The sequence below is a fragment of the Bradyrhizobium sp. CW1 genome (assembly GCF_023100665.1).
GTDB classification, from domain to species: Bacteria; Pseudomonadota; Alphaproteobacteria; order Rhizobiales; family Xanthobacteraceae; genus Bradyrhizobium; species Bradyrhizobium canariense_D.
The window spans coordinates 4,926,662-4,984,332 of the sequence record NZ_CP064684.1; the positions used below are offsets into that span (position 1 = coordinate 4,926,662).

42 protein-coding genes and 2 pseudogenes (2 of these 44 running past the window's edge) are annotated in these 57,671 nt (G+C 57.9%); 7 read left to right on the forward strand and 37 right to left on the reverse strand.

What is annotated here, in order from left to right:
- Together IVB54_RS24315 and IVB54_RS24320 are read right to left on the reverse strand one after the other, a co-directional pair.
- Positions 1 to 731, reverse strand: a pseudogene (locus tag IVB54_RS24315) (IS110 family transposase); it reaches 300 nt to the left of the window's first position.
- Between the two features lie 314 nt (positions 732 to 1,045).
- Positions 1,046 to 2,065: an IS110 family transposase gene (locus IVB54_RS24320; RefSeq protein WP_247338542.1), complete on the reverse strand. Its 1,020-nt coding sequence runs from the start codon at positions 2,063 to 2,065 to the stop codon at positions 1,046 to 1,048.
- Between the two features lie 54 nt (positions 2,066 to 2,119).
- Between IVB54_RS24320 and IVB54_RS24325 the strand changes: the two are divergent.
- Positions 2,120 to 2,407, forward strand: a pseudogene (locus tag IVB54_RS24325) (transposase); the annotation flags it as partial.
- A gap of 228 nt (positions 2,408 to 2,635) precedes the next feature.
- Entirely contained in the window at positions 2,636 to 2,872 is a 237-nt protein-coding gene (locus IVB54_RS24330) for a hypothetical protein (protein WP_018459943.1), read from the forward strand.
- Positions 2,873 to 3,275: 403 nt separating this feature from the next.
- Here IVB54_RS24330 and IVB54_RS24335 read toward each other — a convergent pair whose 3' ends face one another.
- The 16 genes from IVB54_RS24335 to IVB54_RS24410 all read right to left on the reverse strand — a co-directional run bounded on the left by IVB54_RS24335 (position 3,276) and on the right by IVB54_RS24410 (position 22,998).
- A complete protein-coding gene (locus IVB54_RS24335; RefSeq protein ID WP_018459944.1) occupies positions 3,276 to 3,890 on the reverse strand; it encodes a transglutaminase-like cysteine peptidase in 615 nt (204 codons plus the stop codon).
- 877 nt (positions 3,891 to 4,767) lie between these two features.
- Entirely contained in the window at positions 4,768 to 5,364 is a 597-nt protein-coding gene (locus IVB54_RS24340) for a 2OG-Fe(II) oxygenase family protein (RefSeq protein ID WP_157643133.1), read from the reverse strand.
- Between the two features lie 99 nt (positions 5,365 to 5,463).
- Positions 5,464 to 6,777: an HlyD family type I secretion periplasmic adaptor subunit gene (locus IVB54_RS24345; RefSeq protein ID WP_018459946.1), complete on the reverse strand. Its 1,314-nt coding sequence runs from the start codon at positions 6,775 to 6,777 to the stop codon at positions 5,464 to 5,466.
- Positions 6,774 to 8,708: a type I secretion system permease/ATPase gene (locus IVB54_RS24350; RefSeq protein WP_247338536.1), complete on the reverse strand. Its 1,935-nt coding sequence runs from the start codon at positions 8,706 to 8,708 to the stop codon at positions 6,774 to 6,776. The genes IVB54_RS24345 and IVB54_RS24350 overlap by 4 nt, the downstream gene beginning before the upstream one ends.
- 93 nt (positions 8,709 to 8,801) lie before the next feature.
- Positions 8,802 to 11,264, reverse strand: coding sequence for an Ig-like domain-containing protein (locus IVB54_RS24355; RefSeq protein ID WP_247363381.1), 2,463 nt, complete (start codon positions 11,262 to 11,264; stop codon positions 8,802 to 8,804).
- Between the two features lie 526 nt (positions 11,265 to 11,790).
- Positions 11,791 to 13,315, reverse strand: a protein-coding gene (locus tag IVB54_RS24360) for an IS66 family transposase (RefSeq protein WP_247338541.1) whose coding sequence is annotated in 2 segments (ribosomal slippage) — positions 11,791 to 12,225 and positions 12,227 to 13,315 — 1,524 coding nt in all. Because the reading frame shifts where the segments join, the coding sequence is not laid out codon by codon here.
- A 121-nt stretch (positions 13,316 to 13,436) separates the two neighbouring features.
- A complete protein-coding gene (gene tnpB, locus IVB54_RS24365) occupies positions 13,437 to 13,784 on the reverse strand; it encodes an IS66 family insertion sequence element accessory protein TnpB (RefSeq protein ID WP_247776476.1) in 348 nt (115 codons plus the stop codon).
- On the reverse strand, positions 13,781 to 14,191 hold the full coding sequence (locus IVB54_RS24370; protein WP_026233229.1) for a transposase: 411 nt from the start codon (positions 14,189 to 14,191) through the stop codon (positions 13,781 to 13,783). Before IVB54_RS24370 ends, tnpB begins: the two co-directional genes overlap by 4 nt.
- 43 nt (positions 14,192 to 14,234) lie before the next feature.
- Positions 14,235 to 14,507, reverse strand: coding sequence for a hypothetical protein (locus IVB54_RS24375; protein ID WP_245288448.1), 273 nt, complete (start codon positions 14,505 to 14,507; stop codon positions 14,235 to 14,237).
- Positions 14,508 to 14,530: 23 nt separating this feature from the next.
- On the reverse strand, positions 14,531 to 15,697 hold the full coding sequence (locus IVB54_RS24380) for an IS4 family transposase (protein ID WP_247776477.1): 1,167 nt from the start codon (positions 15,695 to 15,697) through the stop codon (positions 14,531 to 14,533).
- Positions 15,698 to 15,993: 296 nt separating this feature from the next.
- A complete protein-coding gene (locus IVB54_RS24385; protein WP_026233230.1) occupies positions 15,994 to 17,031 on the reverse strand; it encodes a glycosyltransferase in 1,038 nt (345 codons plus the stop codon).
- 200 nt (positions 17,032 to 17,231) lie between these two features.
- Positions 17,232 to 17,957, reverse strand: coding sequence for a polysaccharide deacetylase family protein (locus IVB54_RS24390; protein ID WP_018456725.1), 726 nt, complete (start codon positions 17,955 to 17,957; stop codon positions 17,232 to 17,234).
- Positions 17,954 to 19,120, reverse strand: coding sequence for a glycosyltransferase family 4 protein (locus IVB54_RS24395; RefSeq protein WP_018456726.1), 1,167 nt, complete (start codon positions 19,118 to 19,120; stop codon positions 17,954 to 17,956). The genes IVB54_RS24390 and IVB54_RS24395 overlap by 4 nt, the downstream gene beginning before the upstream one ends.
- Positions 19,121 to 19,518: 398 nt before the next feature.
- On the reverse strand, positions 19,519 to 20,361 hold the full coding sequence (locus IVB54_RS24400; protein ID WP_198293373.1) for a glycosyltransferase: 843 nt from the start codon (positions 20,359 to 20,361) through the stop codon (positions 19,519 to 19,521).
- A gap of 83 nt (positions 20,362 to 20,444) precedes the next feature.
- Positions 20,445 to 21,893: an O-antigen ligase family protein gene (locus IVB54_RS24405; protein ID WP_157642980.1), complete on the reverse strand. Its 1,449-nt coding sequence runs from the start codon at positions 21,891 to 21,893 to the stop codon at positions 20,445 to 20,447.
- A 97-nt stretch (positions 21,894 to 21,990) separates the two neighbouring features.
- Complete coding sequence (locus tag IVB54_RS24410) at positions 21,991 to 22,998, reverse strand: glycosyltransferase family A protein (RefSeq protein WP_083926440.1); 1,008 nt, start codon at positions 22,996 to 22,998, stop codon at positions 21,991 to 21,993.
- 490 nt (positions 22,999 to 23,488) lie between these two features.
- Here IVB54_RS24410 and IVB54_RS24415 point away from each other — a divergent pair, with 490 nt between their 5' ends.
- Positions 23,489 to 24,241: a class I SAM-dependent methyltransferase gene (locus tag IVB54_RS24415; protein ID WP_247338534.1), complete on the forward strand. Its 753-nt coding sequence runs from the start codon at positions 23,489 to 23,491 to the stop codon at positions 24,239 to 24,241.
- Between the two features lie 126 nt (positions 24,242 to 24,367).
- Positions 24,368 to 25,261, forward strand: a complete 894-nt coding sequence (locus IVB54_RS24420; RefSeq protein ID WP_247776478.1) for a class I SAM-dependent methyltransferase — start codon at positions 24,368 to 24,370, stop codon at positions 25,259 to 25,261.
- A 174-nt stretch (positions 25,262 to 25,435) separates the two neighbouring features.
- Here IVB54_RS24420 and IVB54_RS24425 read toward each other — a convergent pair whose 3' ends face one another.
- From IVB54_RS24425 to rfbC, 19 genes are all read right to left on the reverse strand, one after another.
- The gene (locus tag IVB54_RS24425) at positions 25,436 to 26,356 is read right to left on the reverse strand and encodes a glycosyltransferase family 8 protein (protein WP_083926442.1); all 921 of its coding nucleotides are present in this window, start codon (positions 26,354 to 26,356) and stop codon (positions 25,436 to 25,438) included.
- Between the two features lie 65 nt (positions 26,357 to 26,421).
- Positions 26,422 to 27,402, reverse strand: coding sequence for a glycosyltransferase (locus IVB54_RS24430; RefSeq protein ID WP_247776479.1), 981 nt, complete (start codon positions 27,400 to 27,402; stop codon positions 26,422 to 26,424).
- Positions 27,403 to 27,419: 17 nt separating this feature from the next.
- Positions 27,420 to 28,562 carry a DegT/DnrJ/EryC1/StrS family aminotransferase gene (locus tag IVB54_RS24435; RefSeq protein WP_018456735.1) on the reverse strand — a complete coding sequence of 381 codons (1,143 nt, stop codon included), beginning with the start codon at positions 28,560 to 28,562 and terminating at the stop codon, positions 27,420 to 27,422.
- A 452-nt stretch (positions 28,563 to 29,014) separates the two neighbouring features.
- Positions 29,015 to 29,530 (reverse strand): UDP-N-acetylglucosamine--LPS N-acetylglucosamine transferase, encoded by a 516-nt coding sequence (locus tag IVB54_RS24440; RefSeq protein ID WP_083926443.1) that lies wholly within the window; start codon positions 29,528 to 29,530, stop codon positions 29,015 to 29,017.
- 188 nt (positions 29,531 to 29,718) lie between these two features.
- Positions 29,719 to 30,576, reverse strand: coding sequence for a glycosyltransferase (locus IVB54_RS24445; RefSeq protein ID WP_018456738.1), 858 nt, complete (start codon positions 30,574 to 30,576; stop codon positions 29,719 to 29,721).
- A gap of 152 nt (positions 30,577 to 30,728) precedes the next feature.
- On the reverse strand, positions 30,729 to 31,730 hold the full coding sequence (locus tag IVB54_RS24450) for an NAD-dependent epimerase/dehydratase family protein (RefSeq protein ID WP_018456739.1): 1,002 nt from the start codon (positions 31,728 to 31,730) through the stop codon (positions 30,729 to 30,731).
- Entirely contained in the window at positions 31,727 to 32,905 is a 1,179-nt protein-coding gene (locus tag IVB54_RS24455; RefSeq protein ID WP_018456740.1) for a DegT/DnrJ/EryC1/StrS family aminotransferase, read from the reverse strand. Before IVB54_RS24455 ends, IVB54_RS24450 begins: the two co-directional genes overlap by 4 nt.
- A gap of 96 nt (positions 32,906 to 33,001) precedes the next feature.
- On the reverse strand, positions 33,002 to 33,523 hold the full coding sequence (locus IVB54_RS24460) for an acyltransferase (protein ID WP_039799870.1): 522 nt from the start codon (positions 33,521 to 33,523) through the stop codon (positions 33,002 to 33,004).
- 25 nt (positions 33,524 to 33,548) lie between these two features.
- Complete coding sequence (locus tag IVB54_RS24465) at positions 33,549 to 35,051, reverse strand: oligosaccharide flippase family protein (RefSeq protein ID WP_051113004.1); 1,503 nt, start codon at positions 35,049 to 35,051, stop codon at positions 33,549 to 33,551.
- Positions 35,052 to 35,073: 22 nt separating this feature from the next.
- Positions 35,074 to 36,138, reverse strand: a complete 1,065-nt coding sequence (locus IVB54_RS24470) for a Gfo/Idh/MocA family oxidoreductase (protein ID WP_018456743.1) — start codon at positions 36,136 to 36,138, stop codon at positions 35,074 to 35,076.
- Positions 36,139 to 36,430: 292 nt separating this feature from the next.
- Positions 36,431 to 36,940 (reverse strand): glycosyltransferase, encoded by a 510-nt coding sequence (locus IVB54_RS24475; protein WP_051113014.1) that lies wholly within the window; start codon positions 36,938 to 36,940, stop codon positions 36,431 to 36,433.
- A gap of 852 nt (positions 36,941 to 37,792) precedes the next feature.
- Positions 37,793 to 39,109 (reverse strand): HlyD family type I secretion periplasmic adaptor subunit, encoded by a 1,317-nt coding sequence (locus tag IVB54_RS24480; protein WP_018456745.1) that lies wholly within the window; start codon positions 39,107 to 39,109, stop codon positions 37,793 to 37,795.
- A 107-nt stretch (positions 39,110 to 39,216) separates the two neighbouring features.
- The gene (locus tag IVB54_RS24485) at positions 39,217 to 41,358 is read right to left on the reverse strand and encodes a peptidase domain-containing ABC transporter (RefSeq protein WP_247363385.1); all 2,142 of its coding nucleotides are present in this window, start codon (positions 41,356 to 41,358) and stop codon (positions 39,217 to 39,219) included.
- A gap of 49 nt (positions 41,359 to 41,407) precedes the next feature.
- The gene (locus tag IVB54_RS24490) at positions 41,408 to 41,731 is read right to left on the reverse strand and encodes a hypothetical protein (protein WP_018456747.1); all 324 of its coding nucleotides are present in this window, start codon (positions 41,729 to 41,731) and stop codon (positions 41,408 to 41,410) included.
- A 10-nt stretch (positions 41,732 to 41,741) separates the two neighbouring features.
- Positions 41,742 to 49,019 carry a DUF4082 domain-containing protein gene (locus tag IVB54_RS24495; protein WP_247776480.1) on the reverse strand — a complete coding sequence of 2,426 codons (7,278 nt, stop codon included), beginning with the start codon at positions 49,017 to 49,019 and terminating at the stop codon, positions 41,742 to 41,744.
- Positions 49,020 to 49,128: 109 nt separating this feature from the next.
- The gene (gene rfbA, locus IVB54_RS24500; RefSeq protein ID WP_051113005.1) at positions 49,129 to 50,016 is read right to left on the reverse strand and encodes a glucose-1-phosphate thymidylyltransferase RfbA; all 888 of its coding nucleotides are present in this window, start codon (positions 50,014 to 50,016) and stop codon (positions 49,129 to 49,131) included.
- On the reverse strand, positions 49,925 to 50,980 hold the full coding sequence (rfbD, locus tag IVB54_RS24505; protein WP_245288450.1) for a dTDP-4-dehydrorhamnose reductase: 1,056 nt from the start codon (positions 50,978 to 50,980) through the stop codon (positions 49,925 to 49,927). Before rfbD ends, rfbA begins: the two co-directional genes overlap by 92 nt.
- On the reverse strand, positions 50,922 to 51,980 hold the full coding sequence (gene rfbB, locus IVB54_RS24510; protein ID WP_247776481.1) for a dTDP-glucose 4,6-dehydratase: 1,059 nt from the start codon (positions 51,978 to 51,980) through the stop codon (positions 50,922 to 50,924). The genes rfbD and rfbB overlap by 59 nt, the downstream gene beginning before the upstream one ends.
- A 14-nt stretch (positions 51,981 to 51,994) precedes the next feature.
- Positions 51,995 to 52,552 carry a dTDP-4-dehydrorhamnose 3,5-epimerase gene (gene rfbC, locus IVB54_RS24515; protein WP_018456753.1) on the reverse strand — a complete coding sequence of 186 codons (558 nt, stop codon included), beginning with the start codon at positions 52,550 to 52,552 and terminating at the stop codon, positions 51,995 to 51,997.
- Positions 52,553 to 52,901: 349 nt separating this feature from the next.
- Between rfbC and IVB54_RS24520 the strand changes: the two genes are divergently transcribed.
- The 3 genes from IVB54_RS24520 to IVB54_RS24530 all read left to right on the forward strand — a co-directional run.
- Positions 52,902 to 55,235 (forward strand): AAA family ATPase, encoded by a 2,334-nt coding sequence (locus IVB54_RS24520; RefSeq protein ID WP_026233238.1) that lies wholly within the window; start codon positions 52,902 to 52,904, stop codon positions 55,233 to 55,235.
- 47 nt (positions 55,236 to 55,282) lie between these two features.
- On the forward strand, positions 55,283 to 57,319 hold the full coding sequence (locus IVB54_RS24525; RefSeq protein WP_245288451.1) for a hypothetical protein: 2,037 nt from the start codon (positions 55,283 to 55,285) through the stop codon (positions 57,317 to 57,319).
- Positions 57,320 to 57,538: 219 nt separating this feature from the next.
- On the forward strand, positions 57,539 to 57,671 hold the start of the coding sequence (locus IVB54_RS24530) for an exopolysaccharide biosynthesis polyprenyl glycosylphosphotransferase (protein ID WP_245288453.1). Its footprint extends 1,223 nt past the window's final position; only the first 133 of its 1,356 coding nucleotides appear in the window; its start codon is at positions 57,539 to 57,541; its stop codon lies beyond the right edge, outside the window.

Below are 57,671 nucleotides of genomic sequence, written 5' to 3' on the forward strand. Positions count from 1 at the left end.
AACTGTCGGCCGTTCTTGAAACAGCTTCTATCGCCCACGGCGGCGACCAAGGCTGTTGCTGTCACAGGTCCGACGCCTTCGATTTTGCCGAGCCGCTGGCACTGCTCACTCGTACGGAAGATTTCCCTTATCCGCCGGTCATAGGCTGCAATGCGGGTATCAAGCTCGGACAACTCCTCTTGCAGTTCCCTCATGAGCGCTCGGAGCATCTCGCTGAGGCCGTCATTGATGTTTCCTACGATGACCGCGAGGCCACGCCGCAGCTGCGCGATGTCACGGGCAATGACAATCCCATGCTCGGACAGAAGACCGCGAATCTGATTGACGAGCCTGACTCGATCGGCGACCAGGCGCCGGCGAATGCGGTGGACGGCCTGTGCCGCCAGCTGATCGGTTGATTTCGGTGGCACGAAGCGCATGGACGGACAACCGACCGCTTCGCAGATGGCTTCCGCATCGTTCTGGTCGTTTTTGTTCGACTTGACGTATGGTGTCACGAACTGAGGGCTGATTAGTCGGACCTGATGGCCAAGCTCCGTGAGCACGCGAGCCCAATAGTGTGCCCCGTTGGAAGCCTCCATGCCGACCAGGCAGGCCGGTAAATTGGCGAAAAAGCCGGCCACCGCATCGCGACGTAACCTCTTTCGCACAACGACTTTCCCGTGGTTGTCGACGCCGTGAACTTCGAAGACATACTTCGCCAGATCTAGACCTATCCGAACGACCTGCATAACATCCTCCTTCGCTGCAGTTGACGCTCGAGATTCCACCGCGGCAAGGGCGGGGTCCATACCATTGGCCCCGCGGGTGCAAGAGATTTCGACAGCGCTTTGGAGATCGGTCGGTTGCGTTCATGTATACGGCCTGTCATTGCGACCGATAACATGGCCGCTGGCCCTGATGGAGGTCGCGGATCGAGGCCTCATCAACGGGTCGCGCTTGTTGCGCTTAAAGCTCTTCGGGCTTTCTCGATCCCCAGCTCCGCCGGTTTCCATCATGCTGTCGTTTGCCCTCACACCTTAAGGTGGCCAGCCTGCTAGACAGTTCATCCAGCAGCCTTAGCCCGATAGAACTCACCGGTCGTCATCATCGCCCAGACGATCCGGGTCAACTTGTTGGCAACGGCGACGGCGACGACCATGGGCCGACGCCGTTCAAGCAGGGCTTCGATCCAGCCGCCTCCAACCCGGGAGCGTGCCTTTGGGTACCGAACGACGTTACGCGCCCCGATGACAAGCAAGTGCCTGAGATAGGAATCGCCCTGTTTCGTAATCCGGCCGAGCCGATCCTTCCCGCCGGTGGACTTCTGCTTAGGCGTCAGGCCCAGCCAAGCCGCGAATTCTCGCCCGGAGCGGAACATGGTCGCGTCCGGCACCGTCGCGGCGAGGGCCATGGCCGTTATGGGCCCAATGCCGGGAATCGAGGAGAGCAACCTCGCCATCGGATTTACTCTCTGGATCTGAGCCAGCTCACGCTCGATAGCGTCGACCTGCCGGTCCAATTCCTTCAGTTGGTTCACAAGAACAGCCAGCGCCATACGGGCAGTGGCAGGTAGCGCGAGTTCCTCGTCATCCAACAAATCCACTAGACCCTCCACCCTTTGCCGGCCCTGTCCGACGATAATTCCGAACTCCGCAAAGTGAGCTCGAATAGCGCAGGCGGTCATGGTTCTCTGGCGGACCAGCAGGCCTCTTGCCCGATGAAGCATCAAGAAGCCTTGGTTCTCGACGCTTTTGATGGGAACAAACCTCATATTGGGCCGGCTAACTGCTTCACAGATTGCGGCCGCATCAGCGGCATCGTTCTTTGCTCCCCGCCGCACATAGGGCTTCACATATGCTGGCGGTATTAATCTCACATCATGTCCAAACCGCTGAATCTCGCGCGCCCAGTAATGGGCGCTGGCGCAAGCCTCTATCCCAACCAGGCAGGGCGACAGCGAGGAGAAGGAAACGATCTCACCGCGCCGGAGGCGTTGGCGGCTGGTCACTTGACCTTGAGTGTCAACCGCATGAACGTGAAATACGTGCTTCGCGATATCCAAGCCAATTGTCACGGCTTCCATGATGATTGCTCCTGTTAGGTACAGACATCGCCAGCATAGCGCCGGCGCCGAGGGAGCGGGGCCGTCTTCTCCATCAATGGCCGGATGCGTGACGAGCTGCTCAACGAGACTCTCTTCTTCGATCTCGACGACGCCCGCGCCAAGATCGCCAATTGGGTTGCCGACTACAATCTTCAGCGGCCTCACTCGTCGCTGAAATACATGATCCCCGCGGCTTATGCCGCCCACCTCACCGCAACGGACGATCGGCTACGCAACCCCGACTAGCTCCGCCGATCGTCCGTTGCTCCAACCGCGCCACTTGGAGTACAAAACCCCGATGCTCTAACCGCGGCCGGATGAAAGTTCGGTGGCAGGTCACCCCCCTCACCCCTGCAACATCCGAAGTGTCCAGGTTCCTGAATTTGGTCCAGCAGGCGACCGTGACTAGATATCGCACGATGAATAAGCGGCAAACTAGCGGTTAAGAAAGAACCAATATCCTATTTCCGGAGTTGACTCATGCGCGATCCGAGCAAGCACGGTTATTGTTTGCGCCGAGGATGAGTTTAGAATCTGAGCCGGGACGACATGAAGGATCTCAGGCCACGATTGGAGAGGCTCCGAGCTGACGCCAGAGACTTTGCCCTTATGAGTCAGCGGGCGAAGGACGCAGAAAAGCACGAGCGCTTCAAGCGCTTGGCGGATGAACTCGCCATAGAAGCTCTCGAGCTTGAGCTGATCCTGAAACAAACAGAGCATTTGGATTCAAGCGCCCAGCACCAGGTCGTCGAGTTTAAACCGTCCTCTGAGAGGAAGCGCGGCTGACGGGGAGAAGACGCTAAGCGCCAGCTTATCTTCCTCATCCGCCCAGCGCATAACGAGTACATCATCCGAGAACGGCCGCCGCAGCACCTTGGCATCACCCCAAGACACGCGCACCCACACATCGCGCTCCTCATCCGTCGTCCGGATTGCCGGCATCGCCTTCGGATGGATCGCTCGACCACCGCGTTGAGTATCGGAGTCCCCGGCAGTCTGCGGGACGAGTGTCGACGCGGTGCCACTTCATCTATCTGCTCCGCGAGAGCTTGAAGATGCGCTCGCCCGATCAAGCGAGCCAACGCGGCTCTCGTTTCATGAAGACCGGAAGACCGGCCAGCGCTGGCAGCCAGGTCGCGGCGGCAGCTGATCTCTGGAACAGCGCTCAGGCCTCCACAAAATCAGCCAGTCATGCACTTGGCCGACTAATCGTCGCCCACAGGCGATGATCGTTGGGTATCTGCACGCGAACCCAGTGATAGGGCGTCCTGGACCACGGTTTGATCTGCGGCGTGAGATTGTCGAGGACGAGATCGCCGCTCCTGGTCCGCACGAGAAGCACCAAATGATGCTCTCCGGAACTAACGACGACCTCGCTCAACAGCAGGGCCCGCGCGGGCCAGCCCCGTTGCAGCAGTTCATGACGCTTGCTCACTGCGTAGTCGTTGCAATCACCGCTATCGGGGTTAACGATCCACTCCTCACCTGCAAGGCCAAGTTCATTAGGCTGCGGAGCAATGGCGCGGTTCACGGCGCGATTGACTGCTTTCAGCTCCGCCCACCGTTCCTTCGTCAACCGGATCGGCCCGCCGCGGAAGGAGCGCCGCGGGCGACATTCGGCCTCATAGCGCAGGCAAAACACCGTGTAAGTGAGGGGCGGAAGCGTCGGGCGTCCCAACTCGATGTGCGCAAGAGCCGCTTGCGGCGCCGTCGGCACGGTCAACAATGCCGCACGCGCCCACTGAACGCCTCCGATCATGACAGCTATGGCTGCCGCGATGACTGGGCCCGAGGTTCGCTGCATCTGCCGATCCCTCTGCGCACGCCAAACTGAGGTCGGTTCCACAGCCGGCGCGGCCGCCAGCCAACCGCGCGAAAATGCTTATTCCGCGTTATTATATTTAATATAATTCTATTTAATTAAAACCGCAATAATAAATTAACGAATTAAGTTTGGCGCCGAAGATCGTTTGCAAAGGGCTGCAGTGACGCCAGCGGTGCGCCTGAAAGGACGAATGCAAAGGATGAATGGGATGAGAAGCCTTGCGGCTCCGGTTGTTCTCGGTGGAAGGGCGCGGCAAGCGCGGCGCGGCGCGGACGTGGTTCGCCGATCCAGAGCCAGGGCAAGAACTCAACTGCCCATATAATTATAACTGTTGATTTAATTATTCACCGAGCCCAAACCGTCTCGCCCAGGCTTCTGCCACGGTCGATCCGTCGAAAGCAGCGCGATTTACTGCGGTTGATCAGGAGGTGGGTCGATCTCACCACGTTCGCCCCACTAAATCTCTTGCGGCGATCCGACATCTTCAGAACGCTGGTGTCGACTCTGCAAAGCAGACGGCAGACTCCGATCCGGCTTGTGACGCGCACTCGTCGGCCGGGCCCGCCCGCTGCCGATGCGTCCGGCCGCCCAGCCGTGCCTTCAGAGGCTGGCCGCAACGCCGGCGCCCACGGATAGGGCGCCGGCCTCGAATGCGCGCAGTCGAACGCTGCTATCTTCCGCGAGGACTCAGCGTTCCTTGAACACCCGCCCCGCCTGATCATGCGGCGGCTTGAGAAGGTAGGACAGCGCAGGGCGACGTTGCGTCTTGATGAAAATCTCGACCGGCATGCCAGACAAAAGCTTGGCCGACCCGAGTTTCACCAGCTCACGTCCGCAAGCTCTGCGTCGCCCTTGTTCAGTTGAATTTCTTTTTCGTCTTGAACATCAATGTTATGCGCAGCAATGGGCAAACTCTTGAGATTCCTCTTGCGGCGTGCGGAACATTCCCCTGGAAAAGCACTAACCGATTTGGACGTGGCAGAATTGCTGCGATGATGTCTGCCGGCGGCTGTTGCGTTAGGAAGATGGTCTCACCCGACCAATTAGGGTCCCAAGTTGGATTAGAATAAAAGACTGCCGTGTAATCACTGGGATCGGCTGAATCCAAATGAGCCGAACCTTCGCATCCGTATGGATAACCGTTTGCATAGCACCTCATCAGTGTGTGATCTTTGAAGATCGTTTCCTCCAAGAGGCTCCACATTTTCCAGATGATCGGAGCTTCGTTCAACAAGGCACCTGAACAATCTGACGTGTCAGCTTCGTCGTATCCCCCGGCAAAATGCTTGTACCAATAGCGATAACTGCCGGGTGCCTTGTATGACACTGCTCCGAATTTCCATGATGTATTTTGCAGATAGTCTTGAACGTCGGCCAACAATTGTTGTTCTAGGACATCATCATAAAGACGAATGACCGGGCTTTGTGAGTGTATGATGGACTGCGATGTCACTTGTCGAATAGCTCCTTGATCGCGAGCTCGGTGTTCGTTGATACAAAGCCTCGAGTACTGGTGCACTCGGGGCTGTGTCATTTCGTGTCCACCAAAGACTCAGCGCTCCTTGAATGCGCGCTCTGCCTGATCGTGCAGCGGCTTGAGCAGGTAGGATAGCGCGGTCCGACCTGCCGTCTTGATGAAGACCTCGACCGGCATGCCGGGCAACAGCTTGGCCGACCCGAGTTTCGCCAGCTCTTCCGGCTTCAGCAGGACACGGCCCGTGTAGTAACTGGTGCCGGCACGCTGATCCTGTGTAATGTCTGCCGAGACCATGCTGACCTCTCCGTCGATTTCGGGCGTGGTCTTCTGGTTGAACGCCGCGAAGCGCATTGTCGCGGTCTGCCCCATATAGACCTGGTCGATATCGCGCGGTGCGATCTTGACCTCGACCGCAAGCGAGTCCGCATCGGGCACGATCAGCATGATCTGCTCGCCTGGAGAGATCACACCTCCAACGGTGTGCACGCTCAACTCGTGGACGCGGCCGGTTTGCGGTGCCCTGATATCGACCCGGTTCAATTGATCGACGGCCGCAGTCTTGCGCTCGCTCAGCTCGGAGAGCTTCGATCGCGTTTCGATCAGATCCTTGCCAACTTCCGTCCGCAGGTCCTGATCGATCTGAATGGTCTGGAGTCCGATTTCGGCGATCTTGCCCTTCGATTGAGCAATCATTCCTGCCAGCTGGCTGCGCTCGCCTTCGAGGCGGGCGGAATCACGCTCGAGAGAATTGAGCCGCGTGATAGGCACCAGATTTTTTTGCCAGAGACTGCGCACGCCCTCCAGCTCCTGCCGGATAAATTCGACCTCCTTCTGCTTGGCCTCGGTCTGCCCCGTAAGGCCTTTGATCTCGTTTTCCAGCTGCGCGCTTTTCTCCTGCAACTGCGCTTTTTGGCCGCCCCGCGCCTGACGACGCAGCTCAAAGAGCTTTCGCTCCGCAGTGATCGCACGGCTCGCCTCGGAGTTGCTCTCCTTGGCCCGGTCGAGCAGCACCTTGGGAAAGACAGCGTGCTCGGCGCCATCGCGCTCGGCCTCCAGACGAGCCTGCCGCGCGAACAGCTCATCGAGGCTGTTGGTGACGATGGTGGCATTCGCGAGCGTCTGCGTCTCGTCGAGGCGGATCAAAATATCCCCTGCATTGACCCGCGCGCCCTCCCGCACGCGCAACTCTCCCACGATCCCACCGGTGGAGTGCTGAACCTTCTTGACGCTCGAATCCACCACGACGACGCCTTGGGCGATCACCGCGCCCGCCAATTGGGTGGTTGTCGCCCAGCCGCCGACCCCAAAGGTTACCAAACCAAACATGATCATACCCACGATCATGTAACGCTGGATGGATTGCATCGCCGGCGTCACCTGGCCATTCATCGGCCACCTCCTTGAGCTTCCGCGACGACCTTGAGCGGCGTGGGATTTCGCAACACTCTCTTGAGGACCTCCTCTCTCTTGCCGAAGGACTGCACCTTGCCTTCCCCGAGGCACAAGACATGGTCCACGCCTTCCAACGCCTTCGGTCGATGCGCAACAACGGCGACAATTCCGCCCCGACGGCGCACGTTCAAGATCGCCTCGGTCAAGGCGTCCTCGCCCTCGGCATCGAGATTGGAAGAGGGTTCATCAAGGACGACCAGGAACGGCTTGCCGTAAAAGGCGCGCGCGAGCCCGATACGCTGCCGCTGCCCTGCCGACAGCGCTAACCCTCCTTCGCCGATCTTCGTGCCGTAGCCGTCTGGAAGCGAGAGGATGAGATCGTGTGCGCCCGCGGCATGCGAAGCTTCCAGAACTGCGGCGGCCGTTGCCTGCGGATCGAACCGTGCAATGTTCATTGCAATGCTGCCGTCGAACAATTCGACGTCCTGAGGCAGATAACCGATGTGCTTGCCGAGGGCGTCCGAAGACCAGTGATCGAGCGAAGCGTTGTCGAGCCGGATCCTGCCTCGAATGCACGGCCACACTCCCACCAGCGCGCGTGCCAACGTCGATTTGCCGGACCCGCTCGGACCGATGATTCCAACGGCTTGCCCGCTCCGCAGCTGGAACGACACTTCACTGACGGTGGGCCTCTCCGAGTTCGGGGCGCCAATATAGAGGTGCTCGGCAGTGAGAGTTTCAACGGGCGCAGGCAATGCCAACCGCTCCTCCTCGCGAGGCAGAAGCTTCAGCAAGCGATCAAGCCTTTGCCCCGATTGCCGCGCGGCGACGAATCCTTTCCAGTTCGCGATGGCCATTTCGACGGGCGCCAGTGCCCGCGCGGTGAGGATCGATCCGGCAATGATGATGCCGGCTGTGGATTCCTGATTGATAACGAGGACGGCGCCCACGGCAAGAACCAGCGATTGCAAGATCGCCCGGAAGAGCTTGGAGGCACCACCGAGTCCGTTTGCGACATCGCTTGCCTGCTCATGGGCCGCGAGGTACTTCGCGTTGACATCCCGCCAACGTAAGCCCGCCTGTTGCCGCATGCCCATCGCCTGCAGGACCTCGGCATTTCGCCGCCCTTCGAGCGCCAGTGCGGTCCGCGAGACGGCGAGGCGCGAGGATGCCTTTGCCGGCCCTCGCGTACGTGTTTCCGTAAGTATCGTAATGCCGACTAGGACCAGCGCGCCGGCCAGCGCAGTCACGCCAATCCAGAAGTGAAAGAGGAAGCAGATGCCGAGATAGATCGGCATCCAGGGGAGATCGAAGAGCGCCGTCGGCCCTCCACTCGACAGGAAGCTGCGGACCTGATCGAGATCCCGCACCGGCTGCAAGCCATCGCCATCCGCTCTAGTCTTCAAAGGCAGGCGAACAAGCGAGTCGAATATGCGAATGCTGAGCCTTTCATCGAAATACCGGCCGACCCGGGAGCTGATCCTGCTCCTGACGAGATCGAGCCCGCCCTGGAACAGGTAAAGAACCGTAGCCAGAACCATCAAGGCTATCAGCGTCGGTATGCTGCGCCCGGGGAGCACCCGATCGTAGACTTGCAGCATGAAAAACGAGCCGGTGAGCATGAGGAGATTGCTCATCCCGCTGAAGGCCGCGAGAGCCCAGAAAATCCGGCGGCAAGACCGCAGGAAAGCCGACATCTCTGACTGCGACTCGTCATAGTCCTCCGCCGGCCCGGGTCGACCAGCGAATATCCGTTGCCGCAGGGCTTCGACCGAGCGCTTTGCCCAGCCGATCAGTTGCGGCGTCCGCAGTTCGGCGTCTTCCGCCCACTGCCGTCCGACCGCCCAGAGCTCTGATAGGTAAAGAAGTGGAATTCGATAGAGATTCGCGGGCGGGGGGAATGCCCCCCGCCGTCCAAAGTCAATCATGGTAGCCGCCCTTGAACCATGCCCTTGTCTGAAGATCCCCCAAGAGATCCCCAAGGCAGTTGTTGAGTACTACTCGGTGTGGATGCCCGTCCCTTACGCGAAGTGGAAGTCCTGGCTAGTCAACGAACCGACCTTCATGTTCTTCAGCGTGAGCGTGTCGCCCCCCGTCGCCGCGATGACGACGTCCTGGCCCGATTGGGTCGCATGGGAAAGAACACTCGCAAAGCTGTCGAACACGCTCTTGCTGAACTCGATCGTGTCGTGAGCAGGTCCGCTGGCAGCGAAGTCCTTGATGACATCGTTGCCGAAATTCGCGGCAAACGAGAAAGTGTCGGCCTTGCTGGTGCCAACCAAGACGTCATTGCCTGAAGTGCTCGTCTGTACGTTGCTGCTTGTCGAGTTCGAAGTCGCAGCGAGCTGAGTGGTGCTCGTGGACGACGTAGCTACGCTGGAAGCACCGATCTGACCGTCACCGTTGAGATCCTGATGGAAGCTCGTCTCAAGCGATTTAAGGCCAGGGTCCGTACCCGTCACGAAGCCACCCGACGTGGAGCCGGTCAGTGTGCTGACATGGGATACGTAGTTGCCGTTGTTGTCGGTGTTCCAGGCCGTGTAATAACCGCCGCCCTCCTTCCAGACAACCTGATAGCCCGTCGCCGTCTTCTCCGCACCAATCGGTGCCCAGGTGCCATCTGACCCGTCCACAAAATCCACGCCGTGATTCTTCAGCGAGGGCCCGGATCCGCTGCTGCCGTTGAGGTAATATTTGCCGTTGCTCTCAACGAGGCTTGTCGCACCATCCGACTCGATTTGCTTACCAGTAGTTGGCGACGTCGGTGTGGTTGGCGACGTCGGTGTGGTTGGCGACGTCGGTGTGGTTGGGGACGTCGGTGTGGAAGCACTGGAAGTACCGATCTGCCCGTCGCCGTTGAGATCCTGATGGAAGCTCGTCTCGAGCGATTTGAGGCCAGAGTCCGTACCCGACACGAAGCCGCCCGACGTGGAACCGGTCAGGGTGCTGACATGGGATACGTAGTTGCCGTTGTTGTCGGTGTTCCAGGCCGTGAACAGACCGGCGCCCTCCTTCCAGACAACCTGATAGCCCGTCGCCGTCTTCTCCGCGGCAATCGGTGCCCAAGTGCCATCTGACCCGTCTACAAAATCCACCCCCTTGTTCTTCAGCGTGGGGCCCGATCCGCTGCTGCCGTTGAGGTAATATTTGCCGTTGCTGCTCTCAACGAGAGTTGTCGCGCCATTCGACTCGATTTGCTTACCAGCAGTTGGCGACGTCGGTGCGGTTGGGGACGTCGGTGCGGATGGAGACGTCGAGGTGCCGGTGCTGGCCGTGACCACGGTGGACGCCGCGCTGGTGTTGCCTGCCGCATCCGTTGCCTTCGCGGTGAGGCTGTGCGAACCGGCCGCAAGGCCGCTGGTGGTATAGTTCCACACGCCACTGCTGTTGGCGGTTGCGGTCCCGATCTGGGTCGTGCCGTCGAACACCTTTACGACGCTGCTCGCTTCGGCACTGCCCGACATCACCACCTGATTGGCGCTGTTCACCGTATTGCTAGCAATGGTCGGCGCAGTCGGCGCTTTGGTATCGACGGTGACTGCCAACGCAGACGACGCCGCGCTGACCTGCCCCGACGCGCTGGTCGCCGTTGCGGTGAGCGTATGCTTTGCGTCAGTCAGGACCTTTGTGATGTAGTCCCAACTGCCGCTTGAGTTCGCAGTCGTTGAACCGATTTGGGTCGCACCGTCGTAGATCTTGACCGTGCTGCCGGCAGCAGCGGCACCCTTGAGCTCGATGGTATTGTCGTTGGTGATCTTGTCGCCAGCCGTGCCGCTGTCGGTCGAGAACGAAGCGATAGTGGGTGCATCCGGTACGGTGGGCGTGGTGGGCGCGGAGGGCGCAGTCCCCCCTTCAACCGGCCATGGGGGTGGAATAAGATCACCCGGAACGAGTTGACCATTCACGATTGTTGCGGAGCGTACGTTTTCCCACTGAGTGATGTGTATGGGCGAATTGGTTTCCTGAAAGACAAACGGCGCCGCCCCAAACGGTCCTACAAAATACACGTCTTTCATTGAGACGTAGATGTCATCCGCATCCGAGGCAATACGCAGGCCATACGGACCACCTTCGAACATCACATTATCGAAATTGAACGTTCCGCTATAACTATCTGCAATGAACATCCCAGCGGTCGCAGAAGTCTCGTGGGACACAATTGCCGAGTTTGTGATTGTCACATTGCCAGTGCTGCCGGGAGCATAGGCCTGAATACCATCGGCGTGGTCGGCCCCCTGTCCCGTCGTTTCAATGTACGAATTGTTGATGGTTATATCTCCGCTCCCCCCAATGCGCACGCCTTCCCTTGCGTCAATGCGGATGTGGTCGAGGTTGAACGAGCCAAAGCCTCCAACGACCGCATCGCCGCTGAAATCGGTAATACTTGCGTTCGAAAGCGTCCCGCCATCAGCAATGGCACCCCCACTCGAATTCGTAACGCCGCTAAACATCGGGTCGTCCCAGCTCAGAGGAATGGTCGCCATCTAGTTTTTCTCCTGGTAGCTTCGATTAGATTTGTTCTGGCACGCGCCCATTTCGATTTCCCCGAGCGACGATACCCCAAGTGCGACCCTGCTGGCGCAGCGCCGTTGGAACCGTCTTCTCGGTGGGCGGAGGCTTTTTTGCGACGACACGACGGCTCACCCAAGGTAATTTCTTAGCTACCCTGGCAAAGTCGCATCGCACAAATTTAAATGCGGCGTTAATTCCTTAGTCCGATCAAGCACTCGTGCACCGCGTTGAAAGAGTCACACGGAGAACGAACGAAGATATACGCAAGTATGCTTGGATCGAAGGTGCGCCGTCACCGCCAGATGACAGCTCGCCAAGAGTGGCCGTCGACGCCTCTACAGCAGAAAATAAATTAAATATTCGATGGTCAAGATTATCTGCCGTCAGATACGTCCGCTGAGGGCTCGTCCGGCTGGAAGAATATGTGGGCGACGACCATTTCATCGTCGCATCTGGCGAAGGCCCCCGGCTAGGCCGCTTCGGGAAGGTTGATCGCGCTCAAGCTGGGTGAGCGACGCTTTGAGGCTGCCAATTCCAAGGCAGCAGTTCGTCAATGCGCTTGGCGGAGTGATCCGGTAGGCGCGCCAGCACGTCGGCAAGCCAAGCCTGCGGGTCGACGTCGTTGAGCTTTGCGGTGGCGATGAGGCTGTAGATGGCAGCAGCACGCCGGCCGCCCTCATCAGAGCCGGCGAAGGTCCAATTTTTTCGCCCGATGGCGACCGCCCGTAGCTCACGTTCAGCAGCATTGTTCGACATGCGAAGCCGTCCGTCATCAAGGAAGCGGCTAAATGCATCCCAGCGGCTGAGGCAGTAATTGATCGCCTTGGTCGTGTCGTTGTTCCTGGAGAGCTTGGCGCGCTGCGCGCGGAACCACGCTTCCAACTCATGGACCAAGGGCCGGCTACGTTCCTGGCGCACACGCAAACGCTCCCTGCGCAGGAAGTCTGTTGATCTCGCGCTCGATGGCGAACAGGACATCGATGCGCTTGACCGCCTCGGCCGCGATCGGCGCCTTGCTGAGCCGTGCGAGATCGAAGAACTTGCGCCTGCCGTGAGCCCAGCATGCGGCCTCGATGATCGGGCCGCCCTTGCGATTGACCTCGTAGAGCCTGCCAAAGCCGGCGTAGGCGTCGGCCTGCATCAGTCCGGCATAGCCCGCCAGATGCTGCTCCGGATGCGCACCGCCACGATCGGGCGAGTAGAAGAACACGGCCGCCGGCGGATCTGGGCCGGCAAACGGACGGTCGTCGCGCACGTAGGTCCAGAGCCGGCCGGTCCGGGTCTTGCCCTTGGCCAGGACTGGCACCGTGGTGTCATCCGCGTGGATGCGCTCGGCTGCGAAGACGTGGCTCCGGATCGCATTGACCAAAGACATCAGGCTTGGGGCGAAGGCACCTACCCAGTCCGCGAGCGTTGATACGTCGAGCTCGATGCCTTCACGCTGGTAGACGTCGCTCTGACGATGAAGCGGCAGGTGCAGGCCGTACTTGGCGAACAGGACATGAGCCAGCAGCTTGGGCCCTGCACGCCCACGCGCGATCGGGTGCGAGGGGGCCGGCGGCTGGGTAATCGCTTCGCAGGCCCGGCAGACGAGCTTCTCGCGCACGTGCTGGATCACCTTCCACTGGCGCGGAACGAGCTCCAGCATCTCGGTCACGTCCTCGCCGATTTTGCGCAATCGGCTGTCGCCGCAGCATGGGCAGGTGGCAGGCACCGGATAGATAATGCGCTCCCGCGGCAAATGCTCCGGCAGCGGCCGGCGGGCTGGCTTGCGGCGCTCGAACGATGGCACCGCAATCTTCTCGGCTGCCATCTGCGCCGCGGTCTCAGATTGCGCCGCGTTCTCCTCCAGGTTGGCGAGCTGTAGCTCGAGCTGGTCCAGCAATGCGCCTCGCTCGGAGGACTGTCCGAACTGCTCGTGCCGGAGCTTCTTGATCGTAAGTTTGAGCTTCTCGATCAGCAAGGCCCCCGCCTGGGCCTCGGCTTCTGCGACCAACCGGGCCGCTCGCTCGGCGCGCAGCATCGTCTGCAGGGTGGTCACATCGTCGGGAAGAGAATCATCAGCGCCCGTCGCCGACCAGAGAATCACAAGACGCGGTCTCTGTCCGAACCGCTGATCGCGCCACCGATTCAAATCCCAGCGATCAGCCCGCCGCCTCCGGTCGCCACGTATGTTGCGGCATCCGCCAGTCGATACCCTCCAGAAGGTAGCTAAGCTGGGCTGGGGTGATTGTCACGACGCCATCAGCCGACGATGGCCACAGGAAGCGGCCGCGCTCCAGCCGCTTGGCATAAAGCGACATGCCCAGTCCATCGTGCCAAAGGATCTTGACCAGTTTGCCGCTTCTGCCACGGAACACATAGAGGTCGCCGCCGTGCGGGTCTCGCTTAAAGGCTTCCTGCACCAGCAAGCCCAGCGAGTTCATGCCGCGACGCATGTCGGTGTGGCCGGTCGCAATCCACACCCGCACGCCCGACCCAATGGGGATCACCGCAGGCGTCCATCTGCCAGCGCCGCCACGGCCGCCTTCAGCGTCGCCGCGTCGACCGCGCCCGTGATCCGCATCCGAGCCCCGGCTGCAAACTCGATCTCGATCGACCCGCCGCCGCTGGCCGGCGTGACTGGACAAGGCGTCGGCCCTGATTCCGCGACCACCATCGCCGGTACGAAGCCAGGGTGATCGGCGGCATCCTTCGGCTCCGGTCGAAACGATCGTCGCCATCGCAGCAGCAATGAACGCGAAACACCATACCGCCGCGCTGTTGCCGCGACTTGGCGCGGCGCCTGTAAGCTCTCCAGGACGATCTTGAGCTTCTCGTCCTCGGACCAGCGCCGCCGCCGGCCCGTGTCCACCACCTCAAGCCGTTCGATTTGGGCACTGCGCCTATCACTGTCCATAAGGACAGTTCTCAACAACACGCCTCATTCGGCAAGGCGGCCTTCACCGGCTTTCAATTACCCACAAATTCTCCTCCGACCATGGCGCCCAGCGCGATGTCGGTGAGGCGTGACAGCCACGCCATATGACGGTATTGCCGGGCGGATCGCTGGCGCGGGCGAGATAACCGCCGAGCCTGGCGATCTTGATCAGGTAGTGCGAGAGCGTTTTCTGTCTTGCTTTTGGTTTGTCATTGACGAGGCGATCGAGCACGCCGATTTCAGTCGCGGTCAACGCGAGGGTTGGCGGCGCGTCTGGGGCGGAACGGTTGAGCATCGTCATCCAGAAGACCCGCCAACTCAGGATGCAAAGAGCGAGATTAGATTGGTCAGACGCTGGGCCGTCCTGAGCTTCGACTCCTCAGCTTTGCAGCCCGATTTGAGGATCTTGTGGAACACCTCGATCTTCCATCTCAAAGCATACCATTCCAGCTTCTCAATGGCGTCGGTGCGGGAGCCAACGGGCAGGTCGGTGATCAGCTTCCAATCGATCTTCTTTCTGTTTTTCGGCGTCCCGCGCTCTTCGGCATGGATCACCGTCAGGGTCAGAGCGGGATAGCGCTTCTGCTTTCCGATCGGTGGCAGGACGCGAATCTTGCGATACCTGATCTCAAGAACGGCTTGGTCGGGATCGCCGTTGCTGTCTCTGACTTCGATGCGATGGCGCCCTTTGACGGCGACCTCGTCCATTTCGTCGGCGATCGTGTGATCCCCGTCTCCAGCCAAGCGGTCGACGCAGGTCCTGATCAGAAAAAGAGTTCCGATCTCCTGTGCTGCGCAGAAAAGCTCGTAGATGTCGCTCTCGCGATCACCGATATGGATGCATCGTCCCGGATGATTCACGAGTTGCGTAGACTGCTTGAGATTTTCCAACCACCGGACGCTTTCCTTCTTCTCGATGGGAATCCGGCTCGGATTGATCTTCTTTTTAAGCGCTGCCGTCCCCTTGAATTTCTTCCGGGTCCAGAACTTAACGGCCGCCAACCCCAGCGGCACACCCTCGTTTGTAACCGCGAGGCTCGAATGCATCAGGATGCCGCAAACCGTGTGCGATCTGAGGCGGCCCGCCTTATCCCGTCCACTGTTTATGCTCTTGGTGATGCCGATCGCTTCTGACTTCTCGCGTTGATAGCTGAACTCGGTTGTGTCGTGCAGCACAAGAACGAGACCTTCAGCGGCGGCGGCACGATCACGTGTCGATTGGAAATGGCCGGCCAGAATGTCCGCTTCGCTGACCCGGTCATTGGAGAAGAAGCGGTAGGCTGCCTTGGTATTCGCCCAATCCTGGTAGACGAGCGGAATGCTTTGTCCCATGGCGCTTCCAATCTGCGTGAGCAGTTTGCGGAATCTGTCGCCGAGCCGCGCGTCCCTAAACTCGCATCCACTACTCTCTCGATCAATCCAACAATCGCCTTCCAAGGACCGCAAACAGCCTTTTGCCGATCGATCCCTTAATGTCAGCCCCATAGAGCACCCCCTCGCGAATCAGGTGCTCAGCAAGGAATCACAAGTGATTCTTTCGATTCAAGATTTCGCCGATCAGCGGATCAGCCCGAGTGGTCAAAGTTATGGGTAATTGAAAGCTTCACCGGACGGTACATTTCATCTGCGGACAATCAAGAGCATAACCGTCGTTGATTTTCAGTTCGATGGCTGCTGGACGATATTAGACCGACAATCGCCATGCCGGCGGAGCCCTCCGCCATCTCAGCGAGTTCAAATCTGGTGGCCAATGATGAGATGCTGACTGGGATCGTCGCAGATCAATCGAGCTGTTGCGGTGCGGGCGCGGCATCCGGCCGCCCTGTCTTGCCTTTGGCGCCGTCGAGCAAACCCACGAAAGCGACTCTTCCGGCCGACAAGGAGCCTTTGATCATGTATCGCACTACGAACAACAGTCCGACTCCGAAATGGCAGATCCAGCGCCATCCCGCGAAGCGCCGAGCATAGACAATGCCGTTGCGGGCAGACAAATAGATCGAGAGATGCGAGCGCTTCTCGGGGGCAACGGCCGAGCCGATGGTCGTTCCTCCAATGTGGCGAATGATAGCTTTGCTCGCGAAGCCGATGCGGTGCCTTCCCCGCCGCCGTCCCCAATCCAGATCTTCCATATAGAGGAAATAGTCCTCAGCCATGAGACCGACGTCTTCGACGAACGCTCGCGTTGCCAGAACACACGCTCCGCTTACCGCATCGATCCGGCCAAGGTCTTCGGCGGAGGGGGCACTACCAATTGGCGCATTCCTTCCTATAGCAACAACACGGCCTGTCATTTGCGACCAATGCAGTCCGTAGTTGATGATCTTTTCGGGGGTATTGTGAAAGACCAGGCTTCCGCCCACCATGCCGAATCCCTCAGCAGACTTGGCAATCAACTCAGACAGGCCGCGGCTATCCACTTCGGTATCGGGATTCAGGACAAGCACCGAACCCCAGCCGGGGACGCCAAGCAATGGCTCGAGCCACGCGTTGACGCCGCCGCCGTAACCGAGGTTCTCAATTGCGAGCCCAACTCGGACAGCATTCGTGCGATCCTTAAATCGGCATTTCGCCACTGCGGCCAATCGTTTCTGTGGCTGGTCAAGAGTATCCGACGCATCCGAAGTTCTCTGCAACGCTCGGTCCGGTCCCACGAGCGCAGCCAGCAATCTCCGGTAGGCCGCTTCCCCGCCATTTTCGCAAATGAAGACCTCAAACCGATCCCAATCCGAACGAGCAAGCGATTTCAAGCAGCGATCGACGTCATCGGCATTGCAGTATGAGACGATGATGACGGCAAGGTTGACGCTAGCAGTCGACATAGCCCAGACACCTTCTCATTTGCCCTCGACGATGACGAGCGACCGTCGGGAACGTAAACGCCTGCGCAGCTTCGAATGCGGCGTCCGACAGACGCCGCGCCAGAGAAGAAGCCGGGATCCACCAACGTCGATCCCGGTCGAGAGGAGGCGCCGGCGAATGATCAGGATGGCTGCGCATTTTGCAATCCGCCGCCAAAGCGCTATCGATACCGCCAGCGCATCAGCTGACGATAGAGCCCGAGCTTTGTGCTGATCCTCCAGGCAAAGCCGCGCATCTCATCCGGATCAAGCAAGTGCTGGCGAATGTACTCCGCATCCATGTTGTTCGTCAGGCAAAGGCGGGAATAGAGGAAGGGTTCGAATCCGCGATGATGCCCAAGCTGGATTGTAAAGAGGTGTGTGTAGCCAGCCCTCAGCGCCGCCTCCCAGACCCGCCGGGAGAACCGCCCGTATGGGAAAGCGAAAAGAGTAACCTCTTGTCCGAGGCGATCCTCGAGCATCGATTTCGACACCCTAAGCTCGCGTTCGAGTTTTGCATCCGAGACAGTCGTCAAATCGACGTGGGCCATGCCATGTGAGCCGATCGCAACGCCGCCCCGGCCGAGCTCCTCAATCATCTCCCAGCTCATACGTCCCGGCGAGCCTACAAAGTCGACCGGGATAAAAGACATGAAACCTGGAATACGACCGGTCGTCACGTAACGGGCATAGATATGCGTGTAGTCCGAAAGAAATCCATCGTCGAAGGTTAACAGGACCGCACCGGTACGGCTGGGTTTCGGATCGGAGCAATGCTTCAGAAAACTCTGAGGCGAGACCAGCCCTTCCTCGCAAAGCGCAAGATGCGCTTCGAACATTTCATGCGTCAGGCACCACGCATTCGAAGGCGAGGCTTCCACCAGCTCATGATAATTCAGGACAATCATAGAGTTTGAATCAGATCTGAGACGCGCCGGGCCCAAGCCTGCCAGTTCAATCGAGCCTCGAAGGCGTCCCGGCTCGATTGTCTCAGGCGTGCCAGCCGGTCCTTGTTAGCAAAGGTCTGGGAGATCACCGTCGCATAGTCCGCCTTCGTCGCATTGGGCGGTAACAAGATTCCCGTCTCCTCGTCGCGGATAGCGCAGGAGACGCCACCGGTGGCCGGCGCAATGCTCGGTACGCCATGGGCCGCCGCTTCGCAAAAAACGATGCCGTAGCAATCTGCCCGGGTCGGCAACAGAAAGAAATCCGCGTCGCGATAGAGTTGATCCAGCCGGCTGCGCTGTTCACGATCATTCTTGTCCAGGTACGGGATAATCGTCAGGCCATCCTGGGTGACTGGCTTGGGCGGAGTGCATCCGCAGATCACGAGCTCCGCCTCTACGCCCCTGTCCCTTAGTTCAGCGAGAGTGCCGACCGCGATGTCCGCGCCCTTCTCCTCCCAGTTGGCACCGATGAACAAGAGCCGGCACGGACCCGGCTTGCGGCACGCAAGCACAGAGTCACGATTGGGTGTTTCTTCGAGGTTGGCACCCCAGGGAATGACATGCACCCGTCCACGGTCGGCACCGTAATCTCTAACAGCAGATTCGGCGGCCCATTCCGACGGGTAGAGGACAAGATCCGCACGTGCGATGGTGTTGCGTTCCAGGCGTTCAGCAATCTCCCGAGCATTGCGTGACAAGTTCCGATAGTTAGGATGGTAATTGTCGACAAGCCGAAAGGTCGCATCGGACGCATAGACGAGGGGAACGCCCGCAGGCACTGCCCAGGCGAAGTTGGAGCCGGCGGGCGCGAAGACGAAGTCGGGTGAGACCGCGCAGATTTTGCGTGCTGCGTCCGCTGCATACTGTGCAACGACAGGCCCCGCATGAAATGGGGAGAGGCTCTGCTTGCGAAAGGCACGGCAAAGTCTGGAATACGTCTTGTAAAGAGGTAAGATCGGTGCGCTCAGGGGACCGATATGGACCACCTCATGACCTTCGTTTGCGAGCGATTTCGCCATGTGAAATGGCGTGCCGGACCAGAACCTGACCTCGCTTGCATCGCCGATCGTGGCGAAAGCAATCCGCCGCGCTGTTTGGCCGCCGGAGAGGGAGCGCTGATTCATCTTATTCCCTCGCACGGCGCAACCGGCTTACAAAAACCTACGATAAGATCAGCCACCTCGGTAACGTGACCGCCCTGCCCTGCTCCGACAAACACAGCCGGCTCCTCAGAATTCAACATCGTATCGCAACTCCGCCATAGCGCTGGAGCCTCCATATTAATTACCAGAGATTGTAATTATTATCCAGTTTATTTAATTCTGGCTGCAGTCGGCGCGAAGATCCGCGGCGCGAGGCATCGTTATAAGATCGCGAATTTGGGCGCTTCGCGCATGAAAAAATACCCTGTTGTCGCGGGTGCAAGGTTTGCACTCATTGACCAATGAACTTTCATCCAGGAGCTGTAGAGCTTAGGGGTCCGAGCCCCTAGGGCTCAGTGGAGCAACGGCCGGATCGTGCGCTACGCCGGGGGCTTTAAAAGAAGCTGGCGATAGACATTGCGCGCCTGAGAATAGATATGATGCGCTGGAATGGAAAGCCATCCATCCATCGAGACTATGGGATCTGATAGTAACCCGTAATGCTTACCGAAAAGATGAGAGGGATCGCTGCATATGTTGTATTGCAATGACAGCTCCGTCTCGTTTGCGACCATGCGGTAACTGTTGCTACTCATCAGCGGCTCGATGGCCAGCATATACGCTATGGGGCCCGTTGTTCTCCAGACGCCCTTGTTTCCCACGCCATGCACCCACGATCGGTAATTTTGGATATTTGTCAAAACCCGCTCGATCACCGCCTTTAGAAACGGATGACCGGGAGCGGCTATGATATGCCACTGTTGAAATTCGCGTTCCCGGTTAGCCCCAAACTCTTTGTGCACGCCCCAGCCCGCGTGCGGCTCGCCAGGGCTATTCCGCCAACGTGACAGAATGAACCTGTCGTCTGATCGAATGGCTCCGTCGAGAGGCTCGACCGTTGTGCTTTTGATATCAAGATAGACCCCACCGCGCTTGTACATGAGGAGATAGCGGAAGAGATCAGCTCGCGCCGCTCCGTACTGCGGATTGATCTTATAGAACAGGCTCGCAATTTCTGGGCCGTAATGCTCGACGATGAACGTAGCAATCGCTTGTTCGTCGTATAGTCTGTGTTCCCAGCCGGGATTCATTGTTTTGATGGCTTGTATATTCCTTGCCAAGATGATCGGTAACGGATTTTTCGAGAAATATATTTGATGAATAACGCGGGGGATCTGAGGCCCCAGATCAAACGTCGGAACTTGAATATTTTGGATCGTCATGATCGACATCCCAGGTTCAGACCGACGCAGCGCGAGAAATCACGACGATCGCTATGGTTGGCGGCGCCTAGATTCCAGAGCGATCACCCGAGAACAACGGAGCTCCTCTGCGTGGCACGCGCGTCACCGCCCTGCAGTAAAACGCCTCCGGTAATCGAATCATATCCCGTTTCCGCGGCTCTATCGCGCAGCACCGCGGTTTCCGCGAGGTTCGCCCGCATTCCGGCAAAGACAGCGATAAGGATGAAACAGATGCCCCAAAAGTGAACCATGAACCCCAGAAAAACGATGGTTACTATGACAATTCCGAGCGCCACCGATAGCCGTCCTTCCTCGGGAGTAAGGTGACGCGATCTATCGATCGAACCAAGCCAGCATGCGCCCACAATTGTCAAAAGGATCAATGCGCTGCCAGGAATTCCGTAATTCATTGCGGCGGCAAGCCAAAAAGCATCCACGCTCCCGCTCACGAGCGCGCCGTGAGACTGCCAATTCCAGTCACCGTTCAAACCAATTCCGAAGATCGGCGAACCGAGTACTACAGGCCCCCCGGTCTCCCAGATCGCTTGACGGTACCAGGCCGCCTCCGGACTTACTCCGCCAAGGCGTACAAGCGTTACGACGGGGTTGCCAGAGAAAGTGAAAACGGTAAGGAGAACAGCAGTCACAGCCAGTCCGACCAACTTCCATCTGGTTGTAAAGCGAGGGGTTGCAGCATAAAAAATCGCGAGAGCAAATCCGATCACATAGGCTAGCAATGGACTCCGCGCCTGCGAAGCCAAGACACCTACCAGCGCGATCCCTGCAACACCCCAGCCCAACACCTGGGGCCTAAACGTAGTGAGGGCCAAGTGTCCAAACCACACACAAACGGCACCGAATAATATCGAATGCTCCATTGGACCCATGGCACGAATGACCCCGTCCCTAAACAAGGTCTCCGACTTCAACGCGAATGCACCTTCATAACTGGGTTTCACATAACCAGTAATTCCTTTGACGAAGTCATAGGTGAACAGTCTATCAGTCAGAGAGTCGAGAAGCGCGACACCGACAATCAGAATAATCAACTTGCAAGAGAAGCGTACGATCCGCACGGAACTATCGACCGCCGGACCGAGAAGATACCGGAAACTCAAATATGCGCCGGTGAATGAAATTGCCTCGATCCCGGCTCCTTTAAGACCCGTGGAACCATCCGTTACGGTGGCAGCCAACATCATCCAGACGCCTGCAGCCGGAGCTAATATATCCGATGGAACGCAGACTACAGCTCGCGGGTTGCGCTGGGAGAGCCGCGATATCGCTGCGATCGAGAACACAAAAATCAGAACTCGAGCGACGGTGAGGCGAAAGTCACCGACGAAGAAAGATAGACCCTCGGGCAAAACAATTGTGACCAATAATAGTTTGAGATATAGTTCGGCACGTGAGGGCGAACCGCCTGTAACACGCCTAACTACACTCTGCTGGCGATCCCGCAGATAGGTACGTTGAACATCCGAATCCAATTCAAAGCTTTTGCGGCTCAAAGCGAATACCTCGAATGCCGAAGACGTTGCGCCAACAAGAAGCAGCGCTCAAAATTGAGCCGCCGCATCAACACGACCGTTCCGCCGAAGAGGCGCTTCATTTCGTCGTCTCCAAAGGAATCGCCAAGAAGTCACGACGTAGGCGGCTCGTTACGCCGGGTGGAATCAGCGCATAAGCAAGCGCCTTGTAATAGTGTGGATCCGCGGGATGCAAAGAAGCACATTGCCAACCCGTCCTTAGCGCTGACAAACGATGGTTTGACCGACGTAAATCCAGCACGCTCCTGATGAAATGGGCGGCGATATTGTTATCCAGCAAGCTATTGCGGGACCTGTGGCCTCTATCCTCGCATTCTGGCTCGAACCGTAAACCTCGCCGCTCGCAGGCCCGCCTGAAGGCCTCAGATTCAAATCGTTTGCGCCACGCTGGCGCACGTCGGGTAAGTGAATTGGGAAGAATGCGGTACGCGTAAAGGCACTCACCCAATACAATCATCGGATGCTCTTCGCCAATTCTCAATATGTAATCGTAGGTCTCGGCGACCTGCAACGAAGGCTCGAATCGCAAATGGCCGATCAATGACATCCGAAACATTCCTGTGGGATCAAGGGCAGGCATTCGAAAGGCTCGGATCTCAGAGTGGCAGTCGTCCTCTCCTTTCGGTGCAAACACGGGGGCCATGGCTCTTCCGTCAATGATAAGCTCGTTACCGCAGAATACGGCGGCCAAATGCAGCCCGTTGAGCAGCGCACGAACCTGTCTTTCAATTCTCGTTGGATAGCTGATGTCATCCGCGTCTTGAATTGCGTAGTACTCGCCGCGGATCTGATCGAGCGCTCGATTGATCGCCACGGGCTTGCTTGCGTTCGCTTGATGGATCACGCGAACACGCTCGTCTGCCAGCAAATCTTGAACTGAGTCGAAGCAGCCGTCCGTGCTTCCGTCGTCGATAATGAGGATATCTAAATTGGTATACGTCTGATCAATTATGCTCAACAACGAAGGCCGCAAATATTCCCCTGCGTTGTAAACGCACGTCACGACCGTGACGAGGGGACCTTCAGCTCCCCCTTCAGCATTGGGCCGACGTGCTTGGGACGTCATGAAACGCTCCTGGTCAGCCGAGGCCAGTGCATTGGCTTCGACACGCTAGCATGTCCCGCAAGAAGTCCGGCTGTGGACCGCGAGACGGTGATTGACATAACCTCGCACACAGGCTCCGACCGGGATTTAATAAACCGACGTTAATATTCCGATTGACTGCAATTAAATCACATTAATCGGCCAAAGAAAACAGGCTTGCGCCGCCACGCTCTAATTAACTCCCCGAGCCGATTGAGGGGGCATCGGGCGGCGAGGTGCCGGAACTTGGCAGCTTTGCTGCCCGCCTCCCCTCCCATCCGAGCCGTCACCGCCAGGACATTAGCTGTTCGCGCTCGGATTCCGCTGGAATCTGGCGCCCGGCCCGTGGAATGCGCATGGACCCGACAACACGAGATTCGACGCCGGGGTTAATATTCCCATTAATTCGTGCTATATTGCGATCGCTCGTAGCAATTAGTTAACGCGCGCGATTAAATATGGAGATAATGTGATGACCACGGTTTCCTCGCGAACTTTAGAGATCGCGCACGATTGGAAGAGCACAGATTATTACGATAAAGCGGAATCGGATGCCTGGACCGACCCGTTTTGGAAGCCGGGGACGCCATTCCGGCGTTTGTTCGAGAGATTGGATACGACGTCAACTGTCGAACTCGCGTGCGGGCACGGTCGGCATTCCGCTCGTTTTTTGAGCACGAAACGCGACCAGAGCACGCTTCGATCGCTCGTCCTGATGGACGTCGTTGAGGAGAATGTGCGGCATTGCAAGAAAAGATTCTCGGATGTTCCTGAAGTGAGCGCGCATACCAATAGCGGCTACGATTTCCATCCCGTCGAGGACGGGTCCGTCTCCGCGATATTCTGTTTTGATGCGATGGTGCATTTTGAATATGATGCGGTTTTTTCATACCTACAGGATGCTTCTCGTATCCTGCGACAAGGCGGCCGCGCACTGTTCCATCATTCAAACTTAGACACATACCCAGGCTCGGATTACAGAAACAATCCCCATTGGCGCAATTTTATGAGCAGAACTCTGTTTGCCCACGCTGCGAGTAGATCTGGTTTGCGGGTGCTCGAGCAAGTTACCATAGATTGGGACGAAGCCCGGAATTTGGACTGTCTGACCCTTGTCGAGAAGGCTTCAGATGGCTCGCCGGGCATGGAAAAACCGAGAGCGCGCAGCGGAAGCAGCCGGCTTACTCGCCTCGCGGACAGAGTCAGGTTCATCTTTCTAAAATAGAAAACGACTGGCGGGTTTGGTTGACGAACCCGGCCTTCTTACACCCGTTCCGGCTTCTCCGATGCTGGCTAAGCCGGATTGATACTCTGCTATGGCTGGGTACTTGAGATGATTTGTAAAGCTTGCTTGTCAGACGGCGAACATCCTCGCCACGTATTTGTTGAGATGATGTTTGGCACAAGAGAGCGGTTTGAATACCAGGAATGTATTGATTGTGGAACGATTCAGCGCCTGTCGGAAATAACAGACGAGAGTCCTTTTTACCCCAGTGGGTATTATTCGTTCGCCACGCCCCCGCGAAATTCGCGGCTTACCGCAATCAGGGACGCGCATGCATTTGGCATGAAAAGCGTATTGGGAGCCGTGGCTTCCTTTGTGAGGTACGATCCCATCGTAGGGGTCATCGGAGATTTTGGAATTGATCCTGGCTCTCGAGTGCTCGACGTCGGCTGCGGCTCTGCGAGGCTCCTTCATAGAATGTCTGCGGCAGGCTTCAGGAATCTTACCGGAGTAGACCCTTATATTTCCAAACCAGCATCAGGCGCCGTGAAGATTCACAAATCGGAACTTCAAAGTATGTCCGGCGAGTTTGATTTCATCATGTTCAATCACTCGTTAGAACATGTCCCTGATCCGGACCAAAGTCTTGCCAACGCAAGAAAGCTACTTGCGCCAGGTGGTCGCATCCTGGTTCGCATCCCGACGTCGGCCTCGCATGCATGGATCGAGTACGGCCCGAATTGGGTCCAACTGGATGCACCGCGCCACATTGTAATTCCCTCTCGCAAGGGAATGAACGCATTAGCAAAGCGCTGCGGCCTGTCTGTTAAACAATCGATTGACGATTCTACTGCGTTTCAGTTCTGGGGCAGCGAAATGTACAGAAAGTCTAAGCCGCTCACATCTGGGCCAAGCGATTTATTTAGCCGGCGCGAGTTGAGAAGGTTTGCCAAACGAGCGGCGAAGTTAAATCTCGAACAACAGGGAGATCAGGTAGCTTTCCTCTTGACCGCTGCTTAGATGGCCCGAGTCGGCGGCCCCACACACACGTTCAGGGCGAGCATCGACTTCAAAGGTCCAACTAGTCGGTTCCGCCCGGAACGCGGCCTCACCAGAGCATTTTTTAGTCAGCCAACATCGCGATCGAATGGTTAAAGAGGACACCGTTCGATCATTTGAGCTACTCCGATCAATCTAGGGATCGACCACCCCTTCCGAGCGAGTTGATTTGCCTCGTCTCCCGTCATGGAAGCTTTTAATGCGGGACCAACCGATACGCAGGGTGCTTTCCATTTTGTCCATAGAGTTGCGCGCGAACCGCGTGCGGCTTCGAAACGAGTCGTACAACGCGGCATTCGCGTTTGGAACACCAGGTCTCCAAGGTTTGTTCCAGGTCGTGAAGTGAACTATGCTGGGTTTGTACTCGCCTGCCAATTCAGAGACGTCAAGTTCCGTGTTGTAAGCTAGATAATTCCATCGGGAAGCGAGCCCTTTCCAAAGGCCATCGCACGCAACATTCAGTGCGTCTTGATCCGAGTAGGGCGATCCAGGATAGCGCTTGAGATAATCTAACGCCGTTTCGGAGATTTTCGCCTCTCGCCATTGGTGGAGGTCTATCAGAAGTACACCGGCGTTAAAGTAATCTTGCACGCGAGGTACCGATACGCGAACAGTTTGATTTTTCAGCTGAGAATCGAGACCGTCTAGAACCGCGCCAAGAACTTTTCCCTCGAGATCTGTTGCCCAGAGCGGCTGCAAGTCATCAAGAACGAGGAGATCGGAGTCTAGATACAACACCCTGGAGACAGTGTTCGGAAAGATGCGGGGGATAAGGAACCGGGCGTAGGTGACTTTTGAAATGTACCTAATGGTCGAGAAATCCCGAAACATTTCCAGGTCCACTTCGATCCATCGGATCGACGCAGAACCATGGGGGAGAGAGTCGAATATTCTCTTTCGAATACGCTCGGAAACACCGTCGACAAGTACATGAAACTCGAACGGTTCGCCGCGTCTATCCGTTTCCACAATTGACCGCAGGGTCGTTGCAAGTGGCATAGCATACCGCCGGTCACAAGCGAGGACGATCGGGCATCGCATCTGGTTTGATTCCATAGTGACCTAGATGGTTCCTAAGAACGAAATGATGTTTATCGACCTCACGCGCCGAAAGGTATCCATCACTCCAACAACTTGCCCGGCGTTCTTCTGATCACGGACAACGCCCATCGACGGCCATCCTTGCCCGGAAACTTCAGCACTCGCCAAATTGGAGGAAAGTATCGCAACCGGCGATCCATCGTCATGGCTTCGCGTAAGTGGCAAAGGCCGTCGCTAAGGCGCCCACGTCGCAGCAATCCGATCCCGCTGCGAAACATTTGGTGGGCCAATGTATGGCGCGCCAAGGCACGTAAACTCCGCGAATTTGGGACCCGATCCTCGCATTGATCAAAAAAGCTGTCGAACGCGAGCAAGCACTGCCGATAATCTAGTATTCTCTTGGCAAAGTAGGCGTTGGACATCGCCGACGAATGCTTGCGATAGATTGCCTGCACCGCATTAATCTGGGCAACTGTACCGTGCGCAGCGAAACGTAGCCACATCTCCATATCGCCTGCGTGAGGAAGCGACGTGCGATAGCCGCCGATCGCCTTCTGCGTCCGTGTCCGCGCAATCGCGGTCGGAGAGGGAACGTCATTTCTGGCTGTGGCGCACATCTCCGTTATCAGATCTTGCCGTGTCCAAGAATGGTTCTCGTCCGCAGGTAATTTAGGCAACGGTAAATCGTCAAACCAGAGGATGCATTCTCCATATGTAAGAACAACGTCGGAGTTTGCGTCCATGATCTCCGTTGCCCGCTGGAGGGCTCCGGGAACCAGCAAATCATCAGCGGACAAGAGCAAGAAGTATTCGGATGATGCCCACGCGATTCCTTCATTGAACGTATTGATGTGACCGTGATTGCGCGAATGCGCTCTCACCGCCACCCTCGGGTCGCTTTGCTCCAATTTCCTTGCGACTGACACCGAATCATCCGAGGAGCAGTCGTCGATGATAAGTACGCGCAAATCCGAAACGGATTGGCTGAGAATGCTCGACACGCAAGCCTCAAGGAAGCGCCCATAATTGTAACAGGGGACAACAATATCGACCTTCGCCATTCCCGTTATCCTGAGTATCAAGCTATTCGGATATGATGCAGCAGGGCATCGATGACTCGATTGATATCCTCCTGGCTCATTTGCGCGTAAATCGGCAGCAGTATCGATCGATCCTGCGCGAGTTCGGATTGACGGAGATCATGGCGCTGCTTCCCATTGGCGTAAGCGGGTTCGCGGTGCGAGCACATGATCCCCCGTCGTGTCGCGATTCCCTTATCGAGCAGGCCTTGCATCACGGTGCGCTGGTCGAGGTGGTCAGGCAGACGCACGCAATAGCTCTGCCAATTGGACCTGGTCCACTCGGGCTCCTCCGGCACGCGCAGACCCTCGAAATTGGAGAGTAGCTCGGTGTATCTGGCAGCGATGGCGCGGCGGCGCGCCACCAGTTGCGGAAGGCGTTCGAGCTGTTTGCGACCGATCGCCGCTTGTATGTCGGTCATGCGGTAATTGTACCCGACGACCAGATAATCCTCGAAGATTACTTGAGGCGAACCATGCCGCACCGTGTCAGGGACGCTCATGCCATGTTGGCGCAACAGTCTGAACCTGCGATCGAGCTCCGGATCCGCGGTGGTCAGCATCCCGCCCTCTCCAGTTGTGATCACTTTCCGAGGGTGAAAAGAGAAGCAGGCAATGCGGCCATGCGGTTTTCCAATCGACTCCCATTGCCCATTCATGCAGATTTTACTGCCGGCAGCACACGCCGCATCCTCAATCAGGACAATGCCATAGCGGTCAGTTATCGCGGTAAGCGCTGCAAGATCGCAAGGCATGCCCATTTGGTGGACGGCGATGATCGCGCGCGTTCGCGGAGTTATTGCTTCCACCAGACGGGCGGGATCGACGTTGTAGGTTAACGGATCGATGTCTACAAAAACGGGTGTCGCGCCCTGAAACCGGACCGAATTGGCCGTTGCGATGAAGGAATGACTCGGTGTGATCACCTCGTCACCGGGTCCGATGTCCAGCGCCGCCAGCGCGAGCTGCAGGGCTGTGGTACAATTTGATACAGCGCATGCGAATGGTGCGCCGACAAGGGTGGCGAATTCTTGCTCGAAGGCGGCGACTTGCGGACCTTGCGACACCCAGCCCGATAGAACGGCTGCGCGCGCGGCACCAGCTTCTTCATCGGCGAGGAGCGGCAGTGCGATCGGAATCATGATGCAACCGCCTCTCGCGGGCTGACCGCAACGTGCTCGCGTTCTACGCGCCGCCACTTAACGAATTGCGCCGGGCCCTGCTCAAGCGCACTGCTGGCCGCCCGGACTTTCAGCAGGCGCTCCGCGTCCATTACATGCGCGCCGGCGTGAGTTTCTTTCATTTCCACTTCCTTTAGCGAGGTCCGTTGTCTATGAACTACGTTGTACGCGCGGCGCCACGCTGCGGTTAGGCTCAGAATTTGAAGGCGCGCGCCACGGATATCTGCGTCTCTGCCACCCCACATTGCTCGCTTCCGCCCACAACAACAGTTTCTATCCGACAAACCAATGCGTGCGGTCTCGATAAACGGCGTGCGATGCTTGTGTGCCGAGTCGCTCAGCCCCGCTGGCCCACTCATCAACCGTGTGGATGAAGCGCTCAAGATATCCCGGCGTTCCGACCATCGCGAAGCTCATAGCACCGCGCCTGTGTAGTAAGGTCCATCGGGTCGCGCGAGATGAGGCCACTGCGTTAGCCAGAGGTCGGCGCAATGGCCAATTCGGTCTCCCGACATCGAAAGCTGCTCGACGTTTGCGATACTGTCGAGCCAGATGGTGCGCGCACCCATCATTTGTCCGAACCGCAGCGCCAAATATCCCGGAGCGGCACCCGTCGAGACTACGATGTCCGGCTTTTCATTCCAAACGATCCAGGCGATTCTGCGCGCTGCTTTCAACAGCGCGATCCTGGTCCAGCGGTTAGCATCGTTGACGAGGTAGAACTTGTGGTCGGGCACCTGCGCGCGATAAGATTCATGGACGGTGACGAACGTAACATCGCAATGCTCGAAAGCGGGTTTGATCCGCAACAGCTGCACCCAATGGCCCCCACCTGAAGCGACTGCCAGCACTTTCGGCCGTACGTTGCGTGACCGCTCCGTATTGGGGTTCAGCACCGCGTTGTGGTGAAAGACCGGGCTCCGAAGCATTGGCTGGCCTCCCTAAGATGCTGCAAGATTCGCGAGCTCCCCCTGAATGGGCGGATCGAAAGCCTCGAATTGCTTGCATTTAATATTAAATTTCGATTTAAATTAACAGTATTGGTATTTAAAATCAAGCATTTTATATGGCGCGACGCGTTCGATTTACCTACCACGCGCCCAATCGAATTAGGGCCTCATTTGGTCGAATCCGGCAGCGCCACCCGCGAAGTCTCGTCTCGTTGCCAGAGATGATCTCCAGGTCGGCCGCCTCTGGTAGCGTTACATCGAGCAGCAATGTTGACCCAGCAATAGATCAACAAGCCGAGCCACAAGCGAGGTTCTTTGAACAGTGTAACGAGTGTCCAATTATTGGCCGCTCCCTTGTTTGCGCGCAGCTCGGGAAAGCGCCGGGCGAGCTCGAATGTTCCCCTATAGGCCCGTGTTCTGACGGTGACGAGCTGCAGCAGAGTGCGTGGGGCGAACACCGTGGACCTCACGCAGGCCAGAGTCTCCCGCTCCTCCCGTCTGAACTGAAGTCGAACATAGGTGTCATCAGCAGTGATGTCTGGAAATTGCCCGAACCGCCTGCGTCCAGCCTCGGACAAGGCGTACACGCCTGAACCGCCGATTCCCTCGCGCGAGGACGGCAGCCGTGACCGAATTCCGAAGTATTTGCGAACCAGCCAGGAACAGCCCGCCAGATTGATCTCTGCCGTAGGCGCAACCGCCAAAACGTCACCCTCATTGAGGCGTCTTGCCAAAGCTAGAATGGCATCAACGGTAATAACGATATCGGCGTCAGCATAAATCCGCGGAAAGACGTTCGCGACTTGATCACCAAGATTCAGAGCGTGGGTCTTCCTTGCGGTGTCCGACTCCACAACCTTGATGGTCAGGCCGAAACGCCGGGCGATATTCGCGGTGTCGTCCGTACAGCCGTTGCAAACGACCACCACGCGCAGCTCGTCCGAATCTGGCTTGCCGACCCATTGGCTCAACGTCCGCGCAATCACGGAACTCTCGTTGTGGGCTGGGACGACGATCGAAATCATGGCTGGCCCGGTGGAATGGATCGGACTTCCGTGCCTCTCTGAGGCTGCCGCGGGGTCCGTCAGTCTCAGCGCGAACCCCTGCTAAGCTGCCATGGGCGGCACCAACGAAATCTATCCGGACGGTCCGGCCGCGCGTTCCGCCTCGGCCTCAATCACGATGCCGCCGCCTGTCGCTGGCGGTCCGAAGCGAGATCGCGCTCGGATCGCCACCATTTCACGAGATCGGCGAGCCCCTGCTCAAGCGAGACCGTGGTGCGGAAACCCAGCAAACGCTCTGCCTTGCCCGTCGATGCCAGCCGTCGCGGCACCGGATTGACCGAGCGCTCCGGCGCGAATTCGGGTGTCAAGCCGCGGTGTCCCATCACGGACGCAAGCACAGTCGCCAGCTCGGTCAGGCTGGTCTCAGTGCCGCTCCCGACGTTGAAGACCTCATCAGTAACCTTTGCCCTGGCCCCAAGGATGTTGGCACGCGCGATGTCGCGGACGTGGACGAAATCCATGGTCTGACGGCCATCACCAAAGATAATGGGAGGTAATCCGGCTTCCAGGCGCTCCATCCAGCGGATCAAGACCTCGGTGTACCGTCCGTGGATATCCATCCGGCTGCCGTAGACGTTGAAATATCGGAATGCCACATAGTCGAGGCCGCTTACATCGTTGAAGGCCCGCAGGAGCCCTTCGTTAAACGCCTTAGCAGCCCCATAGAGAGTTCGGTTGTTGTACGCATTCTGCCGCTCGGTCGTCGGAAACTCCTCGGCCATGCCATATACGGATGCCGAAGACGCTGCGATAATCTTCTCGATATCGTGCTTGATGCACAGCTCCAGCAGGTCGTAGGTGGCATCCACCATGACCTCCTTGGCCAGGCGCGGTTCGGCTGCACAATGAGTGATGCGGAGTGCGGCCTGATGAAAGACGATATCGGCAGCCTTGACCAGCGCTTCCATCAGCTTGCGATCGCGTATGTCGCCGTGAACCAATCTCACCGGCCCACGCCCGAGCGCGCGCCGGAGATTTTCCGGCCGGCCTCTTATCATGTTGTCTATGGCAACAATCTCGATACAGCCCTCGTCGCAGAGCAGATCAACGATGTGGGAGCCGATGAACCCCGCCCCGCCGGTGACCAGAACGCGCTTTCCCTTGAGATCAATCAAGACGCTCTCCTGTTGTGAGACCATGTCATGACGCTTTGTGGATGCTCCGCCGGGTCGCTGACGGCTTCGCTGGGCCGCAGGGCCGCCGCGTTCCTCAATGTAGAGACAACTTCGGCCGCCTGTTCCGCCCGCATCTCCGGATAAATGGGAAGAGAGAGAAACTCGTTCGCAAGCATCTCAGTGACGGGGAGATCACCGGCACGATAACCGAGTTCCGCATAGGCTCTTTGCAGATGCACCGGAACGGGATAGTGGATCCCGGCACCAATGCCGGCATCACGCAATAGCGTCAGCGCGTCGTCGCGCCGCTGCAATCTGACCGCATAGACGTGATACACGTGACGGGCGTCGCGGGGCGGCTGGGGACGCGCTAATGGGAGATCGGATAGCAGTGCATTGTATCGCTCAGCGAGCGACCGACGCGCTTCCGTCCAGCGCTCGATGTAGTCCATCTTGACGTTCAGTATCGCGCTCTGAATTTCGTCCATGCGATAGTTGTATCCGGGGATGACGTGGTCGTATTTCGCCTCCTGCCCCCAATCGCGCAGCAGTGACACGCGGCCCGCCAATTCAGGTCGATCGGTTACGACGGCCCCACCCTCGCCAAAAGCTCCAAGATTCTTGCCGGGGTAAAAGCTGAAGCATCCCAGATCGCCAATCGAGCCTGCGCGACGTCCGCGGTATTCCGCGCCGTGCGCCTGCGCGGCGTCCTCGATGACGACCAGACCGTGACGACGCGCGATCTCCATGATGGGATCCATGTCGGCCATCAGCCCGTGGAGATGGACCGGCAGGATCGCTTTGGTTCGTGGTGTTATCGCAGCTTCGATCGAGCCGGGATGCATCGTCCATGTTACCGGGTCAACGTCGACAAACACGGGCCTGGCGCCGCTGTAGAGAATGGCTGCGGTGGTCGCAACGAACGTCATGGACACCGTGATGACTTCGTCACCGGGCCCGACGCCTGCCGCAAGCAAGGCAAGGTGAAGCGCCGAAGTGCCGCTGTTCACCGCGCGGCAATGGGCGGTCCGGCAATAATCCGCAAAGCGTCCCTCGAAGGCCGTTACCTCCGGCCCGAGCACAAAGTGCCCGCTGCTGACGACCCTCGCTACTGCGGCGTCGATTTCCGGCTTGATCTGGCTATATTGGGCTTTCAAATCCAGGAAGGGTATCAAGATTCAAGACCTTGGATTGGATCAAAATTACAGAAACAAATTAACTCGAATTATTCTATTTAATCAAGCATTAAATTCGCTAAAATATCTTTCGATTTAAAATGGTTTATGAAGCGCAACTGACGAGCCTCGATCGCCCAGAACGGTGCTTTCAGCTCCGGACAGAGCCCGAGCGGGCACTCCGGCAACGATGGCGCCGGGCGGAACGTCCTTCGTCACCACCGCACCCGCGCCTACGGAGGCACCCGCACCGATTGTCACACCGCACAGAATGGTCGCGTTCGATCCGATGGAAGCTCCCCTACCGACATGAGTGCGCTGCAGTGTCCAGTCCGACGCTTGCTGAGGACGACCATCCGCGGTCGTTGCCTTCGGGAATTTATCGTTCGTGAACATCACACCATGACCAACAAACACTTCATCCTCGATCGTGACGCCCTCGCAGATGAAGCTGTGCGACGATATCTTGCAACGCGCGCCTATCTTTGCCCCCTCCTGGACTTCGACGAAGGTTCCGATTTTGCTCTCGTCACCAACGGTGCAACCATACAGGTTGACTAGATCGGGATGAAAAATCCTGACGTCCCTACCGAGCTTTACGTCGTTCGTAATGGGCATCTCCGCCTCCAAGAATCGCAAGGCCTCACAGGGCCGAACGCGATGGCCTCAGCTTCGGTGCATCACGGGCCAGACTAGCTGCAGCGAGATGGAGCTGATGCAGCAGCGGGTGGCCGGTCAGCAGCAGCCCCAGGCACCAGCAAAGCGCCGCAGCACACAATCCCGAGGCCAAACCGGCAAATGACGTCAGGATTCCCTGTTCCGTCAGCGCCGCGCAGCCGAAGGTGCCCAATGCTGTTATCGCTGTGACGACCCCACTCTTCATCAGCGCGCGAGCAATGTCCGTTGGTCTAAGGCCTAAGTGCCGGCCGATAAAATAGATCGCAACTGCAGCTTGGAAGGGCAACGTCAAAACGGCGGAGGCGGCGACAGCCTGCACACCGAAGAAGGATGCGCAAAAAATTACAAGAAGCGACGGAGGTAGGGAGATGAAGGAGGAGATCAAAGCGTCCCGCACGCTTCCAACCGCTACAAGCATGGGATAACTCAAGCACGCTGCAAAAAGAGCCATGTTTGCGATGCAGAGCAGCCGCACCAGAGGCACGACCTCCAGCCACGTCTCGCCGAGCCAGATCGCGATGATCGGTCGCGCCATAATGGCCACGAATATCAGGAATGGCCAGTGCGCGGCGGAAAGCAGCTCGATCGCCTCGAGATAGATGACCTTCAGGTCGTCCCCCGCTTCGCGCCTTGCGACAATCGCCGGCATGATCACAGGGTTCAATACTTGCGTAACGAGCTTGTCGAACGTTTGCGTTAGGTTAATCGCGCGGCTGTACAGACCGACGGACATAAAGTCCAGAGTTCTTGCAAGGAATAGCTGGGGCGCCAGATTGTAGAACACGTTGATGACGCTAACCCCGCTGGCATAAAGGCCAAAGCTGACGATCTCGCGGTATTTGAGGAGCGAGGGGCGCAGTGCGTTTAAGTCCCGATGACTGGCGAGCAGCGCCAAGGTCAAAATCACGCTTCCCGTCAGGGCTGCCCAGACCGGCGCCATATAGCTGAATCCCGCCATCGCTAGCCCGATCGAGACCAGAGCAACAGCCACACCCGCGGCGAAGTTGCAAATGGCTAACGTGCCGAACTTCATGTCCCGGCGCAGCAAGGCCGAAATTGTCCCCGAAACTGGTGCCAGGAAAAAATTCATCGCCGACACCTCAATGCCCCTCTTGAGACCGTCCTGGGCGAAAAGATCTGAGAGCGCGCCTGCAAGAACAAACAGAAGAAGCGCTATGGCCACCGAGATCCCGAGCGAGATGGTGAAAGCTGAGCGAACATCGGCTGGAGATAGATCACGCTTCTGAATCAGATAGTTTCCGCCCCCGAACTCCTGAAAGGATGCACCAATTACCGCGGTGACGGCATTGACGACCGCGTACACTCCGAATTCCGCGGGCGATAGCAGACGAGAGAGAACCGCGGTAGCGACCAGGAACAGCACAAGACTGCCATAGCGATCGACCGCCGAAAACAGGATGGAGCGTTGTACCGCACTAATCGCAAGACCGTCGCGCTGTTCTCGCATTTGAATATCGTCCGCCAATGATTCAGACCGTTGCCGTCGCACGTTCCGGGACCCTGCGCGGCTGGCGTTTCAGCAGGACCGGTTTGCCATGCTCGGCGATCGAGCGGGATGCAGCCTCCAGGACCTCGATCACCCGCAGTCCGGACATGCCACTTGAAATCGGTCGCGTCCCGCTGCGCACACAATCGATAAAGTGGTCGACCTCGACCTGCAGCGCTTCCTTCGGGGACACGTGGGGAGCCCACATATCGCCAGCCCGATAACCGATCCGGAATTGATGGGCTTTGTCGGAGGGGCCATCAACTGTGATGCCCTTGTCATATACCTTGATCTTTTCCGTCGGTTCAAGATCGTCGTAAACGATCATCTTCTTGCTGCCTCCGATGAACGTCTGGCGGACTTTGATTGGCGAGAGCCAGTTGACGCTAATGTGGGCTACACACGCGCTATCGAAGAACAACGTTATATGAGCCATGTTTTCCGGCGAGCCGACCACATGGCATGATCCTGTCGCCGAAACGGCAACGGGCTGCTCATCGAAGATATAGTGGATGATCGAAATATCGTGCACCGCCAAGTCCCAGATGACATTGACATCGCTCTGGAACAAGCCAAGGCTCGCGCGTGTGCTGTCGTAGTAGTAGACACTACCGAGCTCTTTCTTGACCAGGAGTTCGCGGATTTTCCGCACCGCGGGCGTGTAGATGAAAGTGTGGTCCACGCTCAATATCAGGCAGCGCCGAGCCGCCTCATCGATCAGGCGTCGAGCCAGATCTGAATTTTGTGCAAGCGGCTTCTCCACCAGAACGTGCTTGCCCGCCTTCAGTGCGGATAGAGCCAGTTCATAGTGTGTATTAACCGGCGTAGCGATGGCCACGGCATCGACGGCAGGGTTCTTGAGCAGCTCGTCGCAGGAGGACGTCGTTATCACCCCCGGATAAAGCCGCTTGCTTGCCGCGAGCTTTTCCGAATCAAAGTCGCATACGCCGACTAGACGAACCGAGGGATGAGCAGCGAAATTGCGGACCAAGTTCGGTCCCCAATAGCCGTATCCGATAACTCCAATTCCTATTGTGTCGTTCGACATAACTGCACCAGTGGTTTGAAATCGGGTGAAATGTAGAATTTACTTGGCTATGGCTTTCGGTTGCTCTGGCGATAGCCGAACTGCTGGCCAATACCCAGTCGCAAATGAACGCCGGCACACGCGCAGTGTATCTCCGACATTCCATCTCACGATCATGGAGGATACGTCGAGCATGGGTGCGCGTTCATTCGGCAGTCCTCGTTCTTGGTAAATGCACCCCTTCCATCATCGTTCCGGCGCGACCGGCTAGGAGAAGAGGCTCGACTGTCTTGTAACTCCATATTGAGACCGCCTAAGCAGCGCTGGTAGGTTGTGAACGGATATGTCCCGCTTCAATAAAAGTCCGAATTGTCAGGATCAGCTGTGGTGATGCTTCACCACCAAGGCGCTCGCATCGGTTGAGGACGTCCAATTGATCGAGTTTGTCGGATAATTCCCTTTCCTCGAAAGCGACCTCAATCCGGCCCTGTGCGGCGAACTGTTTTGCCGTTGCGACCTGATGATCGGTTCGGTGTTCGCCCAAGCTCGCACGACGCGGCATGACAATGATTCGCTTTCCAAGTTCGAGGGCGGTGATAATGGAGCCCATGCCTGCATGAGCGATCACGAGGCTTGCCGCCTCAACGCAATTCCTGAATCCACTGGGGTCAACAAATCGTTCGGTGCGGATGTGCTTGCACTGATGCTTTGATGGCCCGATCTGAGCGAAAACATCGCTTCTCGCCCGTGCACCGGCCCAATCGTCGACCGTTTGGATCAGACGGTCAAACTGGACTTGCGTACCGACGGTTACGAAGATCATGACACGCTCCTTCATAGCTAAGCGCTCGGCAAGCAGTCTTGGTCCTGATGTATCGCCGCCACATGCGCCGCCGGCTGCGCATGGCCTCGCTCGCGAGAGCCACGGTCTCGGCCATGTTTCGAATATCGACGCTGCGCGCGCATCACGGCTCCTGCGAGGAAACACGACCATTCAAATTATTTAATTTTAGTATTTGATTTATAATCCGATAATACAGAGGCAACTTTTATTTTCAAGTGATTAAGTTATCGGATTTTTAAAATACGTAATCGCTTGCAAACCCTCGATATTTTTGCATAATTTCACGTAAGGCGGATTAATCGGAGCCAGATAAGCCATGTTCTCGGTTATTATTCTGTACCTCAGCGGCCGACCCGCTTTGCAGTCTAGATGCGCAGAACATTCCAGGCGATCGGTTCGCCGCTGCACGTAGCTCTGCCGGGTGTCAGTCCCTTCGCAACACCGGTGTGGCGCGGACCAGGCGACGGTCGTCTTCGATCGGTCCCTGGCTCGCGCCGTGAGCCCTGTGCAAGTGAGACAGGCAGATCGCGCATTACCGGAATATGGCGAAAGGCCGCCCACCCCCGCAAATACCGCTGATAGCAGGCACCGCTCGTACTCGCGTCGGCATTAGCTGATATCTTCACGCGCGAGTCAGCAGGCCCGTGCATTCCGTCGGCGCGCACTTAAGCCATTGCGGTCCTGTGTGCCATCCGATCCCATCGGATCACGTCGATGGTGCCTCTGCTGTGCGGCCGTCGGACGATGGCCTGCAATCGTCTGCAATTCATGCGAAGCGTGCTGCCATGCCGTTGGAATTGCTTTCATTGAATCACCGTTGGCGCTGAATGCCTAGTACTCCCGGATGCTTTCATCCAAACCGCGAAGCAAGGGGTACAGGAAATAAGAAATCACGGTGCGCTTGCCGACTTTCAGTTCGGCCGTCACCGCCATGCCCGGAATCAGTTGAATGCGCTCAGCCGGCAGCCGAAGGTGCGTGTCGGACAAATCGACCAGTACGCGGTAATAGGGAGCTGGCGCGCGGCGCGCACCTTCGGCCTTCGGATCCGGCGAGAACGTGTCCTGGCTGATGACGCGGACCTCGCCCGTTGCCGTTCCATACTTCTGGAAAGGAAACGCTTCGAACTTGATCCGGACTGCTTGTCCAAGCGCCACCTGACCGATATCCCGACCCTCGACATTGACCTCCGCCTGGAGAGGCACATCACGAGGAACCAGGACAAACAGCGTTTCCGCTTCGCGAACCACCGAGCCGACTGTGCGGTTTGCGATGTCCAGCACCACGGCATCTGCCGGCGCCTGCAGGACGATCAGCTGCCGACGACGGTCGGCTTTCTTCAATTCCTCTGCTGCGCTGTTGCGCTTTGGCAGCGTCTCTGCCAGTTCCTGATAAGTGGTGCGACGAAACTCCTCGGTGAAGACCTTCTGGTCAGCGCGGGCCTTGTCCAGCCGATGGGTCGTATCGGCGATACTGCCACGAACGCGCGCCAGATTGCTCTCAACCTCGAGCCGTGCATCGCGAGACAGTAGAAAGTTCAGCCTCGAACCGACCTCTTTGTCCATCAGCGTGGTGCGCATGGTTTCAATTGAACGCATCGTATCGAGTCGCTGAAGGAGAACCGTCTCTTCGTCCTGCGCTGTCTTCAGATTGGCTCGAGCGGAAGCGATCTGTGCGTCATAGTTCTGGATCTGCGCCTCATAGGCGGCTCTCCTCTGCAAGAACAACTTGCCCTGCAGGATTTGGTCCGCATTTGTGAGCTCCTTGGCGGCATACTCCGTTCCATTCACTTCGGCGCCCAGGCGATCGATCGACGCATTGAAACCAGCCAGCCTGCCGCGCAATTGATCGAAATCAGCCTGCGAGAAGGTCGGATCGAGCGTAGCCAGAACGTCGCCGCGGTTGACGCGATCACCGGCCTTGACGTGGATCTCGCGTATGACCGACGTTTCCAACGGCTGTACGACTAGGTTTGGACGTGTCGTGGTCAATTTCCCCTGCGCCGTGACGATCATCTCCACTTGCGAAACGGATGCCCAGGTGACCGCGAAGGCAATTAGCCCAAGCACGCTGTAGAGGGTAAGACGCGCGAGCCGCGGCGGCGCTTGCTGCTCGACTTCGGTTGCATCCGACTGGAATTCGGCGATCACAGGCGCTCGCCTCGGCACCGGCCTGAATAGCTTCCGCCGTCGCTCGACCGTTCTGGCCAGGACCAGACCGTTCGTGTTCGCGTCCGTCCGTGGTTGCCTTGGCTCCATCATGCAATCTGTTTCATCTGTTGGTTCCACAAATGCCTGTAGATGGTGCATTTCGACAGGAGGTGGTCGTGGCGATCCACGTCAACGATTCGGCCGCGGTCCATCACCAGGATCCGGCTTGCTTCAGTCAGCATTGACAGGCGATGCGAGACGATGATGACGGTACGCCCTGCCGCCAAACGGCGGAGGTTGCGCTTGATGATCATTTCGCTTTCGGAATCGAGGGCACTCGTCGCCTCATCGAAAATCACGATCCGTGGATTGACGATCAGAGCCCTCGCAATCGCGAGCCGCTGCTTCTGCCCGCCGGACAGGTTCGAGGCATCTTCCTCGAGCATGGTGTCGAAGCCACGGGGCAACCGCTCGATGAACTCGTCGGCGCCTGCGAGCTGCGCCGCAGCGACGACTTCGGCGAATGTCGCGTCCCGTTTCACGCATGCGATATTGTCGCGGACCGTCCCTCGAAACAGGAAATTATCCTGCAAGACGATTCCGAGGTTTCGGCGCAGGTGTGCCAAGTCGAGTTCCCTCGAATCGTATCCGTCGACACGGAGCAGCCCCTGTTGCACCGGATACATGCCCGAAATCAGCCTTGTGAGCGTCGTCTTGCCGGAGCCGCTTCGGCCCACGATCCCGAAGATCGAACCTGGCTCGACGGTGAAGGAGACATCATCGAGCGCCGGCGCTCCCTCAGCTCCGTAGCGAAAAGAAACACTTTCGAACTCGATTTTTCCGGCGAAGTCGGGCCGCAGCCCATCTTTCTTGCCATCTCGCTCAGGCTTCTGATTCATCACCTCGCCGAGCATTTTCACGGCAAGAGCAACTTCCTGGTATTCGTGCACCATGGTCACGAGTTGGACGAGTGGTCCCGAGACCCTGCCGGCCAACATGTTAAACGCGACCAGCGCGCCGATTGTCATTTCTCCAGCGAAGACATCGAGTGCTCCGACAGCGATGATCCCAAGTGTCATGATCTTCTCGAGAAATCCGGTGAGCGCCTGGGCACCGGCGGAAATCTTCTCGACACCGAATCGCATGGTAATCGACTGTGCACAGCGGCTATCCCAAATCCTGCCCTGCACGGGCTCCATCCCCAGCGACTTCACCGTGCGCATACCGTGAACTGTTTCGACGAGGAGAGCCTGCCGCGCACCTTCCGCCTGGTAAAGATCGTAAAGACGTCGCCGGAAAGGGCCCATGAGCAGGCCGACAACAGCACCGCTCGCGGCAGTGAAGGCCAAAACCATAAGCGTCAACTTGACGCTGTAGATCGCAAGTACCGGCAGGAAGACGAATAGCGAAAGCGCGTCGAGGGTGGTTAAGAATAGTCGGCCGGTCAGAAACTCACGGATCCGCGCCGCTTGCTGCATGTGCTTGACTAAGACCCCCGCTGCCATGTGCTCGAAGAAGGTGACCGGCAGCCCGAGGAGATGACCGAACGTCTTTGTAGCAACTCGAATGTCGACTTTATTGGTCGCATAAAGTAGCAGGTAGCGCCGCAGAAAGCCGAATATCGCGTCAAAGACGAGTGCTGCGGCCGCGCCTACCGCGAGTACGTAGAGGGTGGTGTAGCTCTCGTGAACCAGAACTTTGTCGATGACGAGCTGGAAAAAGATCGGGACGACGAGGCCCAACGCATAGAGCATGATGGCGGCAATCGCGACGTCCCTGAACAGTCGCCATTGAAGAAGCAATTCCGGTACGAACCACCGGAGGCCGAAATTTCTGCGCCCATCCTGTGTCAACTGCTCGCGCTTGATCAGGATGGTGTCCCCGGCCCATTGGGCACAGAATCGGTCCCGGTCGACAACCAAGACCTCGTCCTTGCGGTCGGCGAGCGGGTCGAAGACGCTGACGACCTCAGTGCCCTCAGCTCCCTGTCCTGCACCAAGGACAACGATCCAGTTGCCATTGGTTAGCCTCGTCAGCGCCGGATAGGCTTCTCCGAGACGGATCAGCGCACCCCACGCGATTTTCGTGCTTCTCGCGCGCAGACCTGCATCCTTGGCCATGCGCAACAGAAGGTTCAACGAGAGCGGAGCGGCTACGGCATAGGCGTGCTTCAGACGCTCGACCGGCAGGTCTGTCCCATGATAACCGGCAATCTTGGACAGGCACTCCAATGCCGTCTGCGTCGCCAATCCAGACGGGTCCACAACCCGGCCTTTCGCGCCACCAGCGGCGTCGATTTCACCGGAAGTTCGAAGAGACATTATGAGACCGTGGCGTGCTGGGCGCGAGCGCATCGCGTACGACCGACGTACTGTTGTGCGACTCAGCTGGCTGATTTCGCCGGACTACGCCGGCGTCGACCAACCCCTGAAGCGCCTTCTGCATCACATCGACCGAATTGGCGAAGGATTCGACCGAAAAGATCAGCCGCTGAGAAAACACGCGTTTCGGGACATTGTTGGCGTCACGCTCCGTCGGTGAAAGACTGACCAGATCGACGCGGACGATGGTTCCGCTAACGGTAATTTCTTCGATTCCGTCGGTATAAAGTTCGGCGTGCATCTGGTATCTCCTATGCTGCGAGCTGCTGCCTGAAAACCACATCAACGCCGTAGCTCGTTGCGTTGTAAGTGTTGTTTGGAAATAGGCTATCCGTCCCATACGCAAACACACCGTTGCCTGCGATCGATGCCGAGGATGGAGCCGTCAGAGGTCCGTTGGTAATTGCGCTGGCGAGGAGGCCCGGATCAGCCGCGTAATTTCCGGCGGTGTGATAGGAGGCGACGTAGGTGGTTCCCGGCATGATCGTCACGGGCGTGGCGAAATTGACCTGCTGCCAGCTGCCGGCCGTTTCGCTGGTAAATGTCGCGGTTGCCAGCAAATTCCCGGTGCTGCTCCAAAGATCCGCAACGTGGGTGCCCGTGTTGGACGGCCCCTTGTAAAAGCGAATGCCGACAACATCGCCTGGGGTAGACGTCTGAAACTTGACGCCCAGTTCCACTGAATTTGGATCATTGGCTGCCACAATGCTAGGCACCTGGCTTGCGCTGAACAGGCTCACAGTCGTCGAAGACGCAGCGGTCACATTGAGAGCGACGGATGTACTGGCGGTGCCACCATGGCCGTCGGAGATGCTGTAGTTGAAGGACGCCGATCCCGTGTAGCCGGTCGTCGGAGTGAAGATCACGCTGTTGCTTTGGGCGTTGAAGCTGGCAACGCCATTCACACCGCCGCTCGCGCTCGTGATCGTGAGCTTATCGCCATCGGGATCGGTGTCGTTGGCAAGCAGTACCGAGGTCGGTATCGCGAAGGGGACGTTCTGCGTGGCGTAGAGGCCGCTGTCGTTCGCAGCGACTGGTAACTGGTTGGCGCCGCCGCTCAAGCTGTTGAACATGACATCCACCCAGTAGTTGGCGGCTTTGTAGGTGTTGGTCGGGAACAGATTGCTCGTTCCGTAGGTGTAGACGCCATTGATGTTGGCAGGAGCCGTGAGCGGACCACTGGTGTGAGCGGTGGTGAAGTAGCTGGTGCTGGAGGCATAGTGGCCGTTGCTGTGAAAGCTCGCGACGTAGGGGATGCCAGCGGCGATGGACACGGGATTGCTGAACGTGACGGTCTGCCAGCCACTGCTGCCCTCGTTGGTGAAAGTCGCGCTCGCCAGTAGCGTGCCGGTGCTGCTCCACAACGAGCCCGTATGAGTACCGGTGTCATTTGCACTCTTGTAGTACTTGATGCCAGTGATCGTGCCTGCCACGGAGGAGGTGAATTGCATGCCAAGGTTGACTTGCGACGTATCGGAATTCGACAGAATGGCCGGCGTGTCCGAGGTCGAGAACAGGCTCAGGCCTGAGGGCGCTGTCGTCACCGCGAGATTGAACGTCTCGCTGGCTGACAGACCGCCGAAATCGGTGACCGATGTCTTGACGCTGAGGGTGCCAGCACTGGTGGACGTTGGTGTCCCGCTGAAGGTCCGAGTCGAGGCATCGAAGGTCAGCCATGCGGGAAGTGCCGTGCCATCGGCGGCGGTCGCCGTGTAGGCCAGCGAATCCCCGGAATCGACGTCGGTGAAGGTGCCCGCAGGCAGCGTTAAGGAGAATGACGTGCCGACTGTCGCGGTCTGATCGCCGGTCTGGACGGCCAGCACTGGCGCGTCGTTGGCGCCATGGGTCGTGACGGTGAGCGTGGTCGATGACGTGGCGCCGGCAGTGTCGCGCATCGTGTAATTGAAGATATCGCTGAGCGTGTTGGTCGACAGCAAGGCCTGCACGGCCGGATCCGTCTCGTTGACTGTATACGTGAAGGTGCCCGAGGCATTGAGCACCAGGCTGCCGTGCGCTCCAGACAGCGCCGAACCGAGTGTGCCGCCGGTGGAGCCGAAGCTGACGGCGGTGACCGTCTTGGTATCGCCCGCGTCGGGATCGGTATCGTTGGTCAGCACGTTGCCAATAGCCGCCGTGCCAGCGGTGCTGTTGTTCACGCCGCCCTTCTCGGTGGCATCACCAACGTCAGCAACCGCGGTTGGCGGCGTATTATTGGTGGTGGAGGATCCGTTGAACACGACGTCCACCCAGTAGTTGCTGGCGTTATAGCTACTGGTCGGGAACAGATTGGTTGTTCCGTAGGTGTAGAGGCCATTGATGTTCGCAGGAGCCGTGAGCGGACCGCTGGTGCGAGCGGTGGTGAAGTAGCTGGTGCTGGAGGCATAATGGCCGTTGCTGTGAAAGCTGGCCACGTAGGTCGTGCCAGCCGCGATGGATACGGGATTGCTGAATGTGACGGTCTGCCAGCCACTGCTGCCCTCGTTGGTGAAAGTCGCGCTCGCCAGTAGCGTGCCGGTGCTGCTCCACAACAAGCCCGTATGAGTCCCGGGGTCATTTGCACTCTTGTAGTACTTGATGCCAGTGATCGTGCCTGCCACGGAGGAGGTAAATTGCACGCCAAGGTTAACTTGCGACGCATCGGAATTCGACAGAATGGCCGGGGTATCTGAACTCGAGAATAGGCTCACCGCTGAAGGAACTGACGACACTGCGATATCGAATGTCTCACTGCCAGTGAGGTTACCGAGATCAGCAGCAGAGACCGTAACGCTGAGCGTACCAAGGTCCGCAGACGTCGGCGTGCCGCTAAAGGTGCGGGTCGACGCATTGAACGCGAGCCAGGCGGGAAGGCTTGAGCCGCCAGCGGTTGCGGTGTAGGTGAGCGAGTCGCCAGAATCGACGTCCGGGAAGGTGCCGGCGGGCAGCGTCAGCGAGAACGCCGAGCCAACGGTCGCAGTCTGGCTGCCGGTCTGAATCGCCAGCACCGGTGCGTCATTGGCGCCATGAATCGTGACAGTGAGCGTGGTGGATGACGTGGCGCCGGCAGTGTCGCGCATCGTGTAATTGAAGATATCGGTGAGCGTGTCGGTCGCCAGCCGCAAGGCCTGCACGGCTGGATCCGTCTCGTTGACCGCGTACGAGAAGGTGCCCGAGGCATTGAGCACCAGGCTGCCGTGCGCTCCAGACAACGCCGAACCGAGTGTGCCACTGGTCGAGCCAAAGCGGACGGCGGTGACCGTCTTGGTATCGCCTGCGTCGGGATCGGTATCGTTGGTCAGCAAGTTGCCGGTGGCCGCTTTGCCACCGATGCTGTTGTTCACGCCGCCCTTCTCGGTGGCATCACCAACGTCAGCAACGGCGGTTGGCGGCGTATTATTGGTGATGGAGGATCCGTTGAAGACGACGTCCACCCAATAGTTGCTGGCGTTATAGCTACTGGTTGGGAAAACGCTTCCGGATCCGTAGCCATAGACACCATTGCCGCCAGCCGGAGCCGTTAACTGGCCGTTGGTAAGCGATGTCGTGAAATAGTTCTGCGTACCGGAATAATTACCGTTGGTGTGATAGGACGCGACGTAGGTGGTGCCTGCCGCGATGCCCACAGGGTTGGAGAAGTTGACCTGTTGCCAACCGCTGGCTGTCTCGTTCGTGAATGTGGCAGTCGCAAGCAGGGCTCCAGTCGAGCTCCAGAGATCCGCAACATGGGGACCGGTATTCAACGATCCCTTGTAGAAACGCAGACCGGTTATTGTCCCGTTCACGGATGCGGTAAACTTGACTCCAACTTCAACGGGGCTGGTATCGCCGGAATTGGGGGCCCCTGGCGCATCATTGGTGCCGAACAGGCTCTGCGCAGAGATCGGATAGCTGACGTTGAGCGATACCTGGCCGGATCCACTTTGGCCGCTCGTGTCTGTGATCGTGTAGGTGAAACTCGCTGTCCCAGCGTAACCATTGGTGGGGGTAAAGGTCACAGTCTGGTTTTGCGCATTGTAGCTTACGCTTCCATTGACCGGATTACTGACGCCGCTAAGTGAAAACGCCAATCCGGACGGGTTGGTGTCGTTCGCGAGCAGCGCTGATGCCGGTATGTTCAGCACACCATTTTGGGTAACCGTGAAGCCGCTGTCCCCGTTAGCTTGCGGCGAGGTCGCGCCTGAATCAGAGAATACGACGTCGACCCAGTAATTTGCGGCTTTCGTAGAGGAAACGTCGTCGGGGAAGATCGGGCCACTGCCATACGCAAAGACGCCGTTGAGACTGCTGCCAGGCGCAGTCAGCGCACCTTTCGTAAGGCCCCCATAATTGATGAAGTAGAAATCAGTTGAGGAATAGTGGCCGGTATTCGTGTGATAGGAAGCAACATATGTCACGCCAGCGGTGACACTGATAGGAGTGGCGAAATTAACCTGCTGCCAGCCGCTCGCGGTCTCATTGGTGAAGGTGGCGCTCCCAAGCAGGGTGCCGTTTGTGGTCCAGAGATCACCGATGTGAGTTCCGGTGTTCTGAGGTCCTTTGTAGAAACGAATGCCGGTGATCTTGCCCGACACGGCGGGAACGAATTTGACGCCAAGCTCAACCGAGCCGGAATCGTCGTTCGAGATCACCGCAGGCGTATCGGTAATGCTGAAGAGTGTCAGATTGGAAGACGGCGTGACGGTGTAAGTAACGCCTGCGCCCAGTGTTTCCAGATTCAGGCTGTCGTCGACAGCTCTGGTCTTGAGATTGTATGTCCCCTGAGCGCCTGTGACGAACGTGTATGACCACGTCACGTTAGCCGCGCCGACATTGCTGTTGCCTGGATGCCAGGTTGTTCCAGCATCAGTGGAGATTTCGACGCCGGCAATCTTTCCACCCGTGTCGGTGGCCGTCCCCGTCACCGTGATCGATTGCCCCTCGACAACGCTGGCAGCCGAGAGATTGGTGATAGCAGAGGTCGGCGCCGTAGCGTCTGTCGACTGGATCGCGGCAACCAAGTTCGCTTGCAGCGTCGCCGGCTGAACTCCCATATCGGCGAACAGGTTAACCATCGCCTGCTGTACGTTAGGATCTACCGGAGTCGCAGGTCCATCGTGGTCGCTGGCAAGCGCCCACGGCCAGTTGATTGAACCGGCCGAGAATATCAGTGCGCCACTGACGGGATCCCGATGCAGCACGAGATTGTGGGTCGCTGTGCCATTTGCGAACGTGTTGCCATAATCAAGGAGATACTGTCCAGTCACCTGCACTGTTGAAGATGAGACACTGATCAACCCCGCTGGGCGAAATCCGTTGTCCGGCGCGGTGTCCCATTCAACGCCTAACAGGCCAGGTACGAGAGAGGCGGTCTGCCCGGGTGACGTTTGCGCGACGGCCGTATTGCGCCAGAAGCGCAATTGGGTCATTGAGTACGGTATCGTGATCGTATCGTACCGAAATGCGTTGACCGCGAACAATGTACCGGTCAACTCATTCGAGGGAAGAGGCGGACCGAACCGCGGGTCAGAGTAATTTCCGGTCGCCTTTCCGGTCGGATCAATCAGCGCATTTGCGTGCGTATCCTTGTAGCTAATGAGCGTGCGATTGGCCGTTCCGCTGCCATCGATGCTGGGGGCCAACCTTGTTTTCCAAAAGATCTCATTGCCTGTAAGGAACGCAAGGTTGACGCCAGCGTGCGCTGCGGCCTCTACGTTGGCGCGCTGAGCTTCGGTCCAATACTCGTCATGCCCCGCGTCCATGAAGACTTTGTGATTGAGCAACAACGAGCCGTTTGTCGCAGCATCGATCCCAGAAATGTAAGAGACATCGTACCCGTTCTGCTCGAGCCACTGAATGGCTGCGAACTCAGCCGTGAACGGGGAGTCTCCCCCCTCGGAAAAGGTTCCCTCGCCGTCACGCGTTACGAGGGGGCGATTGTAACTGACCGCGAAGGCTGATCCGGCGATGCCCGGGCCGTTCCCGAAATAAAGATTGGCCCCTCCCCAGCCGTTGTAGGCTTGCCAGTCCTCATCACTTGTCTGGAGAACGATGTCGCTGTGCGAAGCGTCGTTCCTTATGATGAACGGGACCTGGAAAATCTCGGTGCCGTTGACGACGTTGGCGATGTAGACGCCCGAGACCGCATCGGTCGGCACGCTCCAGGAATCGGTCACGCTCCAATTGCCGGCATCTACGAGGCCCCTCGACGGGTCACTCAATGGAGCGGGTTGGACGACCGCGGCTGCGGCCTGATGCTGCAGGCTCGTAACCAGTCTGGCCCCATCGCCGCCGTAATAGCCCAGCCGGTAAAGATCTACGCGATAGTTCGGGTTGCCGGTCAGATTGTTGATCTTGAATTGGACCGTCCCGCCGACATTGGTGCTGATTGCTGTCGCAAACCCCTGGGTCAGATGCGAATTGTCGCCCGGCTGGATCTGCCAGACACTTTTCGGTGTGCCTGGCTTCTGATTTTCCAGCACGATGGGATTCGTGGGAGGATCGGAGACAATGGTGCCTCCCTGCCCATCGCTTTTGAAATTCCAGTTCAAGTCCATCCCCGAGAACAGCAAGGTGACATTGGCCGCACCGTTGCTGAAATCGACTGCGCTGATATTCGAGCTATTGTTATAGTGGACAGTCGCCGACATCGACGATGTGAAGGGTAGATCCTTCAAATCGATGAGGTTCCCTGGCGAAAGCGGTGCCCCAGGCGACGAACCTGCGATCAACCCGTGGAACTCGGCCGACTGATCGAGGACAAGCGCGCCACTTCCCGTGTCGAACGCCACGGTTATGCCGGAGAACGATCCGTTCAAGAACCGCCCGGAAACCGAACCTCCGATCTCCAGGATCGACTTGTCTGAAATTTCGAAAGATCCTGTGCCGCTGACGTCGCCCTTAAAGTCCCCTGTGGCAATGCGATCACCAAGGAACGCCCCAACTTCGACAGTCCCATTGTTCAGTACATCGCCTTCGACGATAAATGGCGACCCGGCACCGAACGAAAGCGTCGCGCCTGCATCAACGACCAGGCTCTTGATATCAACACTGGCCGTGCTGGTGACGACATACGCTCCCGCCGCATCGAGGAACGCAGAGTCAATGATGCCCGGGACGCCGGCGCTCCAGTTCGTAGCGACATTCCAGACTCCGTCGCTCGAATTGGTCCAGTGAGTGGTGCCCGGGGTCGAAACCGATGATGATGTCGGCGGCGTCCATTCGCTTGCCGCAGATGGGAATGTCGGGGCCAAGCTCTGATAGCGGCTCGTCAAAGACGTCGAAGACAGCAGAGCAGACAATCGCGACTGGAAAGATGGGGAGAAGAGACGGGGCATGACGCCGTGCAAGTCTGGCTGATCGCCCGGCCCGGCCCGAGACGATTGCGGGAAGAAAGTGGCGTCACCTGCTGGCGGATTAGCAAACGGCGGGCCCCACCGGCCGGGCGGATCGGAGCCATCGAATGCGTTCCAGAACGGCGCTTCTCGCCAAAAAACATCCGATGCCGGAATGTCTTCCCCTGGAAAAACGGCCCGGGCCCCTCGACCGAAGACGCTCGCCTTTTGAACCAGCATGGCTATACCGATTAAATAAATTACCCATATATATTTTAATTCTATTTTAAACCGCACGTCAATTCAATGGCGTACATTTAACATAATTCCAAGTATCGGCTGAGTGGCGTTATTGCGGAGCGAAATGCGGTAGCCGAGTGATTTCGCTCAGATATTTGCCGTAGCCGCTTTTCTCCAACGGTTGCGCCAGCGCGAGAAGTTGATCACGATTGATGAAGCCGAGTCTGAAGGCAACCTCCTCGAGGCAGGCAATCTTCATTCCCTGTCGCTTTTCCAGGGTCTGCACGAACGTCCCTGCATCGATGAGAGACTCAACCGTGCCGGTATCCAGCCAGGCAAACCCCCGCCCCATGCGCTCAACGTGCAGCGCATTGGCCGAAAGGTAGCGCATCTGAAGATCGGTAATCTCGAGCTCTCCACGCGACGATGGCTCGACACGACGAGCGTAGCGGACAACGCGATTATCGAAGAAATACAGCCCGGTGATTGCCCAATTCGAAGCTGGCCGTCTGGGTTTCTCCTCGATCGATACTGGGCGGTCCGCCTCATCAAACGCGACGACGCCGTAACGTTCCGGGTCCCGCACGTGATAAGCAAAAACTGTTGCGCCTTCCTCACGTCCTGCCGCCCTGGCAAGCAGTTCGCTCAGGCCATCGCCGAAGAAAATATTGTCACCAAGCACCATGGCCACACGATCGCTTCCGATGAAATCGGCACCAACAATGAAGGCGTCCGCGAGACCGGCGGGACGGGTTTGCTCCGCGTAGCTGAGCCGAATGCCCCACTGGCTGCCGTCCCCCAGCAACAGTTCGAACTGACACCGGTCTGAAGGCGTGGTGATAATCAGAATTTCGCGGATCCCTGCCAACATCAGCGTGGACAGGGGATAGTAGATCATCGGCTTGTCATAGATCGGGAGCAACTGCTTGCTGACCACGCGCGTGATCGGATAGAGGCGCGTTCCGCTGCCGCCAGCCAGCACGATTCCCTTCAACATCGGTTTCTCCTTCTCCGACTAGCTGGTCGAGACAGGCTTCGAGCGAATGGCGCCAAGGCGGCAATCGAATCCCGAACACGCGTTCGGCCTTGGATGAATCCAGGCGCGAGTTTCGGGGTCGACGCGCAGCGGTCGGAAACTCTTCCGTCGTGATCGCCTCGAGCGCCGGAACCCGCGCTCCACGACGGGAAATCTCGTCGAAGATTGCCTTCGCAAAGTCGTGCCAGCTTGTCTCGCCCTGCCCGGCGAGATGAAAGATGCCGGCTGCTGCCCTGCGATCGACTGTTACTGACCGTTCTGCGATCTGAAGGATAGCCTCCGCGAGGTCGTATGCGTAGGTCGGATTTCCGTGCTGGTCTCGGACAACCCTTACGATGGGCTGCGTCCCGCATAACCGCAACATCGTTCGAACGAAGTTGCAGCTATAGGGGCTGTAAAGCCACGAGCATCTGATCACGGTCGCGAGCGGGTGCGCGGCCAATACAGCAGCTTCGCCGGCAAGCTTCGACGCGCCGTAGACATTTAACGGCGCGGGAATGTCGCTTTCGTCGTACGCATCCGGTTTTGCGCCGTCGAACACATAGTCTGTCGAGAGATGGATGAGTGGAACATTCATCTGCCAAGCGACATTTGCCAGCGTTGCCGCACCATCGCGGTTGATGCTGAACACTTTCGCCGCTTCAGATTCGGCCCGATCAACAGCCGTATATGCGGCCGTATTGATGATTGCAGACGGCGCGATCGACGCGATGAGCTGATCGACCCCTTCGCGGTTCTCCAGATCGAGTTCTCGATGCCCGAGAGCCACCGCGGGCAGACCGCGCATCGCAGCGAGATCACGAAGACACTTTGCCAACTGGCCGTTCCGCCCGGCAATGAGGATAGGTCGATCTGTCATCTTCACCTCAATGTTGAGCAGCGAGCAGACCCAGACGCGAGCCGTCATAGACACCGCAGCGAGCACGCTGCCACCATGCACGATTGTCGAGATACCATCCGACTGTTTCGGCCAAGCCCTGTTCGAAGGTTCTCGTCGGTTCCCAGCCTAGTTCGCGATGTGCCTTCGACGCGTCGATCGCATAGCGCGCATCATGTCCTGGACGATCCGGCACGAACCTAATGAGAGATCGTCTCGCTCCCGCGCCCGGGGCTAACCGATCCACCACGTCACAAATCCGGGTGACCACCTCCAGGTTGGATCGCTGGCCATCTCCGCCGAAATTGTACTTCTCGCCCAGTCTTCCTTCGTACAGAAGTCTTATCAAGCCAGCGGCATGATCATCGACATGAAGCCAGTCGCGAATATTTCTGCCGTCGCCATAGACCGGTAGCGGCTTCCGGTCGAGCGCATTGATGATCGTCAGCGGGATGAGCTTTTCCGGGAACTGGTACGGCCCGTAGTTGTTCGAACAATTCGATACGATGACCGGAAGACCGTAGGTTCGAAACCACGCGAGTGCGAGGTGGTCAGAGGCCGCCTTGCTCGCCGAATATGGCGAACTCGGGCTGTAGGGCGTGTCCTCGCGAAACAAGTCCTCCGGGCCCAATGACCCGTAGACTTCGTCGGTCGATACGTGGATGAAGCGGAACTGCTTGCGCCGCGGAAGCGGCAGACGTTCGTAGTAGGTCCTGGCCGCCTCCAACAGGGTGTAGGTACCAACTATATTGGTGCTGACGAAGGCCTCGGGTCCGGTGATCGAACGGTCGACGTGGCTTTCGGCGGCCAGGTGTATGATCGCATCCGGCTCGTACTCGGCGAACGCGAGATCCATAGCGTCTCGATCGCAGATGTCGGACTGCAGGAATGCATAAGACCCCAGCCCCTCGATGCTCGTCAGCGAAGTCAGGTCGGCTGCGTATGTCAACTTGTCGATGTTGACCACAGCGGCACTGGTCTGCAGCACCAAACGGCGACACACAGCAGAACCGATGAAGCCCGCTCCGCCGGTCACTAGGATACGCATTCTACTCATCTCCACTATTCGAAAATGCAAGCAAGCTGGTTGAGTGTAGGCAAAATCTGGTCCTTTGGCGATATCTGAGCCTCTGACGGTGTGACGGGCCACTTGATCGCTAGTGCGGGATCAGCCCAATAGACGCCGCCGTCATGGCTCGGGGCGTAGACCTGATCGACCTTGTACAAGACCACGGTCTTGGGCTGCAGCGTACAGAAACCATGCGCGAATCCCTTCGGAATGAACACCTGCTCACCGCTTTCGCTATCCAACTGGATGGCGATGTGCTTGCCAAAGTCGGGCGATGAACGTCGGAGATCAACGGCAATATCGAGAATGGCCCCATTCAACACCCGTATGAGCTTGGCCTGGGCGAAAGGCGGTCGCTGGAAATGCAAGCCGCGCACCGTGCCGATCCGATCTGAGCTGGACTGATTATCCTGAACGAAGTCATGCAAGATTCCCTTCTCAGCAAAAGCCGATCGCTGAAAGGTCTCACAGAAGTAGCCGCGGCCGTCGGAAATGCGATCTGCTCGAATTACTTTGACATCGGGGATAGCCAAGGATCGCAGTTCCAGCATTAGGCACCTCCTGCCGGTCCTTAATTTCAATCGGGTTTCAAGCAGCGGACCATAATCATCGATAGAATTATTTTTTCCGTCCGCCAATCCGCCTCTGAACGCTCACATTATTTTCGATCCAAATACGATGTGCTGCAAGCTACGGAAATATCGTCTGTTTTGTCGGCACCGCGCCGGGGGCGATTGCCTCGTCCCTGTTTGCATCTCCCCCTAATTAATATAAGATTTATTTAATTTGGCAAGCAGATTTTTTTAATGTATATAATCTCCCAGCGCCCGGACGTCCGGCCTGAACGTTGGTCTACGGGCGGGCGGCCCCAACGTGACCCCACCGTCGGACAGGTACGTGATGCTCCAGAACAATCTTCAACACACGGATAGACTGCGGCTGCCCGTGAACCTGGCTCAACCCGCTCAGGCAGACGGCGGAGGAATCAGCGACGTCATCAATTACGGCATCGGGCTTCTACGACGCCAATATTTCGTAATCCTTGTCACTGCTGCACTCGCAACTGCGGCCAGCATGCTCTATCTCCGTTTGGTGACTCCAACCTATACGGCGCAGGTTCAGATCCTGTTGGCTAATCCAAGGCCCCTATTTGTCCAGCAGCAATCACTGCTCGCCGAGACGGCTTTCGATCTCAATCAAATCGAGACCCAGCTTCAGCTCCTGAGATCAAAGGCCACCGCGGTCGCGGTCATCGACCAGTTGAAACTGGCTGACGATCCGGACTTTAGTGCGTCAGGGCTATCTCTACAGTCGCTCTGGCAACGAATTCGGTCATGGGCACCGACTGGATCGAGGAAAGATAACCCGCCCGATACGAAGGGCGAACCATCGGACGCTCTCGTAGACGCATTTCTGAGTCGGCTTTCAACAGGGCGTGTCGGGTTCAGCAACGTCATTGAGATCAATTTCAGTTCGAGCAACGCAGCCCGAGCCGCGGAGATCGTCAACGCGGTAGCCAATACCTATGTTGCGGACCAGCTCAATGCAAAATTCGATGCCAATCGCAGGGCAACAAGCTGGCTGCAGGAGAGGCTGCGCGATCTCGGTGACCAAGCCCTCGCTGCACAACGTGCCGTCGATGTCTACAAGGCCCAGAACAATATCGTGTCTTTGGACGGAAAGCCCATCGACGAGCGGCAGATCACAGAAATCAACAATCGACTGGCTGCCGCACGCGCCCAGACCTCTGAGGCCACGGCCAAGTTGGCTCGGTATGAATCTCTCCTTACCTCCGATCCGCAAAAGCCGCCCCCGATGATCAATCTGGACGCAATCGGGGCCGATGCGACAAACAGTCAGATCATTACGGGGCTCCGCCAACAATATCTGGAACTCACGCGGCGAGAGGCCGAGTTGACAGCCAGGGTCGGTCGCGACCACCTGGCGGTTGTCAGTGTCCGTAACCGCATCCGGGAATTTCGCGCCTCCATCTTCGACGAGGTCAAGAGACTTGCCGAAGTCAGCCGAAGCGAATTCGAGTTCGCCAAACAGCGGCAGGAAGAAATCGAAAAGCAGCTGGCGAAGGCCGTCTCTCAGTCCCGTTCAGTCAATTCTGCTGAGCTGACTATCAAGGATCTGGAGAGCCGAGCAAAGGGCTTGCGGAGCTTGCACGAGACTTTCCTGCAGCGTTACATGGGCTCTGCACAGCAGGAGACATTCCCCATCTCGGAAACGCGGGTCGTTTTTCCTGCTTCGCCGCCGCCGAGCAAGAGCAAGCCTAAGACAAGGTTGGTGCTGACGCTCGGGATCCTCGGCGGTCTCGCGCTGGGCATCGGCTTAGCGCTGCTCAGAGACGTCATGGACCGCGTCTTTCGTACCTCTTCACAAGTGGAAACCGTGCTGGAATTGCCTTGCATTTCTTCGGTCCCATTGCTACCGGCCCGCAAATCCCCGAAGCCATCAGTTCGTCTCCAGCAAACCGATGATGATGTTCAGCAACGGATAGTTTCGTCGCCGACCGCAGTTCATCGGACCGTGGTCGGGATGCCGCTTTCTCGATATACCGAGGCAATTCGCTCCATCAAGCTAGCCATCGACCACAATCCGGCAAAAATCTCCTCCCAGGTCATCGGGATTACCTCGGCCCTACCGAATGAGGGCAAGACCACGATTGCTGCCTCGCTCGCGCAATTGATCGGGCACACGGGCAAGAAAGCCATCATCGTCGATTGCGACCTCAGGAATCCCTCGCTATCTGCTATCTTTGCGCCCAAAGCCCTCGCCGGAATCATCGAAGTTGCAAACGGCAGCCGCTCCCTCGCGGACGCAATTTGGCGGGATCCGACAACCAATCTTGCATTTCTACCCGCCGTGCGGCGGGGACCTCTGCTTCACACCAGCGAAATTCTTTGCGCCGACGCGATAAGCAAGTTGTTCGACCGTTTGCGAGCTGACTATGACTACGTCATCGTCGACCTTCCTCCCCTGACCCCCCTAGTTGATGTCCGAGCCACTTCATCTCTAATAGACTGCTACATTCTCGTTGTTGAATGGGGCCGGACCAAAATAGATGTCGTGCAGCACGCATTGCACACGGCACCCAACATTCACGAATCGCTGATTGGGGCGGTTCTCAGCAAAACGGATACCAAGGCCATGGCTCGATATGACGGACATCGGAGCTACTACTATCATGATAGCCACTACATCCGTTATGGTCTTTCCGGGTCTTAAGGCTGTCTCGTAGCGGCTCCACGTTCTCCGGCTAGCGGATCAGCGGAGTGGCCGCACCACAAGATGGTGTTTACATGATTATCCGGCTTGTCATGTTAGCCGAGTTAGTGGCGATCATCGCGGCGCTCGCCATGCCAGAAAGCCTGCAAATCAGGATATTGGCGTCGTTCGTGCTTGCAACGGCTGCGCTGGTCGTTGCGATCGTTCCATCATCCGCCTCCCTCGGGCTCGCCAAGCTGCTCCGGCCTGGTCTCGGCATTGTGCTTGCGGCTCCGGCGCTCTGGATGGCGTCACAGGCAGTGCCGATGCCTATGGGCACACTCGGCAATGCCATCTGGGCAACTGCATCGGCGGCCTTGAACGAACCCCTCGCCGAAATAATCACGGTCGATACCGGGGCGACGATGTTCTCGTTCGCCCAGTATTGCGCTGTGCTCGCCGCTGCCCTTGTCACTGCCGTCGTCACACTTGACCGATATCGTGCAGCGCAAGTCCTGCATATCCTGCTGTTGATAGCCACGATCACCACAGCTATGTGGTTCGGTAAGGAAACTGCTGGTGTCGCCGGGCGCGATGGCTCAACCGTCGCAGTGCTCGGCCTCTTGCTCTCCTGCGCGACGGCAATACGCGCAGTCGATCAATTTCGGCGCCGCAGTCGGCCAGGAACAATTGGGCCAGCCCCGCTCCCAGCTCTGTCCGCCGCGATCATCGCAATGACTGTCTGCATGGCCGCGCTGCTCATTCGGACCAACTCGACCGCCGTCGTTGCCGCGCTCCTCGGATCAGGAATTCTGCTCTCGGTGTTCGCAATTCGCAGGTGGTTCTTCAGTTTGTGGGGTACCGCTGGCGTTCTCGCAACCGCTGTAATATTTCTTATTACCAGCGCGACGGTCATTCCGTTCAGGACGAACACCGATCTGACGATCGCTTTGTCAACGAGCAGCCAGATCGCGACAGAACGGATGCTACAGGACGTCCGACCGGCGGGATCCGGTGCAGGCGCTTCGGCCGTTCTTTTGCCGATTTATCGGGACATCGGAAACGGTGCGCTGCGAGAAAGGCCAACGGCCGCCGCCGCAATTGTTGTGGATATGGGGTGGGCGTTCCTTTGCAGTCTCGTGGTTGTAGCAATGCTCGGCGCTTGTATTCTGATCAGGCGGTCTCTGTCGCGAACTTACGATTACGTGTACCCAGCCTTGGGCGCTGGCGCTTCGATTACACTGACGGTACTGGCCTTTGCCGACCATGAAATTTTGGATTTGGGCGCATCACTTTTGATCGCCGCGGTTTTTGGACTGGCGTTCGGTCAAAGCGTCCCCGGCGCAGGCCGTGACGCCATATCCCCGGGATCGAAAGAGACTTCAGATTGGATGGGCGGTCCAGCTCCGGCATCTCGTGCAAGATTCGCGTCAGCGCTTGTCACCGCCTGGCCCCGCGTTGCTCTAATGGTTCTTGGTATCACACTGCTCGTGCAGGCAATTTGGATGGTCTTGCCCGCCTGGTATCTCGGCGGTCATTCTTCTTTGCCGACAGGCGTATTGACCGCAGCATGGCCGAATGCGATCTCGAAACCGGCTTCAGTTGCGGCAGCACGTGAAGACCTATGGATCCGAGGGGAATCGAGATCCAGCTGGGATCCGGCATTATCCGCAGACGAGCAAAAGACGGCTCTTCCGGTGGCTTCGAATGCGTTTGCCCGTGCATTACGCTCTTCGCCGTTTCGCGGCGACATCTGGCTCATGCTCGCGGCGGCATCGAAGCACGATTTGACCCGGTCTGGGACGGCAGCGATGCTCAAGATGTCGTACTATACCGCGCCGAATGATTTGGATCTGCTTCCGTTACGGCTATCCGTCGCGTTCGCCACAGACGCTGTGGTATGGGAGCTTGAATTCCGTGACTTGATCAAGCGCGACGTCAGTTTCATCGTTACGCATCGGCCTGCCCTCAGGCCGGCGCTTGTGGCCGCATACCGGTTAGCCTCAGCCGACGGGAAGGTCTACCTCGAGAACCTGATTTCGGAGCTGGATCCGTCGTACCTCGACAGCATGCGCGCGCGGAATTCCCGACAGGGATCTCGATAGGTCTCCGAGCAGTGCGACATATTAAATAGCCAAACGAGTATTTTTTCTCTTGAAATATCAGATTAATTAATAATATATTAAATATTAACCGCAGGTGTCCTGACAATGAATTTCGTGAACCGACATTTCCCCGATCGGGGGGTTACGGATCGTGTCAGTCCCGGGCCGTCACTATCCCGCCAGCACAAATGGCCCCTCCGGTACGACTCGATCGAATACGTGGCGCCCTGTGCGGATGTTGCGACCATTGTTTTTGCGAGCGTCGTTTCGATGTGGCTGTGCCAAGCTCAGACTGGGTGGGCTGCAGGCGACTTAAGTAACGCACTTGGCCTGGCGCTCGTCAGCGCAGCAT

Bases quoted from the DNA above. Each gene is read 5' to 3' on its own strand.
- IVB54_RS24320 (WP_247338542.1), bottom strand. From the start codon at position 2,065: ATGGAAGCCGTGACAATTGGCTTGGATATCGCGAAGCACGTATTTCAC.
- IVB54_RS24330 (WP_018459943.1), top strand. From the start codon at position 2,636: ATGAAGGATCTCAGGCCACGATTGGAGAGGCTCCGAGCTGACGCCAGA.
- IVB54_RS24335 (WP_018459944.1), bottom strand. From the start codon at position 3,890: ATGCAGCGAACCTCGGGCCCAGTCATCGCGGCAGCCATAGCTGTCATG.
- IVB54_RS24345 (WP_018459946.1), bottom strand. From the start codon at position 6,777: ATGAATGGCCAGGTGACGCCGGCGATGCAATCCATCCAGCGTTACATG.
- IVB54_RS24350 (WP_247338536.1), bottom strand. From the start codon at position 8,708: ATGATTGACTTTGGACGGCGGGGGGCATTCCCCCCGCCCGCGAATCTC.
- IVB54_RS24355 (WP_247363381.1), bottom strand. From the start codon at position 11,264: ATGGCGACCATTCCTCTGAGCTGGGACGACCCGATGTTTAGCGGCGTT.
- IVB54_RS24370 (WP_026233229.1), bottom strand. From the start codon at position 14,191: ATGGACAGTGATAGGCGCAGTGCCCAAATCGAACGGCTTGAGGTGGTG.
- IVB54_RS24375 (WP_245288448.1), bottom strand. From the start codon at position 14,507: ATGCTCAACCGTTCCGCCCCAGACGCGCCGCCAACCCTCGCGTTGACC.
- IVB54_RS24380 (WP_247776477.1), bottom strand. From the start codon at position 15,697: ATGGGGCTGACATTAAGGGATCGATCGGCAAAAGGCTGTTTGCGGTCC.
- IVB54_RS24385 (WP_026233230.1), bottom strand. From the start codon at position 17,031: ATGTCGACTGCTAGCGTCAACCTTGCCGTCATCATCGTCTCATACTGC.
- IVB54_RS24390 (WP_018456725.1), bottom strand. From the start codon at position 17,957: ATGATTGTCCTGAATTATCATGAGCTGGTGGAAGCCTCGCCTTCGAAT.
- IVB54_RS24395 (WP_018456726.1), bottom strand. From the start codon at position 19,120: ATGAATCAGCGCTCCCTCTCCGGCGGCCAAACAGCGCGGCGGATTGCT.
- IVB54_RS24400 (WP_198293373.1), bottom strand. From the start codon at position 20,361: ATGACGATCCAAAATATTCAAGTTCCGACGTTTGATCTGGGGCCTCAG.
- IVB54_RS24410 (WP_083926440.1), bottom strand. From the start codon at position 22,998: ATGACGTCCCAAGCACGTCGGCCCAATGCTGAAGGGGGAGCTGAAGGT.
- IVB54_RS24415 (WP_247338534.1), top strand. From the start codon at position 23,489: ATGACCACGGTTTCCTCGCGAACTTTAGAGATCGCGCACGATTGGAAG.
- IVB54_RS24425 (WP_083926442.1), bottom strand. From the start codon at position 26,356: ATGGAATCAAACCAGATGCGATGCCCGATCGTCCTCGCTTGTGACCGG.
- IVB54_RS24430 (WP_247776479.1), bottom strand. From the start codon at position 27,402: ATGGCGAAGGTCGATATTGTTGTCCCCTGTTACAATTATGGGCGCTTC.
- IVB54_RS24435 (WP_018456735.1), bottom strand. From the start codon at position 28,562: ATGATTCCGATCGCACTGCCGCTCCTCGCCGATGAAGAAGCTGGTGCC.
- IVB54_RS24440 (WP_083926443.1), bottom strand. From the start codon at position 29,530: ATGCTTCGGAGCCCGGTCTTTCACCACAACGCGGTGCTGAACCCCAAT.
- IVB54_RS24445 (WP_018456738.1), bottom strand. From the start codon at position 30,576: ATGATTTCGATCGTCGTCCCAGCCCACAACGAGAGTTCCGTGATTGCG.
- IVB54_RS24460 (WP_039799870.1), bottom strand. From the start codon at position 33,523: ATGCCCATTACGAACGACGTAAAGCTCGGTAGGGACGTCAGGATTTTT.
- IVB54_RS24465 (WP_051113004.1), bottom strand. From the start codon at position 35,051: ATGCGAGAACAGCGCGACGGTCTTGCGATTAGTGCGGTACAACGCTCC.
- IVB54_RS24470 (WP_018456743.1), bottom strand. From the start codon at position 36,138: ATGTCGAACGACACAATAGGAATTGGAGTTATCGGATACGGCTATTGG.
- IVB54_RS24475 (WP_051113014.1), bottom strand. From the start codon at position 36,940: ATGATCTTCGTAACCGTCGGTACGCAAGTCCAGTTTGACCGTCTGATC.
- IVB54_RS24490 (WP_018456747.1), bottom strand. From the start codon at position 41,731: ATGCACGCCGAACTTTATACCGACGGAATCGAAGAAATTACCGTTAGC.
- IVB54_RS24495 (WP_247776480.1), bottom strand. From the start codon at position 49,019: ATGCTGGTTCAAAAGGCGAGCGTCTTCGGTCGAGGGGCCCGGGCCGTT.
- rfbA (WP_051113005.1), bottom strand. From the start codon at position 50,016: ATGTTGAAGGGAATCGTGCTGGCTGGCGGCAGCGGAACGCGCCTCTAT.
- rfbB (WP_247776481.1), bottom strand. From the start codon at position 51,980: ATGCGTATCCTAGTGACCGGCGGAGCGGGCTTCATCGGTTCTGCTGTG.
- rfbC (WP_018456753.1), bottom strand. From the start codon at position 52,552: ATGCTGGAACTGCGATCCTTGGCTATCCCCGATGTCAAAGTAATTCGA.
- IVB54_RS24520 (WP_026233238.1), top strand. From the start codon at position 52,902: ATGCTCCAGAACAATCTTCAACACACGGATAGACTGCGGCTGCCCGTG.